Origin of the sequence: Mycobacterium sp. 050134, from assembly GCF_036409085.1 — a bacterium.
In the GTDB taxonomy this organism is placed as follows: Bacteria; Actinomycetota; Actinomycetes; order Mycobacteriales; family Mycobacteriaceae; genus Mycobacterium.
In genome coordinates this window covers 115,343-173,013 of record NZ_JAZGLV010000006.1, presented here as the reverse complement: position 1 = coordinate 173,013, position 57,671 = coordinate 115,343, and the positions used below count along the sequence as shown (strand labels likewise).

The following is a 57,671-nucleotide window of genomic DNA, read 5'->3' as shown; positions in this document are numbered from 1 at the left end:
GTCCCCGCGATGGCCGTCGCCCCGGCGATGGCGTACGCATCGCCACCGGCGCCGCCGTTGCCGCCGACGCCGAGCAGGCCGGTACCCACCCCGCCGGTTCCACCGTTGCCGCCGGTGGTCAGTCCCCCGGCGTAGTCGAAGGCGTCGCCGCCGTGGCCGCCGGCCCCGCCGCTCACCACACCGCTGCCGCCCGTTCCGCCGTTGCCGCCGGTGGCGTGCCCCAGGGTGCCGAACGGGAAATTGCCCATGATCGCGTCGCCGCCGTTACCACCGGCACCGCCCGACGCGAGCGGACCGGTGCCGTTGCCGCCCTGGCCGCCGTCTCCACCGGTAAGAGAGAACCCGAACCCGTCGGCGAATGCGCTCCCGCCGTTGCCGCCGTTGCCGCCGCCGAGCAAGCCGTCTCCGCCGTTCCCACCGATGGCGCCGGCAACGTCGCTGTTTCCGCCATTGCCGCCGGCCCCGCCGAAGCCGACAGAGCTGTTGCCGCCGGCGCCGCCGTTGCCCGGTGTACCGAAGATGTTGATGCTGCCGCCGTTGCCGCCCGCGCCGCCGTTGCCGATCGTGGCCGCGCCACCCACCCCGCCCGCGCCGCCGTTGCCGAGCAGGAACCCGCCGTTGCCACCATTGCCGCCGTTGCCGCCGCCAAGCAGGCCGTTGGCGCCGCCGGCCCCGCCCGCCCCACCGTTGCCGATGAGCAGCGCGTCCCCGCCGTTACCCCCGGCCTGGCCGGCCCCGCCGGGGGCACCGGCCCCGCCGTTGCCGAAGAAGCCGGCGTTGCCCCCGTGCCCGCCGTTGACCCCGTTGCCGCCGTTGCCGAACAACCATCCGCCGTTGTATCCGTTCGGGTGCTCGGGCGTCCCGTTGGCGCCGTTTCCGATGATCCCGCCCGTCAGCTCGATCAGGTTGCCCTGCTGCAGGACGCCGCCGATCTCGTTGATCTGGATGCCGACGTTGGTCAGGTTGTTGCCAATGAGCGGGTCCGCGGCAGTCGCCATCGCCGCGACCGCGGACCGCGCGTCCTGCAAGGGCGACACGTTGGTCGCCTCGGCGGAGGCGTATGAGGTGCCCGCCGCGGCGAGCATCTGCACGAAATTGTTGTGGAACGCCGACGCCTGCGAACCCAACGCCTGAAATTGCAGGCCGACGCCGGAGAACAACGACGCGATCGCTGCGGACACCTCGTCACCCGCCGCCGCGGCCACGGACGTGATGCTCGCCGACGCCTGCCGTTGGGCCACTGAGATAGACGCCCCCAACCCCGACAGGTCCGCCGCCGCCGCCGCCAGCGTGGTCGGCGTTGCAATCACAGCCATCGTCGCCCTCCGACACGCCAGCCGCGGCCGTCACACCATCGCACCCCGAAGCCCCTCACAATCCGTTGGCACCATCGATGGCGATTCCGCCCATGAGATTGATGGCCAGGCCCCCGGTGCCGCCGCCGCCGGGGATCAGCCCGAGTCCGCCGTTGCCCCCGGCACCGCCCGTGACCGTGCCCCCGTTGAGGTAGTTCGTCAGGATGCCCGCGAACAAGTTGTTGACGAGGTTGTCGCTTTCCTGGGCCTCTACATAGAACGGGTGCAGGAAGTTGTAGCCGCCCAGGAAGGCGTTGCCGCCGTTGCCCCCGTTTCCGCCATGGCCGCCGAGCAGGGAGCCGGCGCCGCCGTTGCCTCCGGCGCCGCCGTTCACCGCGAACACGCCGCCCAGGTCGTTGTTGAACACCGAGCCGCCGGTGCCGCCGTTACCGCCGTTGAAACCGTCGCCGCCGTTGCCGCCGGTCCCGGCGAGGAAGATGCCCGAGCCGCCGGTTCCGCCCGTACCGCCCGTGCCGCTTGCGCTGGTGCTGTCACCGCCGGCGCCCCCGTTGCCGGGCTGCGCCATGAAGTCGGTCGGGCCGCCCAGGTGGCCGTAACCGGCGCCACCGCCATGACCGCCGTTGCCGCCGTTACCGACCGAGCTCGCTCCCCCGTTTCCGCCGGCCGCGCCGTCACCGATCAAGAAGCCGCCGGCCCCGCCGTTTCCGCCGTTTCCGCCGGTGCCGGCGTTGAACAAGGTCGTGCCGATGCCGCCCAGCCCACCCACCCCGCCGTTACCCAGCAGCGACGCGTTCCCGCCGTTGCCCCCGGCGGCGCCGGGGCCGCCACTGCCGCCCACGCCACCGTTGCCGAGGAAGCCGGCGTTGCCGCCGTTGCCGCCCGCCACCCCGGCGACCGTCGAGTTCCAGCCGTTGCCGCCGTTGCCCACCAGCAGGCCACCGTTTCCGCCGTTCGGGCTGGCGGCGGTGCCGTCGGCGCCGTTGCCGACCAGCGGCGCCCCGAACACGAGCTGGGTCGGCGCGTTGACCACATTTAGCACCTGCTGCTGCACGGCCGCGGTGGCCCCGTTGACCTGGTTCATCACCGTCTGGGTTGCGGACTGCAACGTCGGAAGGCTGGTCGCCTCGGCGCTGGCGTAGGCGCCGCCGGCGCCGCTCAGGGCCTGCACGAACTGGGCGTGGAACGACGCCGCCTGGGTGCTGAGCGCCTGGAACTGCCGCGCGTAGTCGGAGAACAGCGACGAAATCGCGGCCGACACCTCGTCTCCGGCCGCGGCCACCACCCGGGTGGTCTGGGCCGTCGCCGCGGAGTTTGCCGCGCTGATAGATGAACCGATCCGCGCCGCGTTGGCCGCCGCGGCGGCCAACATGTCCGGCGCCGCGATCAGGTACGACATCGCTGACCTCCGAAGAAATTATCTCGGGGTCGTGCGCCTCCCCACCACGGTCACGATCCACAAGTCCGAGATCCGAATCTAACGGTTCCCATTACGCCTTTCAAAGGATTCGGAAGATTCCTCCGCAGCCCGCGCCGGCCGGTGCGACGGCGGCCAGCAAACCTCGCTTCCCGCCCGCCTCCCCTGCCGCGCGGGCTGCCCCACACGGCGACGAGGCCACGATTCAGCCAGTGGAAAGCTATTTCTCGGCTAGCAACCCCCCGCTTCAGGCGCGGCGCACTAAACGACGGAGAGCGCGGCAGCAAACAAAACACCAGTTTTGCATTTTCGAATAAATGGTACCTAAATTATCAATGGAGCGCCGACATAGAACTTCACGTATACGTACCTTATGAGTCATTTTCGGCGCGGCGCGCCCGGCGCTCACATAACCTCACGTTATGAGCGCGGGACGGGCCGGTTAGCAATTTGCTGAACTCGGGCCCGGCCGGCTCCACGCCGGCCGTCGATCGGGAACGCCTTAGCCTGTCTAACAACCAGATCGACGGGGCGTGCCCGGGCGCCGTGGCGCCGGGCAGGCGCGGCGAGATGGGTTTGCTGGCGAGCCGATGCCCGGCCTTTATTGGACAGGTGTTGAAAATATGTTTCATATGAGTGCCTAATAGGCCAGCGTTCATCACAAATAAATGCGCGAACGGTCGCTGTCTTTGCACATGATCGGGGCACAAGATTTAAACTCATTTCTGACACGGACGGGGGAACATGGATCAGCAAGACTTTCTGATCGCGGTGGGCGCCGCCGCGCAGGATGCGGTCTGGAAGACGCAGCATCCGCTCACGCATCACCTCGCGGAGGACGACCCGCGCCGGGCGCAATACCTGCGCGAATATCAGATGTCGGTGGGCCGCCAGGTGCTTGCCGCGATCGAGAACCTGATGCACAACACTTCCTGCCACCGCGCCGGCGTCAGGAAAAGCGCTCCGTCGATGCCACCGAATGCGGACCTGGGGCTTTCGCGCTAGCACCCCAGCGCTGCGGCGTCGCCCCAACCAGGCGAATGCCCCCGCGAGGCCCCGTCCGGCCCGCCCGGGCCCGTGCCGGTTCGACCGACGGCGTTGATCACGCGAGCCCGGCCCATATTCGTCCCCGGCCGCCGCGATGAAAATTCGCACACAATTTGCGGCCGGGCGACGGTAGTTTCACTCTGTGCCTCCGGCGACGGTCGGCAGTCGATGCTGCGTAATTGGCGTGCGGTGCGCACGGGTGAAGGAGGATCGGTGAGCGCCATTCCCAAGATGTTGATCTTCGGTCTTGTCGAGCTGCTCGCCTTCGGATTGATCCTGTTTCTTCCGGCCGGGACGTTCAATTACTGGCAAGCGTGGGTGTTCCTAGCAGTGGTAGCCGTTTCGGCATGGATACCCAGCATCTACTTACTGCGCAATAATCCGGCCGCGCTGCAAGCGCGCATGCGCGGCGGACCGGCGGCCGAGAGCCGGTTCGCGCAGAAGGTGGTGATCGCGGGGTTGTACCTGTCACTGGCGGCGATGGTTGTGGTCAGCGTGCTCGACCATCGCTTCCGCTGGGCACCGGTATCGACTTCGGTTTGCCTGATCGGCGACGTCGTTGTCGCCGTCGGCTTGATCGTCGTGGCGGTGGTGATGATCCAGAACAGCTATGCGGCCGCGACCGTCCGCGTGCAGGCGGGCCAGACCGTCGTCTCGACCGGCCTCTACGGCCTGGTGCGGCACCCGATGTACACCGGCAACATGATCATGATGGTCGGCATCCCGCTAGCGCTCGGCTCGTCCTGGGGCCTCGTGTTCGTCGCGCCCGGCCTGGCCGTCCTGGCCTCGCGCATTCGCGACGAGGAGAAGATGCTCCGCGAGGAGCTGACGGGCTACCGGGAGTACTCGAAGAGAGTCCGGTACCGCCTGGTTCCGGCGCTGTGGTAGCGAACCCGCACCGATCAGTGGCCTGAGGTCTCCGGGGGCGGGCCGGCGGCGGGTGGCTGCACCGCCGAGTCGGCAGTTTCGCTGAGCCGCCCGCTGAGGCCCCTGACCGACGGGGCGTCGAATATGGCGGCCAGCCCGAGGTGTCCGTCGAGGGCGCCGTTGATCGCGGCGATCGCCCGCATCGCGGACAGCGAATCCCCGCCCAGGTCGAAGAACGACTCGTCGACGCCGACGGATTCGAGGCCGAGCACCTGGGCATAGATGCCGGCCAGGATTTGCTCGGCAACCGTGACCGGAGGCCGCCGGGTGCCGTCGTCGTGGTGCTCGCGTTCCCGGACCGGCGCCTCCGCCCGCGGGGCCGGTGCCGGCCGGTGGCCGTCATCGTTCGGCGACGCCGTCACCGCCAGCGGCCGTGTCGGGTCGGCGGTCATCGCCGCGAGCGCCCGCTGGAATCGCTGGATCAATGCGTCGACGCCGGTCGCGTCGAAGACGTCCAGCCCGTACTGGACATGGAATTCCAGCTCGGCACCCGGCACCGCCTGGATCGCCAGCGGGTAGTGGTAGGGGTCGCGGTTGACGAGCTCGGTGACGGCCAACCCGTCGACACCCGACAGCGCTTCGGCGTCGGCGGGATAGTTCTCGTACACGAACACGGTGTCGAACAGCCTGCGGTGACCGGTGGCGCGGTGGATGTCCGTGAGCCCCAGGTGCTGATGGTCGAGCGTCTGGTTGTGCGCGGTGTGCAGCTGCTCGATCAGGCCGACGGCCGTGATGGCAGGCGCGACGGTCGCGCGCACCGGCACGGTGTTGATCAGGAGGCCGACCATGGAGTCGGCGCCGGGCAGGTCGGCGGGCCGCCCCGCCACGACCGCGCCGAAGACGACGTCGCGATGGCCGGTCAGCGCCACCAGCAGCTGGGCGAAGCCGGCCTGCAGGACGGTGCTGACCGTGGTGTGGCATGAGCGTGCCAGCTCGCCGAGAGCCCGCGTGGTGTCCTCGGGCACCCGGAACGACACGGCGCCGCGAGCACCCGACCCGGGCCGATCCGGCGGCCCGATTAGGGTGGGCGTGCGGAGACCGGCAAGCACGCCGCGCCAGGCCGCGCGGGCCGCGCCGAGGTCTCGCGTGGCCAGCCAAGCGACGAACCGGCGATAAGGGACGACGGCGGGAAGCCGATGGCCGTAGTAGCCGGCGAACAACTCCTGCAACACGATCGGCAACGACCAGCCGTCGAGCACGATGTGGTGATTCGTGAGCACGAACCGGTGCCGGTCTTCGGCGGTGCGGATCAGTGCCGCCCGCAGGGACGGTTGGTCCGCCAGGTCGCCGATCGCGGCACGTTCTACGGCGCAGATGTCCCGGACCCGCTCGTCGACGTCCGCGCCGTCGGCGCCCAGCTCCAGATACCGCCACGGCACCGTGGGATCGGCGGGGATGACCTGAACTGGCCCGTCCGGCCCGTCGCAGAACCGGGCGGCCAGGTTCTTGTGCCGCGTCACCAGGTTGTGCACGGCCTTGTGCAGGCGGTGCCGGTCGAGCGGGCCGCTCAACGCGATCTCCAGCTGCACCACATAGACGTCGTCGGTATCGGCCCGCGCGGCCGCGTGGAAGAACAGCCCGTGCTGCAGCGGGGTCAACGGGAGCACGTCGGCGAGGCGGTAACTCCGGCCGAGCTCGTCAATCTGATGCTGGGTCAGCCGGGTGGGCTCGATGTCCGACGGGGTCAGGCCGCCCCCACCGGCGCGGACGTGCGCGCAGATCCCGGCGAGGGCGTCGAACCAGAGCCGGCTGAGCCGGTCGATCTGGGCATGGTCCAGGGCCGAGAGCGCCCAGGTCCACCCGGCCTGCAGCTGCGGGCCGGCCTCGGTGTCGACGATGCCAGCATTGAGGTCGACGGTGTGCATCAGCGGCATGGGGATCGCGGCGGCCGCGCCGGTTACCGACGACCACCCGTCCTGGCACGGACGCCACTGGTCGCCGGACGCCTCGCTGCCCGCGCCCAGGCGGCCCAGGTAGTTGAAGCCGATGGCGGGGTCGGGCCCGGGCACGTCGACGACGGGGTTTAGGTAGCGCAGCAGTCCGTACGTCAGCCCGTCGGGCAGGGAACGCAGTTGCTCCTTTGCGTCTTTGACGGCCGCCCCGAGTGCGGCGTCGCCCGCCAGTACCAGTCTCCAGTCGAGGCCGTACACCGTCAGCGACACGGGGTACTTGGTGGTGAACCACCCGACCGTGCGGGAGAGGTCGAGGTCGGAGCCCAGCTCCTCGTGGCGGCCGTGCCCCTCCACGTCGATCGCGATGGGCGCGCCGTCGGCGCCGAGGAACTCCGACCACGCCAAGTCGAACGCGATGAGCAGGATGTCGTGCACGCCGGCGTGGAACGCGGCGGGCACCTCGCCCAGCAACATCCGGGTGATGTCGGTATCGAGCAGGACCGACAGATTTCCGGCGTTGGCGTAGGTGTCCACCACCGGCTGGACCGGCGGCAGCGCCGCCGGCACCCCGGCCACCCGGCGCCACGCCTGCGCCCGCTCCGCGACGTCGGCGCCGACCGCACGCTCGGCGAGCAGTTCGGCCCACCGGGCGAACGACGTCCCGCCCGCCGGCAGGACTATCGCCTCCCCGCGGTGGTGCTGGGCCCAGGCGATGTTGAGGTCTTCGAGCAGGATCCGCCACGAAACGCCGTCGACGGCGAGGTGGTGGACGATCACCACCAGCCGGCTCGCGGGGGCCACCCAGAGCGCGCTCAGCATGACGCCGGCGGCCGGGTCGAGGCGCGACCGCGCCGCGATCACCGCCTCGTCCGACAGCGCCTCGGCCGTAGCAAGGCAATCGCGGGCGTCCACCGACCCGGCCTCCGGCACGCTCAGCGTCCACCCGCCGGCGCCGTCGTCGTCGACCCGAAGGCGCAGCATGGCGTGCCGATCCAGCAGCGCCTGCAGGACCGCGACCACGTCGTCCTCGCTGACCCCGGCCGGTGCCTGCAACAGCACCGTCTGGTTGAACTGGTCCACCGGACCGTCGACGTCGTGCAGCCAGCGCATGATCGGGGTGGCCACCACCGGGCCGACACCGTCGTCGATCCCGTCGACCTCGTCGTCCAGGCCGCCGGAAACCTCAGCGACGCGGGCCAGCCGGGCCACCGTCTGCTCGACGAAGATGTCACGCGGGCGGCAGAGCACGCCGGCCGCCCGCGCCCGCGCGACCACCTGCATCGACAGGATGCTGTCACCGCCCAGCTCGAAGAACGACTCGTCGACGCCCACCCGCTCGAGGCCCAGCACCTGGGCGTAGATCCCGGCGAGGACCTCCTCCACCGCATCCGTCGGGGCGCGGTAATGGTCGAGATCCTGGTACTCGGGCGCGGGCAGGGCGCGGGTGTCGAGCTTGCCGTTGACGGTCAGCGGCACGGCGTCGATGCCCACCACCGCGGCGGGAACCATGTAGTCGGGCAGCCGCTCGGCAAGCCGGGCGCGTGCCGAGGACACGTCCATGGCTCCGGTGACGTAACCCACCAGCCGCTTGTCCCCGGGGCGGTCCTCGCGGGCGATCACCACCGCCTGCTTCACGCCGTCGAGCCCCGCCAGCGCCGCCTGCACCTCGCCCAGCTCGATGCGGTACCCGCGGATCTTGACCTGCTCGTCGGCGCGCCCCACATACCGCAGCTGCCCGTCGGCGCCCCACGAGACCAGGTCGCCGGTCCGATACATCCGGGCGGCGGGCTCCCCGAACGGACATGCCACGAACCGCGTCGCGGTGAGCGCGGATCGGCCCACGTAGCCGTCCGCGACGCCGGCGCCACCCACGTACAGCTCCCCCACCACCCCGACGGGCGCGTGGCGCAGGTACCGGTCGAGCACGAAGAACCCCAGGTGGGCCAGCGGCACTCCGATGGGGCTGGTGGGGCTGCCGACGTCGCCGGCGAGGATCTCCCGGAACGACGCATGCACCGTCGTCTCGGTGATGCCGTACATGTTGATCAGCCTCGGCGACGACGGGTGCCGCTCCAGCCAAGACTGCAGCCGGTGCGGCTCGAGGGCCTCGCCGCCGAACACCACGGCCTCGAGCGCCAACCGGTCCGCCTCGTCGGGCCGATCGGCGTCGGCGGCCTGCAGCGCGTAGAAGGCCGACGGGGTCTGGCTCAGCACGCTCACCCGCTCCTCGACCAGCAGGGCGCGCATGTCCTCCTGCGACCGCACCATCGCGTCGGGCACCACGACCACGCGTCCGCCATACAGCAGCGCGCCCCAGATCTCCCAGACGGAGAAGTCGAACGCCAACGAGTGGCACTGCGACCACACCTGGCCCGCGAGCCCCATGTCATCATCGAGCGTCTGCAGCAACCGCGTCACGTTGCGGTGCGGGATCGCCACGCCCTTCGGGGTGCCAGTGGTCCCGGACGTATAGATGATGTACGCGATGTCGTCCGGGCCCGGCCCCGGCAACCCGTGCGCGCGGCCGTCGGCAACCGGGGCGTCGCCGACGTCCACGATCAGCAGCTCGCGCCCCTGCAGCCGCGGGCGCAAGTCGGCGGTGGTGACCGCGGCGATGGGTGCGGCGTCGTCGAGCACGTATCGCATGCGCGCCGCGGGCACCGCGGGGTCGATCGGCACGTACGCCGCCCCCGTCTTCACCACGGCCAGCATCGCCGCGACGGCCTCGGCCGACCGCGGCAACAGGAGCGCCACCCGCTGCCCCGGGCCCACACCCGCGCCGGCCAACACCCGCGCCAGTTGGTTCGCCGCCTGGTCCAGCTCGCGGTAGGTCATCGATCGGTCCACGCAGGTCACGGCCGCAGCGTCGGGCGTGCGCCCCACCTGCTCGGCGAAGACATCCGCAATCGACCGCGGGGGCGCCGAACTCGTCAGGGCCGCCCGGTTGCCCCAGTCCGCCAGCCGGGCGTGCTCGGCGGCGTCGAGCACGTCGATCGACGACAGCCGCCGGGCCGGGTCCGCGGTCATCGCCGTCAGGACGCGTTCCAAGCGTTCGACAAGGGTCCGGATGGTGTCCGCTTCGAAGACGTCGGTGCGGAACTCCACAATCCCGGCGATACCGGCCGGATCGCCGGCCTCGTCCCAGCGCTCGGCCAGCGAGAACGACAGGTCCACCCGCGCGGTCCGGGTGTTGACCGGCAGCGGCGTCACCCGCAGGTCGCCGAGGGCCAGTTGAGCGGCGTGGGTGTCCTGCCACCCAAAGTTCTGCCAGGCCAGCATCACCTGCACCAGCGGGTGGTGCGTCAGGCTGCGGGTCGGTTGCAGCCGCTCCACCAAGACCTCAAACGGCACGTCCTGGTGTTCGTAGGCGGCCAGGCTGCGCCGGCGCACCTGGGCGAGGATCTCGCCCACCGTCGGATTGCCGGCCAGATCCACCCTCAACACCAGGGTGTTGACGAAGAAGCCCACCACGTCGTCGAGCGCGGGGTCCCGACGCCCGGCGATCGGGAAACCCACCGCCACATCGCTGCTGGCGCTCAGGTCCGACAGCAGGACGGCCAGCGCGGCCTGCAGCACCATGAAACTGGTCGCGTTGTGCTCCCGCGCCACCCGGGCCACCCGCGCCTGCAGCTCGGCCGACCAGCGCACCGGCACCGTCGCACCGGCGTAATCCGCGACCGGCGGATACGGCCGATCGGTGGGCAGCTGCAGGTGCTCGGGCATGCCCGCCAGCGCGTCCGCCCAATAGGCCACCTGCTCGGCGATGCGGCTGTTGTCGTCGCCGAGATCCCCGAGCTGCGCACGCTGCCACAGCGTGTAATCCACGTATTGCACCGCCAGGTCGGCCCACCCCGGTGACCGCCCCGCGCACCGGCTGACGTACGCCATCCCCAGGTCATTCACCAGCGGGGCGATCGACCAGCCGTCGGCGGCGATGTGGTGCACCACGGACACGTAGACGTATTCGTCCTCGGCGACGCGGAAAAGCCGGGCCTGCATGGGGATTTCGTTCGCCAGATCGAACGGGTGGCGCGCCACCGCGTCGATCGCCGCGGTGAGCCGGTCCGCCGGCCAGCCCGTGGCGTCGACGATCTCCCAGCCGAAGTCGGCCCGCTCGGCCGGCACCACCACCTGCCGCGGTACGCCCTCGACCGCCGGGAACAGGGTGCGCAGGCTCTCCTGGCGCTGCACCACATCCGCCAGCGCCGCTCCCAGCGCGTCGCCGTCGAGCCGCCCGCTCAGCCGCAGCCCCACCGGCAGGTTGTAGATCGGTGAGGGTCCCTGCAGCTGGTCGATGAACCACAACCGGCTCTGCGCGTACGACAACGACACCACCCCGGGCCGCTCGCCGGCCACCAAGCGCTGCAGCCGGCTTTCGTCACCTCCTCCGACGCGGGGCGCCAGCTGGGCGACTGTGGGCGCCTCGAACACCGCGCGCACGGAAAGGCCGGCGTCCAGGGCGGTGTTGACGGCGGCGATCAGACGCATCGCCGACAGCGAGTCCCCGCCCAGCTCGAAGAACGAGTCGTCGACACCGACGCGCTCTACGCCCAGCACGTGGGCGTAGATACCGGCCAGGATCTCCTCGGTGGGGGTGGCGGGCGGGCGGTACGAGGCCGCGGCCTGGTACTCCGGCGCCGGCAGCGCGCGTTTGTCAAGCTTGCCGTTGACCGTCAACGGCAGCGCGTCCAACGTCACCACCGCGGCGGGCACCATATACGGCGGCAGCCGCTCGGCCAGCGCGGCGCGCAACTTGGCCGGCTCCGCCGTTCCGGTCGCGTATCCGACCAAGCGCTTGTCCCCGGGGCGGTCCTGACGGGCGATCACCACCGCCTGCTCCACGCCGTCCAACCCGGCCAGCACCGCCTGGACCTCGCCGGGCTCGATGCGATAGCCGCGGATCTTCACCTGCTCGTCCGCCCGCCCCAGGTACTGGAGCTGCCCGTCGGCGCGCCAGCGCACCAGGTCCCCGGTGCGGTACATGCGGGCGCCGGGCGGCCCGAACGGGCAGGCCGTGAACCGGGATGCGGTCAACCCGGCGCGGCCAACGTATCCGACCGCCACGCCGCTGCCCGCGACGTACAGCTCCCCCACCACACCGGCCGGCACGGGACGCAACCACTCGTCGAGGACGAACAGTGCCGCCGTCGACACCGGCGAGCCGATCGGCGCCGTGCCGGCGCCCACCGATTCAGCATCCAGGGGCGCGCTCATGGAGGCGTACACCGTGACTTCGGTCGGGCCGTAGGCGTTGATCACCACGCGGCCGGGCGCCCACTGCTCGACCACCTCCGCGGGACACGCCTCGCCGCCGAGCAACAAGGCCACCGATTCGAGGCCCTGCGGCCGCAGGGCGGTCACGGCGGACGGGGTCTGGGTGAGAACGTTGACCCCCTGCCTGACGAGGAGCGCGTGGAAATCGTCCGGGGAGCCGACGACCGACTCGGGCACCACCACGAGCCGTCCGCCGCCCAGGAGCGCAGCCCAGATCTCCCACACCGAGAAGTCGAACGCGTACGAGTGGCACTGGGTCCACACCTGCGCGGCCGGCAGGTGAGGGGGCGAGGATTCCCCCAAGTGGGCGAGGTTGCGATGGGAGACCGCCACCCCTTTGGGCGTCCCGGTTGTGCCGGAGGTGTAGATCAGGTAGGCGATCGCGTCGGCGTCCGGCCCCGGCAATGCACCGGCCGACTCGGCGTCCACGGCGGGATCGTCGACGTCGATGATCGGCAGCGCGCATCCGTGCAGCCGCGGCCGCAGAGCAGCCGAGGTGACGGCGGCGATCGGCGCGGCGTCGGCCAGCATGAACTCGATCCGGGCCTCCGGCAGGGCGGGGTCGATCGCCAGGTAGGCCGCGCCCGTCTTCAGCGTGGCAAGCATGGCGACGACGGCCTGGGCCGAGCGTTCCAACAACAACGCCACGCACGCACCAGGTCCGACGCCGTGCCGGGATAACAGGCGCGCGAACCGGTTCGCGGCTTGATCGAGTTCCCGGTAGGTCATCGACCCGTCCCCGGAGCTAAGCGCGACCGCGTCCGGGGCGCGGGCGACCTGCGCCGCGAGCAACTCCGGAACCGACATCGCCGCTGTCGCCGGCCGTGTCAACACGGCGCGGTTGCCCACCTCGTCCAGGTGGCCGTGCTCGGTGGCGTCGAGCACGTCGATCGACGACAGCCGCCGGGCCGGGTCGGCGGTCATGGCCACCAGCACCCGCTCCAACCGTTGGACCAGGGCCTGGATGGTGTCCGCGTCGAAGACGTCGGTGCGGAACTCCACCGTGCCGCCGATCCCGGCGGGTTCCCCAGCCGCGTCCCAGCGCTCGGCCAGGGAGAACGACAGGTCTACCCGCGCGGTGCGGGTGTCGAGCGGCAGCGGCGTGATCCGCAGCTTACCGAGGGTTAGGCCGGCGGCGGGATCACTCGGGGCCTGCCAGTTCTGCCAGGCGAGCATCACCTGCACCAGCGGGTGATGGGTGAGGCTTCGGGTGGGGTTGAGCCGCTCCACCAGCATCTCGAAGGGGACGTCCTGGTGTTCGTAGGCGGCCAGGCTGCGCGCCCGCACCTGGGCGAGCAGCTCGGCGGCGCTCGGATCGCCCGCCACGTCGACCCGCAGCACCAGCGTGTTGACGAAGAAACCCACCACGTCGTCGAGCGCGGGGTCGCGCCGCCCGGCGATCGGGAAGCCCACCGCGACATCGCCGCTGGCACTGAGGCGGGCGAGCAGGACCGCCAGCGCGGCCTGCAGCACCATGAAGCTGGTCGCGTTGTGCTCCCGGGCCACCCGGGCCACCCGTCGCTGCAGCTCGGCCGGCCAATCCACCGCGATGGTGGCGCCGCGGTAGTCCGCGACCGGCGGGTAAGGCCGGTCGGTGGGCAGTTGGAGGTGCTCCGGCATCCCGGCCAGCGCGTTCGCCCAGTAGGCGACCTGTTTGGCGATGCGGCTGTCGTTGTCGGTGAGGTCCCCGAGCTGCGCGCGCTGCCAGAGCGTGTAGTCGACGTACTGGACCGCCAGCCCGGGCCAGGCCGGGCGTCGTCCCGCGCACCGGCTGGCGTACGCGACCCCGAGGTCACGCACCAGCGGGGCGATCGACACGCCGTCGGCGGCGATGTGGTGCACCACGGCCACCAGCACGTGTTCGTCCTCGGCGCTGCGGAACAGGGTGGCGCGCATCGGGATCTCGTTGGCCAGGTCGAACGGGCGACTCGCCTCGGCGTCGATCGCCATGGCCAGCCGGTCGTCCGGCCAGGCCGCGGCGTCGACGACCTGCCAGCCGAAGTCGGCCCGTTCGGCGGACACCACGAGCTGCCGCGGCACGCCGTCGCGCGCGGTGAACAGGGTACGCAGGCTCTCCTGGCGCTCCACCACGTCCGCCAGCGCCGCTCCCAGCGCGTCGGCATCCAGCCGGCCACTCAGCCGCAGCGCCACGGCCATGTTGTGGATCGCCGAGGGGCCCTGGAACTGGTCGATGAACCACAACCGGCTCTGGGCGTACGACAGCGGGACCACCTCGGGCCGATCGGTGGGCATCAGGGGCTCCAGCCGTCCCTCGCGGCCCCCGAGGCGGGGCGCCAGCTGCGCGACGGTCGGCGCCTCGAACAGCGTGCGTACGGAGAGGCCGGCGTCGAGGCCGACGTTGACGGCGGCGACCAGCCGCATCGCCGAAAGCGAGTCGCCGCCCAGCTCGAAGAACGAGTCGTCGGCGCCGACGCGCTCGACACCCAGCACGTGGGCGTAGATCCCGGCCAGGATCTCCTCGACCGCGCCCGACGGCGCGCGGTAAGCGTCGCCGTCGCGGTATTCGGGCGCGGGCAACGCGCGAACGTCGAGCTTGCCGTTGACCGTCAGGGGCACCGCGTCGATGACCACCACCGCCGTGGGCACCATGTAGGCCGGCAGCCGGTCGGCGAGTGCGGCGCGCAGCGCGGCCGGCTCGGCGGTCCCGGTGATGTACCCGACGAGGCGTTTGTCGCCCGGACGGTCCTCGCGGGCGACGACCACCGCCTGCTCTACCCCGTCGAGCCCGGCCAGCGCGGCCTGCACCTCGCCCAGCTCGATGCGGTAGCCGCGGATCTTGACCTGTTCGTCGGCGCGCCCCACGTACCGCAGCTGCCCGTCGGCACCCCACCAGACCAGGTCCCCGGTCCGGTACATGCGGGCGCCCGGCGCGCCCGCGCCGGCGAACGCGCACGCCACGAACCGCGACGCGCTCAGTCCGGCCCGCCCCACGTAGCCGGCGGCCACGCCCGCCCCGGCCACATACAGCTCCCCCACCACACCCGCCGGCACGGGCCGCAGCCACCCGTCGAGCACAAAAAAGCTCAGATGGGTCAACGGCACCCCGATGGGGCTGACCGAGCTCTGGAGGTCGGCGTCGCAGATCTCGCGGAACGAGGCGTGCACCGTCGTCTCGGTGATCCCGTACATGTTGATCAGCCGCGGCGCGCCCGGGTGGCTGTCCAGCCAGGGCCGCAGGCGCTGCGGCTCCAACGCCTCGCCACCGAACACCACCGCCTCGAGCTTGAGCTGACGCCCCAACTCGGGCTGCAACGCGTCGGCGGTCTGCAGGGCATCGAACGCCGACGGGGTCTGGCTCAGGACGCTGACCTGCTCGGCCCCGAGCAGCGCGTGCAGATCCTCCGGGGAGCGCACCACCGCCTCGGGGACCACCACCAGCCGGCCGCCGTAGAGCAAGGCGCCAAAGATCTCCCACACCGAGAAGTCGAAGGCCAGCGAGTGGCACTGCGACCACACCTGGCCCGCCAGCTCCAGGTCGGCGTCGAGGGTCTGCAGCAGCCGCGTGACGTTGCGGTGCGGAACGGCCACGCCCTTCGGGGTCCCGGTCGTCCCGGAGGTGTAGATGATGTAGGCGACGTCGTCCGGGTGCGGGGCGGGCAGCGGGACGCCGGCGTGATCGTCGGCACCGGTGTCGCCGACGTCGAGCACAAGCACCAGCAGCTCGCGCCGGTCGAGCCGCTCGCGCAGTTCGGCGGTGGTCAGGGCGGCCACCGGGGCCGCATCCTCGAGCACGAACCGGATCCGCGCCTCCGGGGCCGACGGGTCGATCGGCACATACGCCGCCCCCGTCTTCAGGACGGCCATCATCGCCACGACCGCCTCGGCGCACCGCGGAATCAGCAAGGCCACCCGTTGCCCCGGGCGCACCCCGCGGGCGGCCAGCCGGCACGCCAACCGGTCCGAGGCGTCGTCCAGTTCCCGGTAGGTCACGGACTGGGACGCCCAGCTGAGCGCCACCGCCTCCGGGGTCCGTGCGACTTGCCGGGCGAACGCCGCCGGAATCGACCCCGTGGCGACCGGCCGGGCCAGCGCGACCCCGTTACCCCACCCGGCCAGCCGGGCGTGTTCGCCCTTGTCCAAGGCGTCCACCGCCGACACCCGCCGCCCCGGGTCCGACGTGGTGGCCGCCAGCAGCCGCCGGAAGCGTTCGACCAACGTCTGGATGGCGGCGGCGTCGAACACGTCGGTGTCAAATTCGACACGAAGGCCCAGTTCGGCACCCGGCAGCGCCTGGACCGCAAGGGGGTAGTGGTTGTATTCGCGGTGGGTGAAATCGGTGACGGCGAACCCGTCGGCGGACGCCAGGGCGGCGGCGTCGAGCGGATAGTTTTCGTAGACGAAGAGCGTGTCGAAAAGGCGGTCCTGGCCGACGAGCCGGTGGATCTCCCGCAGCGCCAGGTGCTCGTGCTCGAACGTGCGGTTGTGGGCGTCCTGGAGTTGGTCGATGAGGTCGGTGATGGTGGTTGCCGGGTCGGCGCTCGCGCGCACCGGCACCGTGTTGATGAACAGGCCCACCATCGAGTCCGCACCGGGAATGTCGGCGGGGCGGCCCGACACGGTGGTGCCGAAAGCGACGTCGTGACGGCCGGTCAGCGCCATGAGCAGCTGCGCCCAGGCCGCCTGGAGCACGGTGTTGACGGTGGTGTGGCGCGCGCGGGCTAGTTCGGTCAGCGCCCGCGTGGTCTCCTCGGACACCCGGAACGACGCGGCGGCTCGGCGACCCCGATCCGGCCGGTCCTGCGGACCGACCAACGTCGGCGTATCGAAGCCGGCCAGCACCTCGCGCCAGGCCGAACGGGCCGCGTCGAGGTCGCGTCCGGCCAGCCAGGCGATGAACCGGCGGTAGGGCACCGGCGGGGGCAGCCGCCTCCCGTGATAGCCGGCGAAGATCTCCCCGAGCAGGATCGGCAACGACCAACCGTCGAGCACGATGTGGTGATTGGTCAGCACGAGCGTGTGCCGGTCGTGCCCGGTGCGGATGAGTGCGGCCCGGAACCCCGGCTGGTCGGCGAGGTGGCAGACCGCGGCGCGCTCGGCGGCGCTCACCTGCCGGATCTGCTCGTCGGCGTCCGGGGCGGCGCCACACTCGCCGAGGCCGCAGCGGTCGTCACGTTCGTCGAGATCGTCACGTTCGTCGAGGTCGTCACGTTCGTCGAGGTCGATGTAGCGCCAGGGCAGGACCGGCTCGGCCGGGATGATCTGCACCGGCGGGTCGAACCTCTCCGAGAACCGCGCGGCCAGGTTGGGGTGCCGCGTGACCGCCGCGTGCACGGCATCGCGCAGCCGGTGCCCGTCCAGCCGGCCGCTCAACGTGATCTCGAGCTGCACCGCGTAGACGTCGTCACCGCCCTGCGCGGTGCTGGCATGGAACAGCAGCCCCTGCTGCAGGGGGGTCAACGGCAGAACGTCAGCTATCCGCATACTGCCGCTGAAGCTCGTCGATCTGCTTCTGGCTGAGACCGGCGACGATGTCGGAGGGCGTCAAGCCACCTCCGCCACCGCGCACATGCGCGCAGATGCCGGCCAGCGCGTCGAACCACAACCGGTTGAGCCGGCCGACCTCCGCCTGGTCGAGGGCCGACGGCGCCCACGTCCAGGCGGCTCGCAGCTGGGAGCCGGCCTCGGTCTCGACGGTGCCGGCGTTGAGCTCGACGGTGTGCGCAAGCGGTGTGCGGACGGCGGCGGCGACCTCCGTGATCGACCAGCCGTCCTGGCGGATTTCCCACACGTCTCCGGCCGCCTCGTCGGCCGGCGCGCCCATGCGCCCCAGGTAGTTGAACCCGATCGGCGGGTCGGCGGCGGCGAGGTCGACGTCGGGGTTCGCGTAGCGCAGCAAGCCGTAGGTCAGGCCGTCCGGGAGGGCCCGGAGCTGTTCCTTGGCGTCCTTGACCACCGCCCCAAGCGCCGGACCGCCCGTCGTGACCTGCGACCAGTCCATGCCGCCCACCGCCAGGGCTGCCGGGTACTTGGTGGTGAACCACCCGACCGTGCGCGAGAGGTCCACCTCGCCGCCGCTGGCGGCCAGGTCTTCCTGCCGCCCGTGGGTCTCGACGTCGATGCAGACCGGCGCTCCGCGGGTGCCCGTGAACTCCGCGCACGCCAAGGCGAACGCGATCAGCAGGATGTCGTGGATGCCGGCGTGGAACGCCGCGGGCGCCTCACCGAGCAGCATCCGGGTGGTCTCAGCGTCCAGCGACGCCGACATCTGCCCGGCGGTGGCGTACGTGTCCACCGCGGGGCGCACCGCCGGCAGACTGGCGGGCGTCGCCGCGATCCGCCGCCAGGCATCCGCCTCCGCGACGACCTCGGGGCGGTGCGCGTGCTCGGCAAGCAGCGACGCCCACCTGGCGAACGAGGTCCCGGGCGCGGGCAGCACCACTGGCTGGCCGCCCCGGAGCTGGGCCCAGGCGAGGTTGAGGTCCTCCAGTAGGATTCGCCACGACACCCCGTCGACGGCCAGATGGTGGACGACGATCGCCAACTGCCCGGTGGGGGGAACCCACAGAGCGCTCAGCATCACCCCGGCCGCCGGGTCCAGCCGCGACCGCGCCGCCAGGACCACCTCGTCGGAGAGGACGTCCACCGCCTGCAGGCACAAGTGCGCATCCACCGAGCCCACGCCCGGGACGGTGAACGACCAGTCGCCGGCGTCCTCGTTCACGCGCAGGCGCAGCATGGCGTGCCGGTCCAGCAGCGCCTGCAGCAGGACCACCACGTCGGCCTCGGTCACCCCGACGGGAGCCTGCACCAGGACCGCCTGGTTGAACTGGTCCACCGGCCCGTCGACGCCCTGCAGCCAGCGCATGATGGGCGTGGCCGCCACGGCGCCGACGCCGTTGTCGATCTCGTCTGCCGGGGCGTCGGTGACCTGGGCCACCCGCGCCAGCCGAGCCACAGTCTGCTCGACGAAGATGTCCCGCGGCCGGCACACCAGACCGGCCACCCGGGCCTTGGCCACCACCTGCATCGACAGGATGCTGTCGCCGCCCAGCTCGAAGAACGAGTCGTCGACGCCGACCCGGTCGAGCCCGAGGACCTGCGCGTAGATGTCCGCCAGGATCTCTTCGACCGGGTCGGCCGGGGCGCGGTAGCGGTCGGCAACCTGGTATTCCGGCGCCGGCAGGCACCGTTTGTCCAATTTGCCGTTGACCGTGAGCGGCAGCGCGTCGAGGGCCACGACAGCGGCCGGCACCATGTACTCGGGTAGCCGCCGGGCCAGGGCGGTGCGCGCCGCGGCGGGATCGGCGGTTCCGGTGACATAGCCCACGAGCCGCTTGTCGCCGGGCCGGTCCTCGCGTGCGACCACGACCGCCTCGCGCACCCCGTCCAGCCCGGCCAGCGCGGCCTGCACCTCGCCGAGTTCGATGCGGTAGCCGCGGATCTTGACCTGTTCGTCGGCGCGCCCCACGTACCGCAGTTGCCCGTCGGCGCCCCAGCACACCAGGTCCCCGGTCCGGTACATGCGGGCGCCCGGCGCGCCCGCGCCGGCGAACGGGCACGCCACGAACCGCGTCGCCGTCAGCCCCGGCCGGCCGATGTAGCCGTCGGCCAACCCGGCGCCGGCCACATACAGCTCCCCCACCACACCCGCCGGCACCGGCCGCAGCCACCCGTCGAGCACGAAGAAGCTCAGGTGGGTGAGCGGCACCCCGATGGGGCTGGCGTTGCGGTCGGCGTCGGCGGCGACGATCTCCCGGAACGAGGCGTGCACCGTGGTCTCGGTGATGCCATACATGTTGATCAGGCGCGGCGAACCGGAATGGCGGTCCAGCCATCCGCGCAGCCGTTGCGGTTCCAGCGCCTCGCCACCGAACACCACGGCCTCGAGCCCGAGCCGGTCGCCGAGCTCGGGCTGCGCGGCGTCGGCGGCCTGCAGCACATAGAACGCCGACGGGGTCTGGCTCAACATGGTGACGCGTTCGGCGACCAACAGGGCGAGCATGTCGTCGGCGGAGCGGACCACCGCGTCGGGCACGACCACCACCCGACCCCCGTAGAGCAACGCCCCCCAGATCTCCCAGACCGAGAAGTCGAAGGCCAGCGAATGGCACTGCGACCACACCTGGCCCGTCAGCCGTAGGTCGTCGTCCAAGGTTTGCAGTAACCGGGTCACGTTGCCGTGCGGGACGGCGACGCCCTTCGGGGTGCCCGTCGTTCCGGAGGTGTAGATGATGTAGGCGACGTCGTCGGGGTTAGGGCCCGCGTCGACGGGGGGCGCCGGGGCGATCTCGCCGAGGGCGTCGTGGACGTCGACGATCGCCAGGTCGCATCCATCGAGGCGGGAGCGCAGCTCGCCGGTGGTGAGCGCGACGGCCGGGGCGGCATCGGACAGCACGAAGCGCATCCGGGCCGCCGGCACCGACGGGTCGACGGGCACGTACGCCGCCCCGGTCTTTGCGACGGCCACCATCGCCGCGATCGCCTCGGCGGAGCGCGGCAACAGCAGCGCCACCCGCTGCGCGGGCCCCACGCCCGCGCCGGCCAGCCGATGCGCCAACCGGTCGGCCGCCTCGTCGAGCTCGCGGTAGGTCATCGATCGGCCGGCGCAGCTCACCGCCACCGCCTCCGGGGCGCGCGCCACCTGCGCGCCGAACACCGCCGGCAACGAGGCCGCCGCCCCCGCGGGCCGGGTCAGCACCGCCCCGTTGCCCCAGTCCGCCAGCCGGGCATGCTCGTCGTCGTCCAGCACCCGGATCGAGGAGACCGGCCGGTCCGGCTCGGCGGCCATGGCCGTGAACACCCGGCCCAATCGCCTAGCGAGCTCGGGCACGTCGAAGTTCGCGAACGGCCCCCTGGAGCCCGCCGTGCTGAGGAAGAGCTGGTCCCCGGCGCCGGAGAAGATGAGCCCGAACGCACCCACCTGGCCGGGATTGGTGAACGACGCCGACGCCTGGACGCCCGCGAAGTCCATCGTCATCTTGGACGGCATGAAATTGGCGCTGATCCTGTCGACCGGTTGCCCCGAACCGCCGCGCGATCTGCGTTCCAGCGCGTGCACCGGGAACCGTTGATGCTGCAGCGCCTCCCGGATCCGCGTGTCGACGTATCGGCAGAAGCCGGCCACCGTCGATTCCGGCGAGACGCTCAGCGCGAGCGGCACAATCCCGGAGACCATTCCCGGAATGGTCTTGGACTCCGGGCGCACCCGCCTGCTGACGGGGAAGTCGAGCGCCACGTCCGAACCCTCGCCGCACCGTCCACGGACCAGGAGCGCGCACGCCGCGGTGATCACCGACTGGCGAGGCACGTTCCACTGCCGGGCCAGGTCCTCGATCCGCCGAAGGACGCCCGGGTCGAAGCGAACCGGCGCCGAGGGCGACTGCGGATCCCGTCCTTGCCCGGTCGACGGCGACCACCGGCCGAGCGGCGCCCCCTCCCGGGGGAGATTTTTCGTCCAGTAATCCTGATCGTCCAGGTACTCGGCGGACGCCTCGTACTCCGACTCGCAGCGGACCAGATCCTCCAGCGAACCGAAGAAGGCGGGCGGGACCGGTTCGCCGGAAGCGAGGGCCGCATAGACGGTGGCGATGCGGTTGGCGACGAGCGTGATGCCGAATCCGTCGATGACGATGTGGTGGAAGCAGCCGAAGAGGTAGAACTCGTCGACCCACGTCTGGAACAAGGCGAATCGGAACAGCGGGCCGTCCGGCGACATCGGCGTGTCTTGAATCGCCGATGCGATACGCCGGGCTTCCTGCACGGGATGGCGTGCGTCGCTCAGGTCGTGGAACGCCACGTCGACATGGGGGTAGTTGACCGCGCGCTGCAAGACCTGGCCGTCCGCCTCGTAGATGACCGCCCTGGCCGGCTCGGCCTCCTGTAGGGCCTGCTGGATGGCCCGCTCGAGAAGGTCGAGCCGCACCTCACCGTCGAACCGCACGAGGACGCCCAGTTGCCACTCCGTGCCGGAGTGACCGTTTTCCTGCGCAAGCCAAACGTCCAGCTGCCCACGCGTCAGCGGCAAACCCCGGCCATCGAGTTCCATGCGGTGTCCCTAATCAAGACCCCTGCCCGGCCGCCAATCTCTCGCGCAGACTCTTCGGCCGTATGTCGGTCCAGTTCTGTTCGATGTAGTCCAGGCATGCCTCACGGTCGGCTTCTCCGAACGCCACCCGCCAACCGGCCGGCACGTCGGCGAAGGTTGGCCACAGGCTGTGCTGCTCCTCGGCGTTGACCAGGACAAAGAACCTGCCGTCGGGTTCGTCGAACGGATTGATGCTCACCGCGCCTCCATCTACTAAACATGGGTATAACAAGTTCTAAACCATAGTGGAGGGTCACAGAAGTTGTCTCGCCCAATCTGGATTTTTGTTGGCGGACCATGGCTTCGGAGGCAGCCGGGCCTCGGGACGCATGCCGCACGGCGCCTAAGGCCATTTGTGCGACCGACCAAGATATCGGATCCCGGCGTATCGACACACCCGAGGCGACTCGGCGCCGGAACAGAATGCGACGGTTGCCCGGCGGCCACCTCGCGGCCCGCGCCAGTCGTGTCGACGACGAATACGTTCCCGATTTTACCGGCGATTAGCGACGATCGTCGACCGCTCCGCCGGCCTGATCCGCCGGTGTCGGCGGAGACCGAACCGGCGCTTTCGGATCGCAAACAACGCGTCTATCGTGGAGACGGCAATTTCGGCGAGTCGCTGCCGTACGCGAGACGCAAGCACCAATTTCAGTGGCGACCCGCGCCGGGCGGGCGGATCCCCAGTCGAACCATCCCTGAGTTGAGGCGGCGTGAATGAATCCCAGTGACGACCTTTCGGCGCCTGGATCGAGGGAGAATTCCCAAGTTGCGATGTCCGCCCACCTGGCCGACGACTTGCTGTCCACGACCGCGGACGGCTGGCGCAGCTTTTACAATATGCTCAGCCAGCGCCTGGAAGCCGTTGGGCTGGCTAATGTTTCGTTTTTCCTCAACTACGGCTACGTCCCATTGGGATCCGGCGACGAAGCGGCCTTCAGCATTCGCGGAGGGACGTTCAACGCCAACTCGGTCCGCCTAGTTTACGAGCTCATCGGACCGCTCGACCTCAATGACCGCACGATCGTCGACATCGGGTGCGGCCGGGGCGGCAACACGGCCATTGTCGCGGAGAAGTTCGAGGCCGACGTCATTGGCGTCGATATGTCCTCGGAAGCGATCGCTTTCTGCCGTAAAACGCACACCGGTCATCCGATCGAATTCAAAGTCGGCAATGCCCTGGACATTCCCCTGGACGATGGGTCCTGCGATGCCATCATCAATGTCGAATCCTCGCATTCGTACGGCAACATGCCGAAATTCTTGAGTGAAGTGGGCCGGATTCTGCGCCCCGGCGGATGGTTTTTGCACACGGACTTCTTGAGCCCCGAGGATTGGGATCAAGTAAGGGCGCGTTTGAAGCGGCTGGACTTCGTCACCGAAAGCGACCGCGACATCACCGCCAACGTATTGGCGTCGCGTGATCAAGCCAGTGATACCTGGGCCGAGGTTTATGGCGACGGAAACGCCCGGGTGGCGAACTTTCTGTCGCTGCCCGGTTCTGCCATCTATGAGCAGATGCGGGCGGGCTTGTTGGAGTACCGGATTCTGCGGTCCCGGTTACGCGCGGCGTAGCGTTACCGGGTCACGTCCCGACGGTGACGTCCCGGTAGTCACGTCCCCGGTGGTCACGGGGAATCGGACGCGCCGACGGCTTCGGCCGCCCCCGACTGCGACTCCGGCACCTGCTCGGCCAGGTATTCGGCGAGCGACCCGATCGTCGGGTAATCGAAGACCGCGGTGGCGCTGATGGTGAACGCGCCGCCAAACTGCGGGAGCAGCCGGTTACTGAACTCGACGGCCATCAGCGAATCGGTGCCCAGCTCCAGGAACCGGCTGGTTGCGGCCGGGGGTTGCGCGAGTCGCAGGAAGTTCTGCACTTCGTGCCGCAGATACTCGGTGAGGAAGCTGCCGCGCTGGCCCTCGGGCACGTCATGCAGTTGCCGGAGCAACTCACTGTCGCCCCGGGTGGCCGCCACCGCGCTCGGCAACACGTGGTCCAAAATCCACGGGCGGGTGCCGCCGAGCCCCTTCGCGGCGCGCTGCCAATTGGCCTTGATGACGGTCGCCTGACCGATCCCGTGGGTCATGACCTCGTCGAGCGCGTTGAGGGCGATCGTGGGTTCGAGCGGAATCAGGCCCTGCGCGCTAAGGTTGGCGCGCGCCGCGTGCGAGGTGGCCATGCCGCCCTTGGCCCACGGGCCCCAGTTGATCCCGGTCGCCGGCAGACCCTGCGCCCTGCGCTCCGCCACCAGCCCGTCGAGCAGCGCATTGGCGGCCGCGTAATTGGCCTGGCCCGGTGAACCGAGCACGCTGGCGGCCGACGAATAGACGATGAAGAACTCGAGATCGTCGTCCCTGGTCAACCGGTCCAGGTGGCAGGCGCCGAAGGCCTTGGGGGCCAACGCCGTCCGAAACCGTTCCAGGCTTTGCTGCGGCAGCAACGCGTCGTCGAGCACGCCCGCCAGGTGTGCCACCCCCGCGAGCGGCGGCAACTCTGCCCGAATCCGCTCCACTACCGCTTCGGCCTGCACCTCGTCACCGATGTCGGCCGCAATGGTGTGGATGCGGCAGCGGTAGCGGTCCGCGATGTCATCGATCGTCCGTTGGGCGTCGGCATCGGGCGCGCGGCGGCTGGTCAGCACGATGTCGCCGGCCCCGAGTTGTGCGAGATGCGCCGCCGTGTGCAGGCCGAGCGCGCCGACACCACCGGTGATCAGATAGGAACGATCCCCGCGCGGCTGGAGCGGTCTCGGCATCTGCAGCACGATCTTCCCGACGTGCCGCGCCTGCTGCATGCGGCGGAACGCGGCCTTCGCCTCCGTCAGCGGGTACACCTCGGCGGCGATCGGCCTCAACTCGCCGGCGGCCATGCTGGCCGCAACCTCGGCCAGCAGGTTCCCCGCCCGCTCGGGTTCGTACTGGATGCACGCGTCGAGCGCGATGATCTCGTACTCGATGTCGGGGCGGACCGCCGCCATCTGCTCGCGTGTCCAGATGTCGCGCTTGGCGATCTCGGCGAACCGGCCGCCCTGTGCGGTCGCCCGCACGGTCGCGGCGATGAAGCCTTCGTTGGTGAGGCTGTTGAGGACCACGTCCACCCCGGTGCCGCCGGTGTCGGCGAGGATCTCATCCGCGAAATCCGTGCTGCGCGAGTCGTAGACGTGCTCGACGCCCATCTTCCGCAGCGTCGCGCGCTTGTGGGCGCTGGCGGTGGCAAACACCGTCGCGCCGCGCTGCTGGGCGATCTGGATCGCGGCCAGGCCGACGCCACCGCTGGCGGCGTGCACGAGGACGCGGTCACCGGGTCCGACCTTCGCCCAGTCGAACGCGAGCCGGGCCGTCAGCGCTCCGGCGGGGGTGGTCGCGGCGCCGACAGCGCTCACGCCCCGCGGGACCGGCGCCAGGAACTGGGCCGGCACGTTGACCCGGGTGGCGAACGATCCCGGCATGAAGCCGAAAACCCGCTGGCCGAGCTCGAATCCGCTGACGCCAGCGCCCACCGCGGTGACGATTCCGGAAAGGTCGCCACCGCCGATCCGCCCGGGATCACCCGGATACAGGCCGAGCACGTTGAGCACGTCGCGGAAGTTGAGACCCGCGGCCTCGACCCGGATCTGCACCTGGCCCGCCTCGGGCGGACCCACCTGCGTCTCGACGAGGCGCAGATTGTCGATCGCGCCACGCTCGGTGGGTTCCAACAGATAGTCGGATGCCCGCGGCACCGCAAGGTGGCCGCTGCGCGCCCAGGGCAGCAAGCGGGGCACCACGTATCTCCCTTGGCGCACCGCGACTTCGGGTTCGTCGCCGGGTTCGCCGAGCAGCGCGGCCAGCCAGCGCACGGCGTCGTCGGATCCATCGTGGTCCACGAGCCGGCAGCGCAACGACGGCTGCTCGCTGATCACGGTGCGTCCGAATCCCCACAGCGCGGCCTGCGCCGGGTCGACCGGTTCGCCGGGCTCGGTCGCCACCGCCCGTTCGGTGACGATCCACAGTCCTCCGGTGAGTTTCATCTCCTGCTGCTCCAGCAGCGTCTTGACGACCGCGAGCAGCTGGTCGATCTCGGTCTCCAGCCGCGCGGCGAACTCGGCGGTGGATTCCGCGTCGGCCGGGCGTCCGCCGTTGTTCCACACGATTCCCGAGACCGGGGCGCCGCGCTCCTGAGCCTGTGCGAATAGCCGCTTCCAGGTTTCCGGGTCCGCGGCGCGGTCCACCGGGGTGGCGCCCGCGACGTCGGCCGCCAACGCGTCGCAGCCGGCAACCAGCCAGGTGCCGTCGCCCTGCTTGGCCTCGCCGGCCGGCGCCGGAACCTCCTGCCAGCCGAGTGCGTACAGGTTGCGGGTGGCGTCGCTGCCGAGCCCGCGCAACAAGGCCTCGCGGGGCGCGCGTTTCACCGTGAAGTCGCTTATCCCGCCCAGCTGGTGGCCGTCGCGATCCACGAATTCCAGGTCAAAGACCTGTGTCTCGCTGTCAGATCCGCCGGAATGCCACCGCGCGCGGCAGTAGAACCGCCGCGGCATCCGCTCACGCAGCACCACTTTCCCGTATCGCAGCGGCAAGAACAGGTCGGGCAGCCCCTCCTCCGCCGCGGTGAGGATCGCGGGGAAAGCGGGGAAGGCGACCCCGGTGCACAGATCCAGCAGTACCGGATGGATGGGCTCGCTCCCCAGCTGTTCGGTGAGTTCCTCCCCGATGGCGACGTCGCCGACCGCCTCGCCGTCCCCGGCCCACAGCGATTTCAGAGACGTGGCCCAGGTGGGGCCCCAGTGCAGCTCCATGTCGGCGAAGGTGTTGAAGAGTTGCTGCGGACGCGTGCGCCCCAACCGCTCGCAGGTGGCCTCGATCGACTCCGTCGGCTCCAGCAGTGGTTCGTCGCCGACCTCGGTCACGATCCGGCCGTCGGCGTTCAACGACCACTCGGCGTCGCGAACGCCGTAAGGGCGGCTGTGCACCTTGAACGTCGAACCGTCGTCCTCGGGATGCAGCGTCAGCTGCACCTCCCGGGACGTCTTCTCGCCCAGAATGATCGGCTCGTAGAAGAAGACGTCGCGAACCTGGCCCGGCGCCCCCACCGCGGCAAGGGCCATCGCGGCGTACGTCGCCCCCGGAACGACAACCGTCCCGTAGATGACGTGGTCGGCCAGCCACGGCTGCGATTTGATGGACCACCGGCTGGTGTAGACGGCGTCACCCGAGGCGAGATCCTTGACGCCGCCGAGGATTCCGGCCGCGGTGGTGCCGTCCACGCGGGCGTCGGACGTCTTGGGCCAGCAGCGGCGGCGCTGGAAGGGGTAGGTGGGCAGTTCGAGCTTGCGGCGTGCCCGGTGGTGCAATGCGGCGAAGTTCGGCCGATGCCCGGCGACATAGGCGGACGCCAACGCTTCCGCCATCTGACGCCGCGCGTCAGCACCCTTGCGCAGGGATGCGATCGCGCGCGGGGCGGCGGAGGAATCCGGCCACTCCTGCACCGCTGCGCCGGTGAGAATCGGTTGCGGACCGATCTCCATCAGCACCGAGCAGCCCAGCGCAGCCACGGTGCGCACGCTCTCGCCGAACTGCACCGGCTGGCGGGAATGCCGCCGCCAGTACTGGGCGTCTAGCGGAGTTTCGGCGGTGAGGACGGCCCCGGTCCGGTTGCACACCAGCGGCAGCGTCGGGACGGCGAATTCGAAGCCCTTTGCGTACGATTCGAATTCGTCGAGCGCGGGCTCCAGCAGCTCGGAATGGAAGGCGTGGCTGGTGTCCAGCCAGGTGCAGCGGATCCCGCCGCCGCCGAACCTGGCGACGATCTGCTCGAGATCCTCGGCCGGACCCGACAAGACGGTGTTGGGTCCGTTGTACGCCGCGACCGACACCCGCGGGAACTCGTCGGCCATACGCTCGGCCTGCGAAGCGTCCGCGAACACGGCCACCATCCGCCCGCCATCCGGCAGGTTGCCGAACAGCCGGCCGCGTTCGGCCATCAACCGCGCCCCGTCCTCGAGGCTGAACACCCCGGCCACGCACGCCGCGGCATACTGGCCCACGCTGTGCCCCAGCACCACGTCGGGCTCGATCCCCCACGACTGCCACAGCCGGGCCAGGCCCATCTCGACCGCGAATAGCGCCGGTTGCGCGAACGACGTGTGCCCCAGTCCCTTTCCGGTGTCCCCGTCGACGTCGAACATGACCTCCAGCAACGGACGCGGCAGCAGCTCGTCGACGGCCGCCGCGCAGCGCCGCACGGTGTCGGCGAACACCGGCTCGGCCTCGAACAGCTCGCGCGCCATTCCCGGGTACTGGCTGCCCTGCCCGGTGAACAACCACGCGGTCTTCGGTGGGTCGCCACACACGCCGCGCACCGCACCTGGCTCCAACCGGTTCTCGGCCAACCCGGCCAGCAGCTCGCGGGCGCCCGTCACCGAATCGACGACGAGCGCGGCGCGGTGTTCGAAGTGGGACCGCCCCACCCCGGCGGTGAAGCACGCGTCGGCTATGTCGACGTCCCGGTGCGCTTCCAGCCACGCGCCGTATTGCCGCGTCAGCGCCGTCAGCGCCTCCGCGGACCGCCCGGACAGCGGCAGCACGCCGAGGGCCCCCGGCGTCGCGCCGGGCTCGGGTGAAACATCCTCGGCCGGGGCTTCTTTCGCGGCCGCCGAGCGCGCCGGCGCCTCCTCGAGCAGCACGTGGGCGTTGGTGCCGGAGAACCCGAAGGAACTCACCCCGGCGCGTCGCGGTCTGCCGTTGGTTTGCCACGGGATCGGCTGGTCGACGACATGCACCGGAAGCGAGGCCCACGGGATGTGCGGTGAGGGTTTTTCGAAGTGCAGGTTCTGCGGCAACATCTCGTGCTGCATGGACAGCACGACCTTGATCAGGCCGGCGATGCCCGCCGCCGACTCGAGGTGCCCGATGTTGGTCTTCACCGAGCCGACCAGCAGCGGCCGGTCCGGGTCGCGACCCGCGCCGTAGACGGCCGCGGCGGCCTGGACCTCGATCGGGTCGCCCAGCGAGGTGCCCGTGCCGTGCGCCTCGAGATAGTCGACGTCGCCGCCGCCGACACCCGCACGGGCCAGCGTGGCGGCAATAAGTCGTTGCTGCGCTCCACCATTGGGCACGGTCAGACCGCTGGAAGCGCCGTCCTGATTGACCGCGCTGCCCCGGATCACAGCGCACACGCGATCACCGTCGCGCTCGGCATCGCTGAGCCTCTTGAGCACCAGGACCCCGCAGCCCTCGCTGCGCGCGTAGCCATTGGCCGCGGCATCGAAGGTCTTGCACCTGCCGTCCGGCGACAGCATTCTGGCGCGCGACGTGGCGATGATGGACGCCGGGCTCAGCAGCACGTTCACCCCGCCGGCCAGCGCCAGATCGCAGTCGCCGGAATGCAGTGCCTGACAGGCCTGATGGACGGCCACCAGCGACGCACTGCACGCGGTGTCGACCGCCATCGCCGGCCCCTCGAGCCCGAGCGCGAACGCGACCCGGCCCGCGATCACGTTGAGCGCGTTGCCGGTAATGAAGTGGGCCTCGATGGTGTCGACCGAGTTGGCGGCCAGCAACTGCGAATACTCGTTGGCGGCCACCCCCACGAAGACGCCGCTCTTGCTGCCGCGCAACGACGCCGGCGAATAGCCGGCACGCTCCAGGCCCTCCCAGACGATCTCGAGCATCAGCCGCTGCTGCGGGTCCATCCACACGGCCTCGCGCGGCGAGATGCCGAAGAACTCGGGGTCGAATCCGTCGATCGTGTCCAGGAATCCGCCGTAGCGGGTGTAGATCTTGCCCGGTGTCTCGGGGTCCGGGTCGTAGTACTCGTCGACGTCGAACCGGTCGTCGGGGATCTCCCGGATCGCGTCGACACCACCGGACAGCAGCTCCCAGAAGGCGTCGGGGTCGGGCGCACCCGGAAAACGACAGGCCACGGCGACGATCGCGATGGGCTCGTCGGCCCGGGCCGTCGTGACGGTGGCCGCCGCGGGGACGGGCGGCGGCGCCGCGTCGACGGTCGGCTGGGCGCTGAGGCCCAGGACGTCGTCGACGAGATATCTCGCCACGTCGGTGATCCGCGGGTAGTCCATGGCCAGGGTCGCGGGCAGTTCGCCGCCCACGGCGCGTTCGAGCCGGCGCCGTAGCTCGACGGCCATCAGCGAGTCCATGCCGAGGTCGAAGAGGCCGGCCTCCTCCCGGACGTCCGCCGGGTCGGTCCGGGTTATCTCCGCGACGGCGTCGCGCAGATAGTCGACGACAAGCTTCTTCCGCTGTTGCGCCGGTGCGACTTTGAGCTGCTCGACCAGCTGGGTCGTTCCCGAGTTGGTCGATGCCGCCCCCGCCCCGGTCGCCTGGGTGGGCACCTCACGCTCCAGCTGCTCGAGGAATGGCCGCTTGCCCGCCATCTGGTAGAGCGGCAGGAAGTTGGCCCAGTCGATGCGGGCCACGACGCCCTGCACGGGCCCGTGGCCGGCCTTCGCTCCCGACGAAGCCACCAGGAGCTCGGCCATCCCCGCCAGCGCGTCGGCCGGCGGCAAGGCCCGCACCCCGCGTTGTTCCAGTTGCGCGCGGGCGTCCGCGTCGGCCATACCCGCGGCGGACCAGGGGCCAAAGTTCACGCTGACCCCGGGCACACCCTGCTCGCGCTGCCGCCAGACCAACCCGTCGAGGAAGGCGTTGGCCGCGCTGTAGGCGGTCTGCCCGAAGCTGCCCCACACCCCGGCGATCGAGGAGGTGCTGACGAAGAAGTCCAGCGTCATGTCCGCGGTCGCTTCGGCCAGATTCCAGGCGCCCCAGACCTTTCCGCCGAACACGCGGTCGATCTCCGCGTCGTCCTGTGTTTGCAGCGGCGTGGTGCCGATTTCACCGGCGGCGTGCACGATGCCCGCGAGCGCGGGCAGTTCCGCCTGCACGGTGGCGACCAGCCGGGCGACGTCATGCGGGTTGGCGACGTCGGCCGCGACGACCCGGACGTCGCAGCCGTGCTGTTCGCGTATCGCATCGATGCGCTGCCGCGTGTCGTCGGCCGGTGCCCGTCGGCTGGTCAGCACCAGGTGCCGGGCACCGTGGGCGGCCAAGTAGCCGGCGATCTCCATTCCGAGCGCTCCCAGCCCGCCGGTCACCAGGTACGTCGCGTCGTCACGCAGCGCCAGCGGGATGCCGGACGGCTGTCCCGAACGCCGCGTCAGCCGGGGCACGTAGACCGCCTGCTCGCGCAGGGCGACCTGGTCCTCCGGGCCGGTCGCGCTTCGCGGCGCCGCGACCAGCTGCTCGATCAGCCGCAACCACACGGCCTTCCCAAGGACCTCGGCCGCCGACATGTCCGCCAACCCACCCCACAACCGGGGGTACTCCAGCGCGGCGGCGCGACCGAACCCCCACAGGCAGGACTGCACCGGGGACACGCTGTCCGCGCGGGTGACGTGTTGTGCGCCACGGGTTATCAGCCAGATGGGCGCGCGGAGTTCGGCAGCGGCCGCGGCGCGGAACAGGCGCCGGGTCCCACCCATGACGCGGTGCTGCATCCGCAGCAGCGATCGCGTCGAGGGTGCGGTGTCGGGGTCGAGGCCCGCGATGTGCAGGATGCGCAACGTCGGTTCGTCCGACGCGGCGGCGCGCAATGCGGCCGTCAACGCATCCTCGTCCGCGTCGGACACCGGCAGCTTAACGGTCCGGTGCCGGTGCCCATGCGTCGCCAGCGCGTCGACCAACGGCCCGATCACGTCCGCGTCGTCGCCGACGATCAGCCAGGCCTTCCCCTCACCCGGCTTCGCGTTCGGACGCTCGGCGGCCGCCTTCTCCCAGCGGATCTCGTATCGCGAGTCCGCGATTGACTGCGCCTTGCGCTGTTGGTTATGTTGCGCCGCAAGCTGTTTCAACACATCGAGAGCCACCGGATTGTCGCGGGCGCCGTCGAGCAACGCGGCGAGATCCTCGATCCGGCCGTCCTCCAGAAGCCGGACGGCCTCTGTGTTGGTGGCCGAGGCCTGGCTCGGGCCGGCGGTGGCCGAGGCCCGCTGCTCGCGGAACCAGTACGGGCGACGCTGGAACGGGTAGGTCGGGAGGTCGAGCTTGCGCGCCGATCCGTGCTGCAGGGCGCCGAAGTCCGGCACGTGGCCGACGATGTACGTGTTGGCCAGGGCTTCGGCGATCTGTCGGTGGTCGGCGATGTTTCGGCGCAATGACGTGATCGCCCGCGGTGCGGTCGCCGGGTCGGGCCAGGCGCGCATGGCCGCGGCGGTGAGCACCGGTTGCGGACCCACCTCCAGCAGCATCGTGCAGTGCAGGTCGGCCAACGTGCGGACGCTCTTGGCGAACTCGACCGGCTGCCGCGCGTGGCGGCGCCAGTAGGCCCCGTCGAGTTTGGCGCTTCGACCAAGGGCGGCGCCGGTGCGGTTGCACACCAATGTCCTTTGCGGGGAACCGAACTCGAATCGGTTCGCGAAGGACTCGAACTCGTCGAGGACGGGGTCCAGCAGCGCCGAGTGGAAGGCGTGGCTGGTCTCGAGCCAGTCGCAGCGCACGCCGTCGGCCTCCAGGCCGGTGACCGCCTGGTCCAGATCGTCCTCGGGACCGGAAAGCACGGTGGTGGCACCGTTGTACGCGGCAACCGACAGGCTCGGGAACTCGTCGGTGAGGCGCTCTACCCGGTCGGCGGCGGCGAACACGGCGACCATCCGCCCGCCCGCCGGCAGGCTGCCGAACAGGCGCCCACGCTCGGCCAGCAGCAAGGCCCCATCCTCGAGACCGAACACACCCGCGACACAGGCCGCCGTGTATTGGCCGACGCTGTGCCCGATCACCACGTCAGGTTCGAAGCCCCACGACTGCCAGAGCCGCGCCAGGCCCATCTCCACCGCGAACAGGGCGGGCTGCGCGTAGGCGGTCTGACGCAACGTGTCGTCGCCGTCCGGATCGAAAATCACGTCCAGCAGCGGCTTTTCGAGCACACCGTCCACGGCCGCCGCGCACCGCGTCATCGTCTCGGCGAACACCGGCTCGGTCTCGAACAACTCCCGGGCCATGCCGGCGAACTGGCTGCCCTGGCCGGGGAACAACCAAGCCGTCCTCGGCCGATCCGCGCATTCGCCCCGCACCAGGCCCGGCGCCGGCCGGTCGTCGGCCAGCGCGTCGAGCAAGTCGCGCGCCGCATCGGTCGAGTTCACCACCAGGGCGGCCCGGTGCTCGAAGTGAGAGCGCGCGACGCCGGCGGTCAGGCACACATCGGCCAGCGAGGCGTTCGGGTGGGCGGCCAGCCAGTCGCCGTATTCCTCGGCCAACTGCGCCAGGGCCGCGGGGCTGCGCGCCGACAGCGGCAACACGCTGAAGCGCCTGTCGTCGGTTGGCGTTTCCGGCGCCTGAGCAACGGGCGCGGGCTCGGGCGCCTCCTCGAGGATGACGTGGGCGTTGGTGCCCGAGAACCCGAACGAGCTGATTCCGGCGATTCGGGGCCGCCCGTCCCGCGCCCAGGGGACGGCCTCGTCCACCACCCGCACCGGCAGCCGGTCCCAGGGGATGTGCGGCGACGGGTTCTGGAAGTGCAGGTGTTTGGGCAGCACCTCGTGCTCGAGCGACAGCACGACCTTGATCAGGCCCGCGATTCCCGCGGCCGCCTCCAGGTGGCCGATGTTCGTCTTCACCGACCCGATCAGCAGGGGCCGGTCGGCGTCGCGCCCGCGGCCGAGCGCCGCCCCGGCGGCCTGGACCTCGATCGGGTCACCCAGCGAGGTCCCGGTGCCGTGCGCCTCGAGGTAGCCGACGTCGCCGGGTGCGACGCCCGCGCACCGCAGCGCCTCGGCGATCACGCGCTGCTGGGCGACGCCGTTGGGTACGGTCAGGCCACCCGACGCGCCGTCCTGGTTGATCGCGCTGCCCCGGATCACGGCGCGGATCCGATCCCCGTCGCGGACGGCGTCCTCGAGGCGCTTGATGACGATGACACCGCAGCCCTCACCGCGCACGTAACCGTCCGCGGCCGCGTCGAAGGTCTTGCAACGACCGTCCGGGGCCAGCATGTGCGCGTGGGAGAAGGTCATTGCGGTCTTGGCGCTGAGCAGGACGTTCACCCCGCCGGCCAGCGCGAGGTCACACTCCCCGAAGCGCAGGGCCTGACAGGCCTGGTGGACGGCCACGAGCGACGAGCTGCAGGCCGTATCGACGGTGACCGCCGGGCCCTGCAGCCCGAGGCCGTAACTGATGCGTCCGGCCCCGGCGGCGGCCGACGTGCCGATCGCTACGTAGGCCTCGATCTCCTCGTAGTCCAGCTGCTCGGAGATCAGTCCCAGATAGTCGTGGGTCCCCAGACCCACGAACACACCGGCCTTCGTGTTGGCCAGAGCCGACGGCGCCGTCCCCGAATGCTCCACCGCCTGCCATGCCGTCTCCAACAGCAACCGATGCTGCGGGTCGATCAACATCGTTTCGCGCTTCGACAGCCCGAAGAACGGCGCGTCGAAACCGGTCACGTCGTCGATGAAGCCCGCCCGCCGGGTGACGATCTTTCCGGGCGCGTCGGGATCCGGGTCGAAGAACTCGTCGACGTCCCACCGGTCTCGGGGCACCTCCGACACGGCGTCCCGCCCATGCCGCAGGGCGTCCCAGAACTCGTCCGCATTGGCCGCTCCCGGAAAGCGCGCCGCGTATCCGACGATCGCGAATTTCTCAGCAGTTCCTGGCTGCGGATGGGGCCCGCTTGCCGGCGATGCTTTCTGCAGATCGGTCATTTGCGATCACCCATCTTGGGTCGCTGCGCGTGGCTAACCAACACGAAAAAGTTGCCGCTGCCAGTGAGGAACGGATTGCTGTTCAACCGCGTCTCCATCATCTACTCAACATGGGTACAACAAGTTGTAAACCATACTTCCGGGTGCGACGCATGTCACGCGAACCAACAATCGGTATGCCGCCATCGGGAGTTTTGAGTGTGCCGCTGCGGCAAAGGTTTGCCTTCGCCCCCTTTTGCCATCGAGTCGACCTACCGGAAGGGGCGCGCAAGTTCCCGTGGTCGTCTGTTCGGGACGTTCTCCAGCGAACGCGGCGCCGGTCAGTCAATCCGTCGGGAGCGCGCGAAATCTTCCAGGAGATCCGCGGCGGCGGCGGCGCTTTTCGCGGGTTCGGTTAACCGGGTGGCCATCTCGCGTGCGCGCGCGACGTATTGCGGGGCGAGGATGGATCGCAAATCCGCAACCAGTGAATTCTCGTTGGCGGTCGAAAAACGCCGGGCGGTCCCGACCCCGAGCCGCTTGACCGCACCTCCGTAGACCGCATGAACGAGGTCCCAGAACAGGATCAGCTGCGGCACTCCCGCGCGCATGGCGATCGGCGTGGTGCTCGAACCGCCGTGGTGCACGACGGCGCGGCAGGCGGGGAAGACGGTCGCGTAATTCATCGTGCCCGCGACTTTGACGTGTTCGGGCAGGGGGACGGCGCTGAAATCGGAACCCGCGGCGCCCACCAGCGCACGCTCGCCCAACCGGGTGCAGGCCGCGGCGATCATGGCAATCGTGTCGGCCGGGGATTCGACCGGAATGCTGCCGAACCCGAAGAAGATCGGCGCCGTGCCCGACGAGATCCATGACGCGACGTCCTCGTCGGCCTCCGTCTGCAGGTCGAGCGTCAGGGTGCCGACGAAGGGACGCTGGGCTTCCCACCTCGACCATTCGGCCGCCAGCCCCGGGAAGCACGCCTCGTCGTAGGCCTGGATCTCCAGCGATCCGCGGGCAGTGATGCGGCGCGGCGCGGAACCCGCCGCCTTCGGCAGACCGAGTTCACGACGCTGGGCGTCCTCGGCCTTCTTCATGCCCCGCCACGAAGCCCACCAGAATGCCCCCACCGCCGCGCGGCTCAGCGGCGCCGGCAGGAAGGCCAGGGACCGGCCGTTGGGGCGGATCGGTACGTAGTGCAGCGTGGCCAGCGGAATGTCGTGATAGTCGGCGACGTTCGCCGCGGCGTCCTCGAAATTGATGCCGGTGAACAGCAGGTCGGCGCCGTCGGCCAGCGCCGTCAGCGTCGCGCTCATCTCCTGCCACGCCCGCAGCAGCGGACCCGCGATCTCGATCCGCGACCTGATGAGATCCCGAACCGCCCAGGGCCGGCCGAAGAAGCAGGTCCAGAATTCGCGGTGCGCGTCCAGGATGGAGCGCGCCTCCGGCCCGAAGCCGACGGCCGCGACGCCAGCCGACTCCGTGAAGCCGACCAGGTCGGGTGGGACGGCCATGCACACGTCATGCCCGCGGCGCGCCAGCTCGCGGCCGACCGCGAGGTTGGGTTCGATGTCGCCGCGGCTTCCCCAGCTCGCCAGCACGAACCTCATCGCGGACGCCGGCGCTCTAGGCCGGGGGACATCCAGCGCCCGCTGAAAGGAGTTCGCCCAGGTAGCGGGGCGGCCTCAGGTTCAGCAAGCGCTTGCGATCGGCGGCGAGATCCTGGTAATCGAGCGCCTCGACCTCGGCCGGCGAATACGCCAATTGCGAATCGGGGAGCCCTTTGCGAACCACGCCGACGCCCATGTCGCACTTCAACACCGCGACCCGCAGGTCCGGCCGCATGCTGCGCAGATAGACGATCGACTTCCAGACGTCGCCGCTCCACAGACCGATGACGAGGGGACCCTTCTGCTGGGCCACGAAATCGGCCCACGACTCCGCCCGGCGCCCGATCAGCTCGATCGCGGGGTTGCAGTCGTGCAGGAAGATGACGCCATCGTCCCGGAGGTAGCGCACGGTGTTCTCGACGTCGCGGACGACCTGCTCGTAGGTGTGCATCCCGTCGATCAGGGCGACGTCGATGGGCCGCTGGGCAAGGAATTCCGCTTGGGTGGCGAAGAAGTCGTCGCTGGTGGTCTCGAAGTAATGGGTCACGCGCGCTTTGGCGTCGGCGAGGGCGCGAGAGTGCGCCGAGAGCCTGAATTCGGGGTCGACGGCAATTTTCTCGTCCGCACTGATCCGGCGAAAAGCGAGTCCCTTGGAAACGCCGATCTCCAAATAGACGGGGTTCGCTCGCCCGTCGAGGGCCCGCTGCACGGCTTTGATCCGGTTCAGTCCGGGCAATGCGTCCACCAACGTAGTGAGCCTGTCGTTGATGTTCACGCGACGATCCTGCACGCAAAGGGGGTTGCTGACAAGGGGTCCAAACCCACGCCCGGCGCCGTCATTTGAGCCGAAATCGGCTTGATGTCGCGTCGCATCGATTCAGCCGTCCCCCCGATGGCCGGGGGCGAGCCGACCCAATCCGGTGATCTCCAGGCTGACCGATTTCCGCTGACCGGCGGCGCCCAGCAGGAAAAGGATGTCGCCAGCCGGTGCACCGAGCCAGAATCGCCAGAACCGCTTGCGGAAGAATTTCCAGACGAAGCTCCCGTCGCCCACCAACCAATATCCGGTAATCCAGAGCAGGCAGTACGCCACGCGCTTCCATGCGGCGACCACCATCTCGACGTTCATTTCCATGATCTCGAGGCCCCACGCACGGTATCGCCATTGCAGGCCGTACCGGCTTTGGAACTCGAAGAAGGCACGCATTTCGCCATTGGTGACGAGGTATTCGTCGAAGACGAGAACGGATCCTTCGACGAAGCGGTCCTTGCAGGTCTCCAGCGCATGCAGGCAGCTCTCGTAGGTATCGAGGTCCATGTGGAAGAGCCGGATCGGCGCGGACGGCCGCTCGGCCAGGAACGGGGCCAGCGTCTCGTAGGTACTGCCCCTGACGAATTCCACCTTCCGGCCCAGCGCCGCAGGCACCCCGTCCTGGAGGCTGACGCCCGTGTCCCGGATGAAGCGTTGCGCGATGGGTTCGGCGAGTGAGAACGTTCCGCGTTTGACCAATGTCTGGTCGTCGATTTGCCAATCTTCGACGAGCCCCTCGAAGGTGTCGAAGCCGAATACCGCGCGGCCGCAGGCATCGGATATGAGCCGGGTCGACCAGCCGAGCCACACGCCGAGATCGAGGAGCAGTTCGTCGGGGTGTTGGCCGTCGGGCGTTGGCAGGTGTCCGGCTTCCCACAACAGTGTGTGCCCCGGAATTCTGCACCGCCGAATGTCGGCGAGCGTGCGGCCGATGAAAGCGCGATACACGTCGTCATAAACCCGGACGTCGCGTGCGTACAAGTTCGGGATGTAGCGATCGCGTTCCCGATGGATGACCCGTACGCACAGGAGTAACAGCACGAGCAGCGCCAGAACGGCGAGCAGTAGCGGGGCGAAATAGCTCGCCGTGGCCACGGCGAGCGCCATACCCACGAGCATCGCTTTCCAGATGCGGTGAAGGGTTGTCCGGTCCACTGCCGGATTGTTCAGCGTCGGACTGATCACTACGCCCAACGGTTCACCTCCAGTTTTCTCGCCGCAATTTGCGCCGCGCCACCGGCGGGCTCCGGAGCCATATGTTGGCGCCGTTCCGCTAACTTACCCACGCTGTTGGACAGGTGTGTGATAATTCCCCGGTTCACGAATGCGTCCCGCTTATCGAGTAGGTGACCTTGCGCCAGGCCGACAGCGTCAGCCCCGCCACAGAGGCACCCCGGCCGCGTACTCCGAACAAAGAATTCCGCTCGGATATCGAGGGCTTACGGGCCGTCGCCGTGCTGGCCGTCGTGCTGTTTCACGCCGACGTCCCGGGCGTCGGCGGCGGATTCGTCGGCGTCGACGTCTTTTTCGTCATCTCGGGCTTCCTCATCACCGGGCTGCTCTGGCGGGAGGTCAGCGCTACGTCGACGGTGCGGTTGCGCCGCTTCTACGGGGCGCGGGCGCGCCGGTTGCTGCCCGCGTCCGCCGTGGTGGGCGTCGTCGCCGCGATCGCGTCGGTCTTCTTGCTGCCCCCGCTGCAGGCCGGGCGAGTGCTGGTCGACGGCATCGCCAGCGCGCTCTACGTCAGCAACTACTGGTTCATTTCGGAAGGCGTGCACTATTTCGGTGGCCACCTGCCGCCCTCCCCCTTCCAGCACTACTGGTCACTGGGTGTGGAGGAGCAGTTCTATGTAGTGTGGCCGCCCTTGATCATCGGCACGGCCTGGCTGATCCGGCGGCTGCGCCGGCGCGCCCGGCCCGCCACCACCCCGACGAGCCCGTACCTCGCAGTCCTGGCGGTGGTCGCGGCCGCATCGTTCGCGCTGTCGTTGGTGATCACCTACGTGATGCCGGCGCTGGCGTTCTTTTCCCTGCCCACCCGCGCCTGGCAGTTGGCCGTCGGCGGTCTGGTGGCGCTCACCGCCGGCCGGTGGCGCCGGATGGCGGCGATGCCGGCGGCGGTCGCCGGTTGGGCGGGTCTGGCCCTCGTCCTGGTGGCGTGCACCGCGCTGAGCGCAAACACGTCATACCCGGGGATCGCGGCGCTGCTGCCCGTGGTGGGCGCGGTGCTGGTGATCGGCGCCGGCTGCGCCGCCCCGCCCCGCGGATGTGGCACCCTCCTGGCGCTGGCCCCGATGCGCGCGATCGGCCGGGTGTCCTACTCGTGGTACCTGTGGCACTGGCCGGTGCTGGTGCTTGCACCGCCGTTGCTGGGGCACCCGCTCGGGCTCGCCGGCCGGTTGACGGCGGCGCTGGTTTCCGGCGGGCTGGCGCTGTTGACCCTGCGTTTAGTCGAAAACCCGCTCCGCTTTGCCGCGCCCATCCGGCGCTCCGCGCTCGCCAGCCTGGCGGTCGGCGGCGCCGCCACCGCGGTAGCCGTCGCGGTGGGCGTGGCGCTGCTGGCGGTGGTGCCGGTCCCGGTAGGGCGCGGCGCGCCGGCGGCCGCACTGACGGTGCCGGCCTCCCCTCCCGCGGCGGGCGCCGACGGCTATGACGCGGCGATCCGACTCGCGTTCGCGCAGGTGCAGGCCGCGGTCGCGGCCTCGGCCGACGTCCGGGCCGTACCCGCAAACCTCGAGCCACCGCTCGCCGACGCGGCAGCCGAACAGCGGGCCTACTCGTTCGACGGCTGCCTGCGCACGCCGTTTGAGGCCGGCCAGCCCGAGTGCGCCTCGGGCGACACCGGCTCCCCGATAACCGTGGCCCTGATCGGTGACTCGCACGCCGCGATGTGGAGCCCGGCGTTCCAGCAGATCGCCACGCAGCGGCGCTGGCGGCTGGAGTTGCTGAGCAAGGGCGCCTGCCCACCGATGGATCTGCCCACCGCCAGCGGCCCCTTCAGCGGCCTGGTCGAGCACCTCGAACACTGCGGGCAGTGGCGGGGACAGATCCTCGCGCGGTTGCGCGCCGAGCACCCCCGGCTGATCGTGCTGAGCACGTGGCGGGGGTACGGGGCCGGCAGCGGTAACGGCTGGTTGTCGGGTTTCACCTCGTACGACGCGGCGTGGATCGACAGCCTCGGCCGCCTGGTGCGGCAACTGCGTGAGACCGGCGCGCAGGTGCTGGTGCTCGGGCCCGTTCCGGCCCCCGAGACGTCCGTGCCCGTCTGCCTGTCGGGCCATCTCGACGACGTGGCGGCATGCTCGCCGGCACGGTCGACCGCGGTGAACCAGGCCGGCATCGCGGCCGAAACGGTCGCCACGCAGGCCGCCGGCGGCCAGTACGCCGACCTCACCCCGCTGTTCTGCACTCCCGACCGCTGCCCCGTCATCGTGGGCAACACCCTCGTGTATTTCGACTGGGAGCACCTGACGCTCGAATACTCGAGGCTGCTGGCCCCGGCGATCGGGGCGCTGTCGGACCGCGCGCTCGCCCGCTCTTGATTCCGCGCCTCTGACCCGGAGGCCCCTCTCCCAGGTAGGTGATCGTGGCCCAGGACGAACTGGCTAGGTCCACCGAGCGTGCGCAGGCTCGGCGCGCGACGCGGCCGGGGTTTCGCCCGGACATCGAGGGCCTGCGCGCCGTCGCGGTGCTGGCCGTCGTCCTGTTTCACGCCGACGTGCCCGGCGTGGGCGGCGGATTCGTCGGCGTGGACGTCTTCTTCGTCATCTCGGGATTCCTCATCACCGGAATGCTGTGCCGCGAGGTGACCGCCACCGGCACGGTGCGGCTGCGCAGCTTCTACGGGGCGCGGGCCCGACGGCTGTTGCCGGCATCGGTCGCGGTCGGCGTGGCGATCATGATCGCCACGGCCGTCCTGTTACCCGTGTTGCGCGCCCGGAAGGTCGTCTGGGACGGCATCGCCAGCGCGCTGTATGTGAGCAATTACCGATTCGCTTGGCAAGGGATCGACTACCTGGCCGCTTCCGCGCCCCCGTCGCCCTTCCAGCACTACTGGTCGCTGGGCGTCGAGGAGCAGTTCTACCTGGTCTGGCCGGCGATGATCATCGCCACGGCCTGGCTCGTCCGCGTGGCGCGCCGGACTTCCAGGGGCCACGCGCCCGCGGCCACGTCGGCGCGCGCCTACCTGTTCGTCCTCACGCCGGTCGCGGTCGCGTCGTTCGCATTGTCGCTGGTGCTCACCGAGACGGTGCCGCCGGTGGCGTTCTTCTCCCTGCCCACCCGAGCCTGGCAGTTGGCCGTCGGCGGGTTGGTGGCACTCACGGCCGACCGCTGGCGCCGGCTGCCGGCGGTGCCGGCCGCGGTCGCTGGATGGGTGGGGCTGGCGGCGATCCTGTTGGCCTGCAACAGGCTCGGCCCGACCACGCCCTATCCGGGCACCGCGGCGCTGTGGCCGGCGCTCGGCGCGGCGTTGGTGATCGGCGCCGGCTGCGCCGCGCCGGCTCAGGGCTGCGGCCGGTTCCTCGGCCTGCCGCCGATGCGCGCGGTCGGCCGGGTGTCGTATTCGTGGTATCTCTGGCACTGGCCTCTGCTGGCGGTGGCACTGTGGTCGGTCGCGCCCGTGGTCGGCCACGCCCGTTGGCTGGCGTTAGCAGCGATCCTGACGTCCGGCGGGCTGGCGGTACTCACCTACCGTTTCGTCGAGACGCCGTTACGGTTCGCGCCGTCGATGCGCCGGTCCGCCCTCGCCAGCCTCGCCCTCGGCGGCGCCGCCACCGCCGCGGCCGTCTGCATGGGGGTGGCGCTGCTGGTGGCGCTGCCCGTCCCGGTGGGCCGCGGGCCGGCCGCCGCGCCGGTGACGGTCACGGCGGCGACGCCGCCCGCCGGCTCCGCGATCGCCGCCTACGACGCGGCGGTGCGCCGCGCGTTCGCGCAGGTCCAGGCGGCGGTCGCGGCGTCGGCGAACCTCAAGGCCGTCCCGGCCAACCTCGACCCGTCGCTCGCCGACGCGGAACCGATCTCGGCTCTCGGCGATTCGGACAACTGCTTTCGCGGGTTCTACCAGGATGGGCAGCCCGAATGCGCGACCGGCGACACGGCGTCGAAGACGACGGTGGCCCTGATCGGCGACTCGAACGCCGCGATGTGGAGCCCGGCGTTCCAGGAGATCGCCACGAGGCAGCATTGGCGCCTAGAAACGCTGTCGAAGGCGGCCTGCCCTCCGCTGGATCTGCCGGTCTTCAACCCGGCCCTGGGCCGCCAATACACGGAGTGCACCCGGTGGAGCGGCCAGATCCTCGCCCGGTTGGGAGCGGAGCACCCGCGGCTGGTCATCGTCAGCGTGATGCGCCGATACGGTGCCGCCTACGGTTGGCGGTCGGGGTTTACATCGTATGACTCGGCGTGGATCGGCGGCCTGAACCGACTGGTCCACCAGGGGCGGGGCTCCGGCGCCCAGGTGCTGGTCCTCGGCCCCATCCCGGATCCGCACGCATCGGTGCCGGACTGCCTGTCCGGCCACCTCGACGACGCGACCGCGTGCTCGGCTCCCCCGTCGGCGGCGGTGAACCAACGCGGAATCTCGGCGGAGTCGGCCGCGGTCGAAGCGGGCGGCGGTCAGTACGCCGATCTCAGCGGACTGTTCTGCACCGCGCAACGATGTCCGGCCATCGTGGGCAATGCCCTGGTTTATCGCGACGAAAACCACGTGACCGATGAATATGCCCGGCTACTGACGCCGGTAATGGAGACGCTCGCCGTTCGGGCGCTCGTCCATTCGTGATTGCGCATTCTTCCGGCCGCCCGCGAATTGCCGGCCCGCCACCGGGCGGCAAACGGCGGCACCGGCGATGCGGATAACGGGCGAACAAAACCGGCGTCATACCGGCTGGCGCCGGATATGATGACCCGGACCGCGCGTTCGACGGTTTGTTTGCCGGTCCCAGAAATCGTTGAAAGCGTTTCACCGCCGAAACCGGAGGCGTCGGAATTTGTCGACATCCGTGCTTGTCACTGGTGGGGCGGGATTCATCGGATCGGCACTGGCCCGCCGTCTCGCGGCCGCCGGCTACGACGTCGCCGTGATGGATGTTCTCCACCCGCAGGTGCACGGGGAACGCGCTCCGATAAATCTGCCGCCCTCCGTGCGATTGTTCACCGGCGACGTCACCCATGCCCCGGACTGGGACGCCGTCCTCCGACTGTTCCGGCCCGCGCGGATCGTCCATCTGGCGGCCGAGACCGGGACGGGGCAGTCGCTGTCCCAGGCGACGCGCCACGGAGCGGTCAACGTGGTGGGCACCACGCAGCTCCTCGACGCCCTGAGCCGTTCGGCGCTCGTGCCCGACCAGTTCGTCGTGGCGTCCTCGCGCGCGGTTTACGGGGAGGGCGCGTGGCAATGCGGAAGCGACACCTTTTATCCGCGGCCGCGCAGCCACGCCCAATTGCTGGCGGGCCGCTGGGATCCGCAGGGACCCCAGGGTGAACCGGCGGTCCCGCTGCCAAGCTGCTCGCAGCGGACTGAGCCCCGGCCCACCAACATCTACGCCGCCACTAAGCTCGCGCAGGAGCACATGCTGGCCGCGTGGGCGGCCGCGCACGACACCAATCTCAGCGTGCTGCGGCTGCAGAACGTCTACGGGCCGGGCCAGTCGCTGACCAATTCCTACACCGGAATTGTGGCGCTCTTCGCGCGTTTGGCGCGCCAGCGCCGCCGGCTGGAGGTCTACGAGGACGGCCGGATCGTGCGCGACTTCGTCTTCATCGACGACGTCGTCGAGGCGCTGTTCGCCGCGATCGAGAAGCCCGCCACGCAACCACGCTGCCTCGACATCGGCTCGGGCCGCGCGACGACCATCCACGAGCTGGCTCTGCAGGTCTCGGCCATCTGCGATGCCCCCGAGCCGACGGTGGTGCCTAAGTTCCGCGACGGTGACGTGCGTGCCGCCAGTTGCGACATCGAGCGGGCCGGGGACCAGCTCCAGTGGCGCCCGAAGTGGGCGCTCGAGGACGGCCTGCGCGCGCTGCTCGACTGGATCGAAGAGCAACCCGAATTCCGTTATACGCCAAGCGGTCACGCCGCGACGGCTTCCTGAAGGCGAGCCTCGATCAGGGGCGCGTGGGGCGCGCGAATTCTTCGATCAGGTTGGCGGCGGCGGCGACGCTGTCGGCGGGTTTGGACATCCGGGTGGCCAGCTCGCGGGCCCTGGTCTGGTATGGCGGGGCCAGCACGGCGCGAAGGTCGGCAAGCAGCGATTTCTCGTCGGTGGCCGAAAACCGGCGCCCGGCACCCACTTTCAACCGCTTGACGCGGGCCGCCCAGGCCCCTTGATCGGGCAGCGTCCAGAGGATCAGGGTGGGCAGTCCAGCGCGCAGGCCGGCGTTCGTGGTACCGGCGCCGCCGTGGTGGACGAAGGCGCGGCAGGCGGGAAGGGCCGCCGCGTAATTCATCACACCCACCACCTTGACGTGCTCGAAGCGGGACATGTCGGTGAACTCGGTTCCCGCGGCGCAGACCAGCGCGCGTTCGCCCAATTCCGCGCACACCGCGCCGATCATGGCGAGGGTGTCCGCGGCGGACTCCACCCCTACACTGCCGAACCCGAAGCAAATCGGCGGACTGCCCGAGGCGATCCAGGACGCGACCTCGTCATCGGTGTCGGTCGGCAACTCCATGGTCAGCGCGCCGACAAAGGGCCTCCTCGGCGGCCGTTGACCGTTCCATGCGGCCCATTCGGCCGCCAGCCCCGGGTAACACACCGCGTCGTAGGCCTGGATTTCCAGCGCCCCGCGGTCGGCGATCCGGCGCGTCCAGGGGCTGGTGGCCTCCGGCAAGCCGAGCGCGCGGCGCTGCGCGTCCTCGACCTTCTTCGGCCCCCGCCATGACAGCCACTCGAACGTCGACATGGCGGCGCGACCCAGCCACGGCGGCACGAATGGCAGGAGCCGCCCGTTGGCCCGCCACGGGAAGATGTGCAGGGTGGCCAACGGAATGTCGCAATACTCCGAGACATTCGCGGCGGTGTCCTCGTAGTTCATTCCGGTCAGGAGCAGGTCGGCCCCCTCGGCCATCGACGTCAGGGTCCGGCTGACCTCTTCCCGGGCTTCGGTCAGCGGCCCCGAGACTTCGGCCCACATCCTGCCCAGCTCGCGGAGCTTCCACGGGTTGCCGAAGAAATACGTCCAGAAGTCGCGATGGGGGTCCAGGATGGCCTTCAAGGCCGGCCCGTAAGGAACCGCGGTAGGACCGGCCGACTCGACGAAATCGACCATTTCTGGCGCGACGGCCATGCAAACCTCGTGCCCGCGGCGAACCAGCTCCCGGCCGACAGTGACATATGGCTCGACTTCGCCACGCGTTCCCCAGTTCGCCAACACGAATTTCATCGCCGAGGTTCTCGCCTTTCACTTCCCGTGCGTTTCGCGGCAAGGAGCGGCAGTCCCGAACTTCCACTCAGTCGCGCGGGAAGCATAACCGCGCCGGCGACGCGAATCCAGACGATCGGCGACGCCGATCGTGCGGAAAAGTACCGATCTATTCGTCGGCCGCCGCCGAACCAGTCGGAATTGGCGCGACGCGGCGGACCGCCAAACTACGGGCGTCGGTGAAGGGGCGGCCAACCGAGGCGGCAGGGCCGCAACGGATTCACCGCCTCCCGCGGGAGCCGAGGGCCTCGTTCGCATTTTTCGAGGCCTTTATGCGCGTCCCCGCGCGGATTGCGGCATACTCCACCCGTGAGCCAAGCACACCCGATTATCAATCGCTACTGGTATCGCCTGAATAGCCGCTACCTCACAGATCCCGAGACGGTTTTCTTGAACTGGGGCTACGAAGAAGACCCGCCGATGTCCTTGCCGTTAGCGGAATCCGACGAGCCCAACCGATACGCCATTCAGCTTTACCACCGCACGGCGACCCAGGTTGATCTCACGGGCAAGCAAGTCCTGGAGGTCAGCTGCGGCCACGGTGGCGGTGCGTCGTACCTGATGCGCACCCAGGGCCCGGCCTCGTATACGGGCCTGGACTTGAATCACGTCGGCGTGGAGTTCTGCCGAAGCAAACACAGACTGCCTGGCCTGGAATTCGTGAACGGTAGCGCCGAGGATCTGCCGTTCCCCGATCATTCGTTCGATGCGGTGATCAATATCGAAGCCTCGCATTGTTATGCGCGATTTCCCCGCTTCCTCAACGAGGTCGCCCGCGTCCTGCGCCCCGGAGGGCACTTCCTATACGCGGACGTCTACCAGCGCCGGGACGTCGCCGAGTGGGAGAAGGGTCTGGCGGGAGCCCCCCTGCCGCTCGTGACCGAGCGGGTCATCAACGAGGAGGTCGCCCGAGGCGTGGAGCGCATGTATCTGGATCAGTACCGGAGCAAGCGCCGGCTGCTGCCATCCTTCGGCTTCAGGTTCTGGTCGTATCTTCACGGCCGGCTGCAAAACGACGAGGTGAGTTACCGCATGTACTGCTTCGGCGGCGCCTGAGGATCCGGCGGTCCGGGGGACTATTGACTGCGGTCGCATAAATGGCGCAGCCCCAGGAGATCTCCGCAATTTTCGGCAGTCCCGATCGCGACAGAGGGCAACCTCTATTGCTAACATGCGGCGATGCGATGGCGCCGTAAAGCAGATTCCGAGCAAAGGCCGGGGAGCGCGCAGCCGGCACTGCGAAGCCGGGAGGCGGCGCGGGACGCGAGTTATGTGGACAGGAAGGCGTTCCTGCGAATCAGCGCAGCCTTATTCGAGTCCATGCCGACGCCCTGGGAGTTCGTGAAGAAAACCGCCTCCCCTTCGTTGGCCCGCTACTTTTACCAGCCGACGGGCTCGGAGCCCAATGAATATCACAAGTGGTACTACAACACTCAGGTGTTCAACAAGATCACCTGGATGGGCGTCCACACCCAGAAGTCGGTCAGCGACATGTGGAACTACCAGGAGATCCTGTATGAACTGCAGCCGTCTCTGGTGATCGAATTCGGAACACACTACGGCGGCTCGGCGCTCTTTTTCGCCAACACGATGCGGCAGATCGGCAATCCATTCAGGGTGCTCTCCGTTGACGTCTACCACGGACCACTCGAACCGACGGCGCGCCGCGATCGCGATATCGAGTTCGTGGAATCACGATCCACGGTTCCCGCGATTGCCGAGCACATTCGGCGCCTCCGGACCGATTACCCCGGCAAGGTTTTCGCCATTCTCGACAGCGACCACTCCATGAATCACGTGCTGGCCGAGATGAAACTGCTGAGGCCGTTGCTGTGCGCCGGCGACTACCTCATCGTGGAAGACTCCAACATGAACGGGCACCCCGTCCTTCCCGGGTGGGGCCCGGGCCCGTACGAGGCCATCGAGGCGTACGAGCGCGAATTCCCGGACGACTACTCGCACGACGTGGAGCGCGAGGCCAAATTCGGCTGGACACAGGCACCCAACGGCTTCTTGGTCCGCAATTGATCTTCCGGCCCGGACTCGCCCTATTGCCGGTTCCCTCCCGGTAGGTCTTCGAGGTACCACGGGTTGGCGCGCGCCCAATCGATGGTGCGGCGGAGGCCTTCCTCCACGTCGACCTCCAGGCGCCAGCCCAGCTCGCGCTGCGCCTTGGTGGAGTCGGGTATGCGGCGCGGGATGTCCTCGTAGCGGCCGCCATAACGCGCAGCGGTGTCGACGAGTTCGGCGTCGGACACCGAGTCGACATTCGCCACCTTAATGGCCAGCTCGATGGCGTCTCGCATAGTCGTCTCGGTCATGCTCCCGATGTTGTAGGCCTCGCCGATCGCGGCGCCGCTGTCGGCCGCGAGCAAGGTGCCGGCGATCGCATCGTCGACGTAGGTGAAACAGCGGGTTTGGTCGCCCGAGTCGTAGAGCAGCGGCCGGCCGCCATTGAGGATCCGGTGAATGCTTTGTGAGATAACGAATATCGGGCTCTGCCGGGGACCGTACACGTTGAAGTAGCGGACCACCGTCACGGGCAGCGCATACGCCGTGTGCATCGCGAAGACCAGGTGCTCGGCCATGGCCTTGCTGGTGCTGTAGCTCCACCGGGCGGTGCGGGTGGAACCGAGGACGCGATCGTCGTCCTCGGCGAACGGCGGGTTGGGGTTCTTCCCGAAAACCTCGGAGGTGCTGGCGAACACCACACGAATGCCGTGCGTCCGGCTCAGCTCGAGGACGTTGCGGGTGCCGATCACGTTGACGTCGAGCACTCGCAGCGGGTCGTCGAGATAGTTCTTGACCCCGACGACCGCGGCGAGGTGGAAGACGGTGTCGACCCCCGGCGTCAGGGCTTCCGCCAAGGCGTCGGGATCGGTGACGTCGCCCTGGACGAACCTGAATCCGGCCCGGCCGTCGAAATCCATGCTGGTGTCGCGTGTGTTCTTGGCGAAGTCGAAGACCGTGACCGTGTCGCCCCGCTCCAGCAAAGCGGAGACCAGGTGCGACCCGATGAAGCCGTAGCCGCCCGTCACGACGACATTGGACATTCTTATTCTTCCGTTTCCAGGGCGCAGGTCACCTACCGGCCGATTCCCTTGTAGACGAAGCCCGCGGCCCGCACCGCCGCCGGGTCGAAGCTGTTCCGGCCGTCGAGGAACACACACTGCGCCGCCGTCAGGTCGGCGAGGCGGGCCAGAGGTATCTGGTGGAATTGGCGGTGCCCCGCCAGCACCACCAGGGCGTCGGCGTCCTTGACCGCGGACTCGATGTCCGGGGTCATGGGTAGCTTCGTCACCGTCAGCGCCTCCTCGTCGGGCACCCATGGGTCGTGGACCGTCAGCTGACAGCCGGACTCCTCGAGCAACCCGACGACGTATTTGGTCGGCGTTAAACGGCAGTCGCCGGTGTTGTTCTTGAACGCGATGCCGAGCACCGCGATCTTGCTGTCCTCGATCGACTTGCCCCGCTCGGCGAGGAGGTGCTCCAGCAGCCCGTACGTGTACGCGGGCATCGTGTCGTTGACGGTCCTCGATGTCCGCGGGATGTCCAACTGCAGCCCGACCGACTGACCCAGATGGTTGACGAACCACGGATCCTTCGTCAGGCAATACCCCCCGACGCCCATACTCGGCCGCAGGATGTTCACGTCGCGGCCGCCCTTGGGCATCGTGTTGGCCGCCTCGATCACCTGGAGGGCGTCCATGTCCAGGCGGTCGCACACTTTGGCCAGCTCGTTCGCCAGGGCGACGTTGAGGTCGACCCACAGGTTGTCCGCGAGCTTGACCATCTCGGCGGTCCGCGGGTCGTCGACCACCACCGAATCGACCCCGAGGGCATGTCGCCACAGGGTGGAGCAGGCGCGGGCGCTGCGTTCCTCGACGGCGCCGACCACGACGGGAATCGACGTCAGCTCGTGGATCGCCTGGCCCTCGGCGAGCCGCTCGGGGCAAAACGCCAACCCGAAGTCGACCCCGGCGCGCAGCCCCGAGGCCTCCTCGAGAATCGGCCGCACCAGCTTTTCGGTGGTGTCGGGTGGGACCGTGCTCTTGAGGATGACGAGGTGGCCGGCCTGTAGGTGCTCGCCCACGGCGCGCGCGGCCGATTTGATGTCGTCGACGATCGGTTCGAAGTCCGCGCCCAGCGGCGTGCCGACGGTGACGATGATGAAGTCGTTGTCGGCCAGCGCGCCGAAATCGGTTGTGGCGCGCAGTCTGCCGACCCGGACGTTGTTGGCGACGAGCTCGCTCAGCCCCGGTTCCGGCACGGTGGCCTTGCCGAGGTTGATCTCGTCGACGACGCTCTCGCGCACGTCGATGCCCGTGACGGGCCAGCCGCGCTCGGCGAGCACGGCGCCGATCACCGTGCCGATGTACCCGAAGCCCACCACCGCGATCCCCGACCGCATGCCACGGACGAGGAGGTCGATCTCGGCGTCGCTCCGACCGAACGCACCTCTAGCCATGGCAGACCCAACCCTTCAGTCCCCCAGTGCGTCCTGTGAACTAAAAAGCTGGGGGCCTCCCGCCTCCGGCTAACTCCTCGGAAGTCTAATCAACACCCGTCCAATAGGCCAGAATCTTGTTTCGCACCGGCGAACACGGGATTCGATCAGGTGGTGCAGCCGCGGCGAGCCGCGAAGCGGGCGAAATCCTCCACCCGGTCGGCCGCGGCCACCGCGCTGTCCGCGGGCCTGATGATCCTCGGCGCGATTTCGCGAGCCCGGGCGACGAATTGCGGGTCCAGGACGCGGCGCAGATCGGCAACCAGTGACTTCTCGGTGGTGGTCGAGAACCGCCGCCCGGCACCCACCTTCAGTCGTTTCAGCGCGGCCGCGAAAAAGGGCTGATCCGGCAGCGTCCACAACACCAACTGGGGGATGCCGGCGCGCAGGCCCGCCGCCAGGGTGCCGGCGCCGCCGTGATGGACGACCGCGCGGCACGCCGGAAAGATCGAGCCGTAATTGACCACGCCCACCACCTTGACGTGGTCCGACCGTGGCGCGTCGCCGAAGTCGGTGGACCCGGAGCAGACCAATGCCCGTTCGCCCAGCTTTGCGCAGGCCGCGCCGATCATCGCCAGCGTGTCGGCCGGGGACTCGACCGGGATGCTGCCGAATCCGAAACAGATCGGCGGCGTCCCGGCGGCGATCCACGACGCGACCTCCTCGTCGGCGTCGGTCGGTAGCTCCATCGCCAGCGCCCCGACGAACGGGCGCCGGCCTTCCCATGTCGCCCATTCCTCGGCGAGACCGGGGAAGCACGTCGGGTCGTAGGCCTGCACCTCCAGCGATCCCCGTTCGGCCACCCGCCGCGACGCGGAGCGCGTGGCCGGGGCGAGCCCCAGCTCGCGGCGCTGCGCGTCCTCCCCCTTCTTCATCCCCCGCCAGGCCAGCCAGTCGTTCGCCGCCATCGCCCGGCGCGAAACCGGCGCCGGCAGGTATGGCGCAAGCAGCTGGCCGTGCGGGCGCACCGGGAAGAAATGCAGTGTGGCCAAAGGGATGTCGAAGTGCTCCGCGACGTTGACCGCGGGCTGCTCGAAGATCAGCCCGGTGAGCAAAAGGTCCGCACCTTCGGTCGCGGAATTCAGTGTCGTCGTCATGTCCGCCCAGCAGCGCGTCGCGAACTCTTCGGTTTCGCGCGCCATCCTCCCGAGCTCCCGCACCTTCCACGGGGTACGGGTGTAGACCGTCCAATACCGTCGCTGCCCGTCCAGGATGGGCTGCGAATCCAGCCCATAGGCGACCGCCGCAAGACCGGCGGCCGCCACGAAGGCGAGCAGGTTAGGCGGGACCACCATCAGCACGTCATGCCCGCGGCGCCGCAGCTCGCGCCCCACCACCACCGCGGGCTCCACATCGCCGCGCCCCCCGTACGAGGCCAGCACAAACTTCATCGGGGGGCGCGCCCCTTTCGGCCGTCGTGCCCGCGGGCGGCGCCGGGCGTCATGCCGGCTCGCGCACGGGGAGGCCGGCGGCGCGGTAGATCGCGTCGATGACGGTCATGTTCTCGACCGCGTCCTGCGGTGTCGTCCGCACCGGCTCCCCCCGCAGCACGGCCGCCGCGAACGCGTCGAGCTGGTACGCGTAGGTGGCACGCCGCGGGAAGCGCTCCACCCGCTTTCCGTCGGCGGAGCGGATGACGAGCCGTGGGAACAGGTGGGGCGCCGCCGGACTCAGCCAGTGCAGCTCGCCGCGCTCGGCAACCACCTTGGCGGAGGCGCGGAACAGGTTGGACGACCACAGCGCGCACCGCAGCCGCCCCGTGTGCCCGCTCGCGAACCGCAGCTCGGCGGTCATGGCCCGGTCCACCCGCGGGTCGCGCAGCCTGGCGCGCGCCGAGACGACCTCGGGGGTCGAGCCGCCGAACGTGCGCAGCATGTTGACCACGTAGCTGCCGGCATCCATCATCGCGCCGCCCGCGAACGAGTAGTTGTAGCAATTGCCGGAGAAGTTTCGCAACATGACGCAGAGGGTGACCTCCACGTGCTCGAGCCTGCCCAACTCCCCCGAGGCGATGATCTGCTCAACGCGCAACGTCAGCGGGTGGTGACGAAATTGGATCGCCTCCATCACCACCCGGTCCGAGGTGGCCGCCAGCTCGGCGATGTCGCGGGCCTCGGCGGCGTTGGCGGTGAAGGGCTTTTCGCACAGGACGTGTTTGCCCGCGGCAAGGGCGGCTCGGGTCCACTGGCCGTGCATGCTGGTCGGCAGCAAGACGTAGATAGCGTCCAGGTCGGGGTCGGCGATCAGCGCCTCGTAGCTGCCGTGCGGCCGTGGGATGCCGTGTTTGGCGCTGAAGGCCTGGGCACTGGCCGCGTCGCGGGCTCCCACCGCCGCGACCACGACCTCGTCGGTTTCCCGCGCCGGGTTGAGCAACGTGGTCGGCGCGTAGCTCGACGCGCCCAGGACGCCGATCCGCACCGGGGCGCAGCCGTGAGCCATGGGCGGGATGCTAGCACCGGCCCGGGTGATTCGGGTTGGCGAACGAGGCATGGAACCGGCCAGCATCGGCCCGGACACCGAGCGCGGCCCGAACACGGTTGCCGGTAGCGCGAACCACCGGCCGGTCAGGGGCGGACCTCGATTCGCCGGTTGGAGTAATTGGCGATGGTACGATCGCGAATCGCCCAGGCCGGGCCACGCTTTGGGTCATATCCACTGAGGAGCTCGACGTTGGCTGACGGCGACCTGAGTCCGCGCGAGGCCGAACGCGTCCTGTGGGACGTGATCGTGGTGGGCACGGGCATGGGCGGGGGGATGCTGGGCAACCGGCTGGCCCGCTCGGGCCGGCGGGTGTTGTTCGTCGAGAAGGGCCGCTCGACGCTGCCCGGGTCGCCAGGAACCATCCGCGCCGCGATCCCCGAGCTCGCCGAGCCGCGGGCTTACCGGTCGCCGGTGGCCTTCTACGACTCGTTGGCGCGGGCCGGGCGCACGACCGACGAGGTCGAAGACATCAGCGGGCGCTTCCCGCGCCGGTTCGTGCCGTTCATTGGGAGCGGCACCGGCGGGTCGTCGGCTCTCTACGGCATGGTGTGCGAGCGGTTCTTCGCCGGCGACTTCACCCCCCGGCAGAACTTCCGCGACCCCGGCGATTCCACCGTGCCCGAGGCCTGGCCGATCAGCTACGAGCAGCTCCGGCCCTGGTACGCCGAGGCCGAGAAGGCGCTGGGCGTTCGCGGCGAACCCGACCCTCTGCGCCCGGCGGCGGCCGAGGCCGATCTGCCTGCGGCGCCGCCGTTTTCGGCAGCCAACCAACCGTTGGTCAATTACCTCGCGGGCCGCGGTCTGCACCCGTATCACCTGCCGATGGCCTGCGATTACACCGACGGCTGCACCACCTGCCAGACCTACCTTTGCGACCGGTCGTGCAAGAACGACGCCGCCCGAAACGGGGTGCTGCCCGCCGTCACCGAGCACGGTGCCCACCTGCTGGCCGACTGTCTCGTCGTGCGCCTGGATGCCGACCGGACCCGGGTGCGGCAGGTGATCTGCCGCCATGGCTCCGACACGTTGGCCCTCAAAAGCAAGGTGGTGGTGCTCGCCGCCGGTGCGCTCGTCACGCCGGTGCTGCTGCTCAATTCCCGCTCGGGCGAATGGCCGCGCGGTCTGGCGAATGGCTCCGATTGGGTCGGCCGGAACCTCATGCGCCACCTGCTGGACCCGATCGAGACCTGGCCGCAGCCCTGGCAAGGGCCGGCGGCGGCGGCGAACAAGGAGATCGGATTCAACGACTTCTACTTCTGGGAAGGCCAAAAGTACGGCACCGTGCAGTCATTCGGCGCGTTACCCCCGGTGGAGTGGCTGACCAACCGCCCCGGCTGGCGCGGCAGAGCGCTGAACCTGGCGGGCCCGGTCGTGCGTCAGGTCTACAAACGCTTCCTGAGCGGCGGGCTGGTACTCGCCGCGATGACCGAAGACCTGCCGTACCTGGACAACCGCGTCCTACCGTATAACCGGCCCAGCGGGGACGGCCGCCAACGAGTGCGCATCCGATACCGCCTGCACGCCAGCGAGATCGAGCGCCGCACGGTGTTCTTGCGCCAGTTGAAAGACGTGTTGGCGCCGTTTCGCACGATCGCCATCGGCAGCGGCAAGGACAACGCGAACCTGGGCCACGTCTGCGGCACGTGCCGCTTTGGTACCGACCCGAAGACGAGCGTGCTGGACGCCCAGAACCGCGCCCACGAGGTGGACAACCTGTACGTCATCGACACCTCCTTCTTCCCGTCCAGCGCCGGACTCAACCCGAGCCTGACGGTCGCGGCGAACGCCCTGCGGGTGGCCGCGCATGTGGACCAGGCGCATTTCGCCAGCTGACCAAGTCGACAACGCTGCCTCCGCAACGGGTTCAGCGTTCAGGCCGGCTTGCGCAGGGGAAGGCCCGCCGCACGGTAGATCGCATCGATGACGCCCATGTTCTCGACCGCGTTCTGCGGTGTGGTCTTCACCGGCTCGCCGCGCAGCACGGCCGCCGAGAAAGCGTCGAGCTGATACGCGAAGGAACTGCGCGCCGGGAAACGCTCCACCCGCTGGCTGTCGGCCGATCGGACGGAGAGCCGATGGAAGAGGTGGGGCGCCGCCGGACTGAGCACCCGGAGTTCGCCGCGGTCGCCGACCAGCTTTGCGCTCGCCCGGAACAGGTTCGACGACCACAGCGCGCAGCGGATCCCACCGGTGAGCCAGCTTTCGAACCGAAGCTCGGCCGTCATCGCCCGGTCGATGTCGGGACGGCCCAATTTCGCTTGTGCCGAAAGAACTTCGGGAGTCGAACCGCCGAAGGTGCGCACCATGTCGACCGCATACACGCCGGCGTCCATGAGCGCGCCCCCGGCAAGGGAGTAGTCGTACACGTTGGGGTTGGAGCGCCTGGGCAGCAGGACGCACAAGGCGACGTCCACCCGTTCCAGTTTACCGAGCTCTCCGGAGGCGACGATCTGTTGGGTGCGCGACGTCAGCGGGTGATAGCGGTACTGGATCGCCTCCATCACCACCCGGCCGGATGCCGCTGCCAGCTCCGCGATCTCGCGCGCCTCGGCGGCGTTGGCCATGAACGGCTTCTCACACAGCACGTGCTTGCCCGCGGCGAGCGCGGCCCGCGTCCACCTGCCGTGCAGGCTGTTCGGCAGCACGATGTAGACGGCATCCAGGTCGCTATCGGCGAGCAGCGAGTCGTAACTCTCGTGCGCCTTGGCGATGCCGTGCTTGGCGGCGAAAGCACGCGCCTGGGAAACGTCGCGGTCGGCCACCGCCGCCACCACGACCTCTTCGCTTGTCCGGGCCGGCTTGACGAGAATCATCGGCGCGAAGCGCGAAGCGCCCAGGATGCCGATCCGCACCGGGGCGCCGATGCCGGCGTTCATGCCGTCACGTGATCGGGGTCAGGGGGTGGGCTCATGGCAGAGCGCCGGCTTGATGAGCAGGCCCTGGCCGGTCGGCAACGCGCAAATCGACACGCCCAGTTCGCTCGCCACGGCATCCATGGCGAGGCGCTGCTCCTCGGATCCGCGGAAGGCGTAGTCGTCCAGCAGCACGAAGGCGCCTGGCACCAGGCGCGGCCAGAGATTGCGCAATGCCGCGACTTCCGGTGGCGCGCAGTTCATGTCGATGTGCAGGAAGGCAATGGTGCGCGCCTCGACCTGCTCAAGCGTTTCCGGGATCGCGCCCACGATGATGCGGTGGTTATGCCACTGAGCGAAGTTGGCACGGACGCCGTCGACCGAGTTGACATAGAAACCGTCGCGCAGGTGCTTCTTGTTCTTCTTCAGGATCCCGGATCGACTTTCACCGGCGGTGATGTAGCGCGAATCGAGTCCCGCGAACGTATCGAGCAGATAGAACGTCTTGCCCAGCCGATCCCACTCGAGGAATTCCATGACGGCGCTGCTCAAGAACCCGTAGTTGACCCCGCATTCCACGAAGTCCCCGTCGAGCCGGCTCGCACAGGAGGCCGCCCACAGCCCGACGTTCACCCGCCAGTGCCAGTGATAGCGGTCGCGGCCGCCGATGGCCTGGACGCCGCGCCGATATGCCCGCTGGAACTGTGGATCGTCCATGAAGGCGTGGCGATGAATGCTGATCAGGCCGTCGGCGGCGTAGACGTCCCGGATGACCACCGTCCGCCCGCGTGCCGCGCGGCGCATGCCGCCGCCGACGAGGGCGACTGTGGCCACTCCGAAGAGCGTGCCGACCGATCTCATCACTTGCGCCACAGCACACCCGTTCCGTCTATGTCGACGATCTCCGCCGAGATCTCGTGTTTCGCGCGGTAGTCGGTGACGGCCTGCTCACACGCCTTCACCGCCTGATAGTCGTCGATGATGCAGAAGCCCCCCGGAGACAACCGCGGGTACAGCGCGTCGAGCGCTTGTATCGTGCTCTCGTACAGGTCGCCGTCGAGCCTCAACACGGCGAGCCGCTCGATCGGGGCATCCTGCAACGTGTCCTTGAACCAGCCCGGCAGGAAGCGCACCCTGTCGTCGAGCAGGCCGTAGCGCTCGAAATTCGCCCTGACCACCGCTTCCGGCACGCCGAGGATCCCGGCGGCCAACTCCGCCCTGATGCCCTTGTCGGCCGCGTAATTGTCGGGATCGGAGCGCGGCACGCCCTCGAAGGAATCGGCCAGCCACACGCATCGCGTCTCGTCTCCGTAGGCGGCCAGGACCGCGCGCATGAGGATGCACGCCCCTCCGCGCCACACTCCGCATTCGATCAGGTCACCGGGAATGTCGTCGGCCAGCACCGTCTCGACGCACTGCTGCAGGCTGGCCAGCCTCTGCATGCCGATCATCGTTTCGGCCTCGGCGGGCCAGTCCAGGCCCAGTTCGCGCCTCCGCTGATCGAACGGGCTGGTGCCGGTGCGGATCGAGCTGAGGGTGTTGACGAATTTGAGGAGGAGGCGCCGCCGCCACGGCCAATCGGCGGGCATGCGCTCGTGCATCCCGTAACGGGTGAGATTGCGTCGGAGCAAATCGAGGTAGAGCGAGCGGACGTCGTTGTCGGTGATGGTCAAGATTGCCCCTGTCCCGCATGCCGGCACTTCCGGCGCTGAGTGTAGACGCCCATTGGACACATGTTTAAGAGATATCGGCATCGAATTTCCGCCGGGCCACCCGGCCCTTCGCCGCGGCGGGCTCGCACCGGGCAATAGCCAACGGAATTGCCGGTGCCCGTGGACGCCGACCGCGGCGCTTTGCGCCGGCCGCCAACTTGTCGGACCTGGCGCATTCTTGGGGACCGAATAGGATCGCCCCGTGGATTTGTTCTTTCGAGAATCCGGTTCGGCCCGGGCGCCGGCGATTGTCTTCCTGCACGGCGGGGAGTACAGCGGGCGATCGTGGCAACCGGTGGTCGAAAGGCTGCGGGAACGCTATCGCTGTCTGGTCCCGGATCTACCGCAACACGGCAACAGTTTGCAGCCGGAACCATTCGAAATGAAGGGGGCCGCCACCGCCGTGGCGGAACTCATCCGCGCGCGGGTCGGTGGCCGGGCGCATTTGGTGGGCCTGTCGCTCGGAGCTCAGGTGGGGGCGCAATTGTTGGCCGCAAATCCGGAACTCATCGACCGGGCCGTGCTGTGCGGGGCCATCGTCAACGAGCTGCCGGGGGTCCGCTTTGCGCAGTTGGTCATGGGGGTGGTCGCGCGGGTCTCCCGCTCCGTGACCCTTCGAAAGAACGCCCGGCTCATCGGGGTTTCCCCGGCGAGGCGCGACGACTACCGCGATGACATCCGCCTCATG

Annotated in this window: 27 protein-coding genes (2 of these 27 running past the window's edge); 10 read left to right on the top strand and 17 right to left on the bottom strand. The window is 69.6% G+C overall.

The window, feature by feature from the left end:
* On the bottom strand, positions 1–1,316 hold the 5' portion of the coding sequence (locus SKC42_RS09270; RefSeq protein WP_330964006.1) for a PE family protein. It extends 73 nt beyond the left edge of the window; 1,316 of the gene's 1,389 nt are visible here — the first part of the coding sequence; its start codon is at positions 1,314–1,316; the stop codon falls past the left edge of the window.
* A gap of 55 nt (positions 1,317–1,371) precedes the next feature.
* Positions 1,372–2,712, bottom strand: coding sequence for a PE family protein (locus tag SKC42_RS09265; protein WP_330964005.1), 1,341 nt, complete (start codon positions 2,710–2,712; stop codon positions 1,372–1,374).
* Between the two features lie 762 nt (positions 2,713–3,474).
* On the opposite strand from SKC42_RS09265, the gene SKC42_RS09260 reads away from it, so the two are divergent.
* Both SKC42_RS09260 and SKC42_RS09255 read left to right on the top strand, forming a co-directional pair.
* Positions 3,475–3,735, top strand: coding sequence for a hypothetical protein (locus tag SKC42_RS09260; RefSeq protein WP_330964004.1), 261 nt, complete (start codon positions 3,475–3,477; stop codon positions 3,733–3,735).
* 273 nt (positions 3,736–4,008) lie between these two features.
* The gene (locus SKC42_RS09255; RefSeq protein WP_442932067.1) at positions 4,009–4,665 is read left to right on the top strand and encodes a methyltransferase family protein; all 657 of its coding nucleotides are present in this window, start codon (positions 4,009–4,011) and stop codon (positions 4,663–4,665) included.
* A gap of 14 nt (positions 4,666–4,679) precedes the next feature.
* Here the strand turns inward: SKC42_RS09255 and SKC42_RS09250 are convergent, their stop codons facing one another.
* From SKC42_RS09250 to SKC42_RS09240, 3 genes are read right to left on the bottom strand one after another with little or no spacing between them, the layout of a single operon-like run.
* Positions 4,680–17,288, bottom strand: a complete 12,609-nt coding sequence (locus tag SKC42_RS09250) for a non-ribosomal peptide synthetase (protein ID WP_330964002.1) — start codon at positions 17,286–17,288, stop codon at positions 4,680–4,682.
* 10 nt (positions 17,289–17,298) lie between these two features.
* On the bottom strand, positions 17,299–21,876 hold the full coding sequence (locus SKC42_RS09245) for an amino acid adenylation domain-containing protein (protein WP_330964001.1): 4,578 nt from the start codon (positions 21,874–21,876) through the stop codon (positions 17,299–17,301).
* A 13-nt stretch (positions 21,877–21,889) separates the two neighbouring features.
* Entirely contained in the window at positions 21,890–22,114 is a 225-nt protein-coding gene (locus tag SKC42_RS09240; protein ID WP_330964000.1) for an MbtH family protein, read from the bottom strand.
* A gap of 518 nt (positions 22,115–22,632) precedes the next feature.
* Here SKC42_RS09240 and SKC42_RS09235 point away from each other — a divergent pair.
* A complete protein-coding gene (locus SKC42_RS09235) occupies positions 22,633–23,490 on the top strand; it encodes a class I SAM-dependent methyltransferase (protein ID WP_330963999.1) in 858 nt (285 codons plus the stop codon).
* Between the two features lie 53 nt (positions 23,491–23,543).
* Here the strand turns inward: SKC42_RS09235 and SKC42_RS09230 are convergent, their stop codons facing one another.
* The 4 genes from SKC42_RS09230 to SKC42_RS09215 all read right to left on the bottom strand — a co-directional run bounded on the left by SKC42_RS09230 (position 23,544) and on the right by SKC42_RS09215 (position 38,126).
* Positions 23,544–34,607, bottom strand: coding sequence for a type I polyketide synthase (locus SKC42_RS09230; RefSeq protein WP_330963998.1), 11,064 nt, complete (start codon positions 34,605–34,607; stop codon positions 23,544–23,546).
* Positions 34,608–34,927: 320 nt separating this feature from the next.
* A complete protein-coding gene (locus tag SKC42_RS09225; protein ID WP_330963997.1) occupies positions 34,928–36,196 on the bottom strand; it encodes a glycosyltransferase in 1,269 nt (422 codons plus the stop codon).
* A 16-nt stretch (positions 36,197–36,212) separates the two neighbouring features.
* Positions 36,213–36,971, bottom strand: coding sequence for a class I SAM-dependent methyltransferase (locus SKC42_RS09220; protein WP_330963996.1), 759 nt, complete (start codon positions 36,969–36,971; stop codon positions 36,213–36,215).
* A 102-nt stretch (positions 36,972–37,073) separates the two neighbouring features.
* A complete protein-coding gene (locus SKC42_RS09215) occupies positions 37,074–38,126 on the bottom strand; it encodes a class I SAM-dependent methyltransferase (RefSeq protein ID WP_330964084.1) in 1,053 nt (350 codons plus the stop codon).
* 227 nt (positions 38,127–38,353) lie between these two features.
* Here SKC42_RS09215 and SKC42_RS09210 point away from each other — a divergent pair, with 227 nt between their 5' ends.
* From SKC42_RS09210 to SKC42_RS09200, 3 genes are all read left to right on the top strand, one after another.
* Positions 38,354–40,549 (top strand): acyltransferase family protein, encoded by a 2,196-nt coding sequence (locus SKC42_RS09210; protein WP_442932061.1) that lies wholly within the window; start codon positions 38,354–38,356, stop codon positions 40,547–40,549.
* 59 nt (positions 40,550–40,608) lie between these two features.
* Entirely contained in the window at positions 40,609–42,789 is a 2,181-nt protein-coding gene (locus SKC42_RS09205; RefSeq protein WP_330964082.1) for an acyltransferase family protein, read from the top strand.
* Positions 42,790–43,009: 220 nt separating this feature from the next.
* Complete coding sequence (locus SKC42_RS09200; RefSeq protein WP_330964081.1) at positions 43,010–44,101, top strand: NAD-dependent epimerase/dehydratase family protein; 1,092 nt, start codon at positions 43,010–43,012, stop codon at positions 44,099–44,101.
* Positions 44,102–44,114: 13 nt separating this feature from the next.
* Here SKC42_RS09200 and SKC42_RS09195 read toward each other — a convergent pair whose 3' ends face one another.
* Positions 44,115–45,392 (bottom strand): glycosyltransferase, encoded by a 1,278-nt coding sequence (locus tag SKC42_RS09195; protein ID WP_330963995.1) that lies wholly within the window; start codon positions 45,390–45,392, stop codon positions 44,115–44,117.
* Positions 45,393–45,722: 330 nt separating this feature from the next.
* Between SKC42_RS09195 and SKC42_RS09190 the strand changes: the two genes are divergently transcribed.
* Positions 45,723–46,487 (top strand): phthiotriol/phenolphthiotriol dimycocerosates methyltransferase, encoded by a 765-nt coding sequence (locus SKC42_RS09190; RefSeq protein ID WP_330963994.1) that lies wholly within the window; start codon positions 45,723–45,725, stop codon positions 46,485–46,487.
* 264 nt (positions 46,488–46,751) lie between these two features.
* Positions 46,752–47,459 (top strand): rhamnosyl O-methyltransferase, encoded by a 708-nt coding sequence (locus tag SKC42_RS09185; protein ID WP_330963993.1) that lies wholly within the window; start codon positions 46,752–46,754, stop codon positions 47,457–47,459.
* A gap of 20 nt (positions 47,460–47,479) precedes the next feature.
* Here the strand turns inward: SKC42_RS09185 and SKC42_RS09180 are convergent, their stop codons facing one another.
* From SKC42_RS09180 to SKC42_RS09165, 4 genes are all read right to left on the bottom strand, one after another.
* Positions 47,480–48,484 carry an NAD-dependent epimerase/dehydratase family protein gene (locus tag SKC42_RS09180; protein ID WP_330963992.1) on the bottom strand — a complete coding sequence of 335 codons (1,005 nt, stop codon included), beginning with the start codon at positions 48,482–48,484 and terminating at the stop codon, positions 47,480–47,482.
* Positions 48,485–48,516: 32 nt separating this feature from the next.
* The gene (locus SKC42_RS09175) at positions 48,517–49,899 is read right to left on the bottom strand and encodes a nucleotide sugar dehydrogenase (protein ID WP_330963991.1); all 1,383 of its coding nucleotides are present in this window, start codon (positions 49,897–49,899) and stop codon (positions 48,517–48,519) included.
* A 146-nt stretch (positions 49,900–50,045) separates the two neighbouring features.
* Positions 50,046–51,329 carry a glycosyltransferase gene (locus SKC42_RS09170; RefSeq protein ID WP_330963990.1) on the bottom strand — a complete coding sequence of 428 codons (1,284 nt, stop codon included), beginning with the start codon at positions 51,327–51,329 and terminating at the stop codon, positions 50,046–50,048.
* A 49-nt stretch (positions 51,330–51,378) separates the two neighbouring features.
* Positions 51,379–52,377, bottom strand: coding sequence for a Gfo/Idh/MocA family protein (locus tag SKC42_RS09165; protein ID WP_330963989.1), 999 nt, complete (start codon positions 52,375–52,377; stop codon positions 51,379–51,381).
* A 231-nt stretch (positions 52,378–52,608) separates the two neighbouring features.
* Here SKC42_RS09165 and SKC42_RS09160 point away from each other — a divergent pair, with 231 nt between their 5' ends.
* The gene (locus SKC42_RS09160) at positions 52,609–54,252 is read left to right on the top strand and encodes a GMC family oxidoreductase (protein ID WP_330963988.1); all 1,644 of its coding nucleotides are present in this window, start codon (positions 52,609–52,611) and stop codon (positions 54,250–54,252) included.
* A gap of 38 nt (positions 54,253–54,290) precedes the next feature.
* Here SKC42_RS09160 and SKC42_RS09155 read toward each other — a convergent pair whose 3' ends face one another.
* From SKC42_RS09155 to SKC42_RS09145, 3 genes are read right to left on the bottom strand one after another with little or no spacing between them, the layout of a single operon-like run.
* Entirely contained in the window at positions 54,291–55,295 is a 1,005-nt protein-coding gene (locus tag SKC42_RS09155; RefSeq protein WP_330963987.1) for a Gfo/Idh/MocA family protein, read from the bottom strand.
* 18 nt (positions 55,296–55,313) lie between these two features.
* A complete protein-coding gene (locus SKC42_RS09150; protein ID WP_330964080.1) occupies positions 55,314–56,075 on the bottom strand; it encodes a TylF/MycF/NovP-related O-methyltransferase in 762 nt (253 codons plus the stop codon).
* Between the two features lie 56 nt (positions 56,076–56,131).
* A complete protein-coding gene (locus SKC42_RS09145; RefSeq protein WP_330964079.1) occupies positions 56,132–56,938 on the bottom strand; it encodes a TylF/MycF/NovP-related O-methyltransferase in 807 nt (268 codons plus the stop codon).
* A gap of 247 nt (positions 56,939–57,185) precedes the next feature.
* Here SKC42_RS09145 and SKC42_RS09140 point away from each other — a divergent pair, with 247 nt between their 5' ends.
* Positions 57,186–57,671, top strand: the 5' portion of a protein-coding gene (locus SKC42_RS09140; protein WP_330963986.1) for an alpha/beta fold hydrolase. It continues 300 nt past the right edge of the window; only the first 486 of its 786 coding nucleotides appear in the window; its start codon is at positions 57,186–57,188; its stop codon lies beyond the right edge, outside the window.

Bases quoted from the DNA above. Each gene is read 5' to 3' on its own strand.
- SKC42_RS09265 (WP_330964005.1), bottom strand. From the start codon at position 2,712: ATGTCGTACCTGATCGCGGCGCCGGACATGTTGGCCGCCGCGGCGGCC.
- SKC42_RS09260 (WP_330964004.1), top strand. From the start codon at position 3,475: ATGGATCAGCAAGACTTTCTGATCGCGGTGGGCGCCGCCGCGCAGGAT.
- SKC42_RS09255 (WP_442932067.1), top strand. From the start codon at position 4,009: ATGTTGATCTTCGGTCTTGTCGAGCTGCTCGCCTTCGGATTGATCCTG.
- SKC42_RS09245 (WP_330964001.1), bottom strand. From the start codon at position 21,876: ATGGAACTCGATGGCCGGGGTTTGCCGCTGACGCGTGGGCAGCTGGAC.
- SKC42_RS09235 (WP_330963999.1), top strand. From the start codon at position 22,633: ATGAATCCCAGTGACGACCTTTCGGCGCCTGGATCGAGGGAGAATTCC.
- SKC42_RS09230 (WP_330963998.1), bottom strand. From the start codon at position 34,607: ATGACCGATCTGCAGAAAGCATCGCCGGCAAGCGGGCCCCATCCGCAG.
- SKC42_RS09225 (WP_330963997.1), bottom strand. From the start codon at position 36,196: ATGAGGTTCGTGCTGGCGAGCTGGGGAAGCCGCGGCGACATCGAACCC.
- SKC42_RS09215 (WP_330964084.1), bottom strand. From the start codon at position 38,126: ATGCTCGTGGGTATGGCGCTCGCCGTGGCCACGGCGAGCTATTTCGCC.
- SKC42_RS09195 (WP_330963995.1), bottom strand. From the start codon at position 45,392: ATGAAATTCGTGTTGGCGAACTGGGGAACGCGTGGCGAAGTCGAGCCA.
- SKC42_RS09185 (WP_330963993.1), top strand. From the start codon at position 46,752: ATGCCGACGCCCTGGGAGTTCGTGAAGAAAACCGCCTCCCCTTCGTTG.
- SKC42_RS09180 (WP_330963992.1), bottom strand. From the start codon at position 48,484: ATGTCCAATGTCGTCGTGACGGGCGGCTACGGCTTCATCGGGTCGCAC.
- SKC42_RS09175 (WP_330963991.1), bottom strand. From the start codon at position 49,899: ATGGCTAGAGGTGCGTTCGGTCGGAGCGACGCCGAGATCGACCTCCTC.
- SKC42_RS09170 (WP_330963990.1), bottom strand. From the start codon at position 51,329: ATGAAGTTTGTGCTGGCCTCGTACGGGGGGCGCGGCGATGTGGAGCCC.
- SKC42_RS09165 (WP_330963989.1), bottom strand. From the start codon at position 52,377: ATGGCTCACGGCTGCGCCCCGGTGCGGATCGGCGTCCTGGGCGCGTCG.
- SKC42_RS09155 (WP_330963987.1), bottom strand. From the start codon at position 55,295: ATGAACGCCGGCATCGGCGCCCCGGTGCGGATCGGCATCCTGGGCGCT.
- SKC42_RS09150 (WP_330964080.1), bottom strand. From the start codon at position 56,075: ATGCGCCGCGCGGCACGCGGGCGGACGGTGGTCATCCGGGACGTCTAC.